At 63.7% G+C, this 48,703-nt stretch carries 36 protein-coding genes, 1 tRNA gene and 2 pseudogenes; 11 read left to right on the plus strand and 28 right to left on the minus strand.

Features of this window, described 5'->3' with window-relative positions:
- From ACO1XS_RS01955 to ACO1XS_RS01970, 4 genes are all read right to left on the minus strand, one after another.
- A partial coding sequence (locus ACO1XS_RS01955; protein ID WP_486389908.1) for a phosphoadenosine phosphosulfate reductase domain-containing protein occupies positions 1–455 on the minus strand: 455 nt, incomplete at its 3' end.
- An 81-nt stretch (positions 456–536) separates the two neighbouring features.
- On the minus strand, positions 537–1,325 hold the full coding sequence (locus ACO1XS_RS01960; protein WP_331568231.1) for a phosphoadenylyl-sulfate reductase: 789 nt from the start codon (positions 1,323–1,325) through the stop codon (positions 537–539).
- The gene (locus ACO1XS_RS01965) at positions 1,322–1,858 is read right to left on the minus strand and encodes a DUF934 domain-containing protein (RefSeq protein ID WP_331568232.1); all 537 of its coding nucleotides are present in this window, start codon (positions 1,856–1,858) and stop codon (positions 1,322–1,324) included. The genes ACO1XS_RS01960 and ACO1XS_RS01965 overlap by 4 nt, the downstream gene beginning before the upstream one ends.
- A 41-nt stretch (positions 1,859–1,899) precedes the next feature.
- Positions 1,900–3,579, minus strand: coding sequence for a nitrite/sulfite reductase (locus tag ACO1XS_RS01970; RefSeq protein WP_331568233.1), 1,680 nt, complete (start codon positions 3,577–3,579; stop codon positions 1,900–1,902).
- 209 nt (positions 3,580–3,788) lie between these two features.
- Here ACO1XS_RS01970 and ACO1XS_RS01975 point away from each other — a divergent pair, with 209 nt between their 5' ends.
- The 3 genes from ACO1XS_RS01975 to ACO1XS_RS01985 all read left to right on the plus strand — a co-directional run bounded on the left by ACO1XS_RS01975 (position 3,789) and on the right by ACO1XS_RS01985 (position 6,156).
- Complete coding sequence (locus ACO1XS_RS01975) at positions 3,789–4,730, plus strand: CysB family HTH-type transcriptional regulator (RefSeq protein WP_173261690.1); 942 nt, start codon at positions 3,789–3,791, stop codon at positions 4,728–4,730.
- 27 nt (positions 4,731–4,757) lie between these two features.
- A complete protein-coding gene (locus tag ACO1XS_RS01980) occupies positions 4,758–5,918 on the plus strand; it encodes an ABC transporter substrate-binding protein (protein WP_331568234.1) in 1,161 nt (386 codons plus the stop codon).
- Positions 5,919–6,071: 153 nt separating this feature from the next.
- A tRNA-Leu gene (locus ACO1XS_RS01985) sits at positions 6,072–6,156 on the plus strand.
- Between the two features lie 102 nt (positions 6,157–6,258).
- On the opposite strand, the gene ACO1XS_RS01990 is transcribed toward ACO1XS_RS01985, so the two are convergent.
- From ACO1XS_RS01990 to ACO1XS_RS02005, 4 genes are all read right to left on the minus strand, one after another.
- On the minus strand, positions 6,259–7,320 hold the full coding sequence (locus ACO1XS_RS01990; RefSeq protein ID WP_486389909.1) for an alcohol dehydrogenase: 1,062 nt from the start codon (positions 7,318–7,320) through the stop codon (positions 6,259–6,261).
- Positions 7,317–8,459, minus strand: coding sequence for a flavin monoamine oxidase family protein (locus tag ACO1XS_RS01995; RefSeq protein ID WP_486389910.1), 1,143 nt, complete (start codon positions 8,457–8,459; stop codon positions 7,317–7,319). Before ACO1XS_RS01995 ends, ACO1XS_RS01990 begins: the two co-directional genes overlap by 4 nt.
- Positions 8,460–8,573: 114 nt before the next feature.
- On the minus strand, positions 8,574–8,918 hold the full coding sequence (locus tag ACO1XS_RS02000; RefSeq protein ID WP_331568237.1) for a carboxymuconolactone decarboxylase family protein: 345 nt from the start codon (positions 8,916–8,918) through the stop codon (positions 8,574–8,576).
- Between the two features lie 102 nt (positions 8,919–9,020).
- Positions 9,021–9,794 carry an SDR family NAD(P)-dependent oxidoreductase gene (locus ACO1XS_RS02005; protein ID WP_486389911.1) on the minus strand — a complete coding sequence of 258 codons (774 nt, stop codon included), beginning with the start codon at positions 9,792–9,794 and terminating at the stop codon, positions 9,021–9,023.
- A 294-nt stretch (positions 9,795–10,088) separates the two neighbouring features.
- Between ACO1XS_RS02005 and gcvA the strand changes: the two genes are divergently transcribed.
- From gcvA to eutC, 4 genes and pseudogenes are all read left to right on the plus strand, one after another.
- Positions 10,089–11,006 carry a transcriptional regulator GcvA gene (gcvA, locus tag ACO1XS_RS02010; RefSeq protein ID WP_331568245.1) on the plus strand — a complete coding sequence of 306 codons (918 nt, stop codon included), beginning with the start codon at positions 10,089–10,091 and terminating at the stop codon, positions 11,004–11,006.
- 172 nt (positions 11,007–11,178) lie between these two features.
- Positions 11,179–11,433 (plus strand): annotated as a pseudogene (locus ACO1XS_RS02015) (branched-chain amino acid ABC transporter substrate-binding protein); the annotation flags it as partial.
- Positions 11,434–11,466: 33 nt separating this feature from the next.
- Positions 11,467–12,846, plus strand: coding sequence for an ethanolamine ammonia-lyase subunit EutB (locus ACO1XS_RS02020; RefSeq protein WP_486389912.1), 1,380 nt, complete (start codon positions 11,467–11,469; stop codon positions 12,844–12,846).
- Positions 12,843–13,658, plus strand: coding sequence for an ethanolamine ammonia-lyase subunit EutC (gene eutC / locus ACO1XS_RS02025; protein ID WP_331568243.1), 816 nt, complete (start codon positions 12,843–12,845; stop codon positions 13,656–13,658). Before ACO1XS_RS02020 ends, eutC begins: the two co-directional genes overlap by 4 nt.
- A gap of 110 nt (positions 13,659–13,768) precedes the next feature.
- Here the strand turns inward: eutC and ACO1XS_RS02030 are convergent, their stop codons facing one another.
- The 18 genes from ACO1XS_RS02030 to kdgD all read right to left on the minus strand — a co-directional run bounded on the left by ACO1XS_RS02030 (position 13,769) and on the right by kdgD (position 42,949).
- Positions 13,769–14,794, minus strand: a complete 1,026-nt coding sequence (locus ACO1XS_RS02030) for an aldo/keto reductase (protein WP_486389913.1) — start codon at positions 14,792–14,794, stop codon at positions 13,769–13,771.
- A gap of 128 nt (positions 14,795–14,922) precedes the next feature.
- A complete protein-coding gene (locus ACO1XS_RS02035; protein WP_331570344.1) occupies positions 14,923–15,924 on the minus strand; it encodes an RDD family protein in 1,002 nt (333 codons plus the stop codon).
- A 759-nt stretch (positions 15,925–16,683) separates the two neighbouring features.
- A complete protein-coding gene (locus ACO1XS_RS02040) occupies positions 16,684–16,965 on the minus strand; it encodes a hypothetical protein (protein ID WP_331570385.1) in 282 nt (93 codons plus the stop codon).
- A gap of 342 nt (positions 16,966–17,307) precedes the next feature.
- Positions 17,308–25,920 (minus strand): two-partner secretion domain-containing protein, encoded by an 8,613-nt coding sequence (locus tag ACO1XS_RS02045; protein WP_486389914.1) that lies wholly within the window; start codon positions 25,918–25,920, stop codon positions 17,308–17,310.
- Positions 25,917–26,456, minus strand: coding sequence for a toxin-activating lysine-acyltransferase (locus ACO1XS_RS02050; protein WP_486389915.1), 540 nt, complete (start codon positions 26,454–26,456; stop codon positions 25,917–25,919). Before ACO1XS_RS02050 ends, ACO1XS_RS02045 begins: the two co-directional genes overlap by 4 nt.
- 10 nt (positions 26,457–26,466) lie before the next feature.
- Positions 26,467–28,197, minus strand: a complete 1,731-nt coding sequence (locus ACO1XS_RS02055; RefSeq protein WP_486389916.1) for a ShlB/FhaC/HecB family hemolysin secretion/activation protein — start codon at positions 28,195–28,197, stop codon at positions 26,467–26,469.
- Between the two features lie 250 nt (positions 28,198–28,447).
- Complete coding sequence (locus tag ACO1XS_RS02060; RefSeq protein WP_414720259.1) at positions 28,448–29,377, minus strand: ABC transporter permease; 930 nt, start codon at positions 29,375–29,377, stop codon at positions 28,448–28,450.
- Positions 29,377–30,246, minus strand: a complete 870-nt coding sequence (locus ACO1XS_RS02065) for an ABC transporter permease (protein WP_331570352.1) — start codon at positions 30,244–30,246, stop codon at positions 29,377–29,379. Before ACO1XS_RS02065 ends, ACO1XS_RS02060 begins: the two co-directional genes overlap by 1 nt.
- A complete protein-coding gene (locus ACO1XS_RS02070; RefSeq protein WP_331570354.1) occupies positions 30,243–31,325 on the minus strand; it encodes an ABC transporter ATP-binding protein in 1,083 nt (360 codons plus the stop codon). Before ACO1XS_RS02070 ends, ACO1XS_RS02065 begins: the two co-directional genes overlap by 4 nt.
- A gap of 66 nt (positions 31,326–31,391) precedes the next feature.
- The gene (locus ACO1XS_RS02075; protein ID WP_331570356.1) at positions 31,392–32,552 is read right to left on the minus strand and encodes an extracellular solute-binding protein; all 1,161 of its coding nucleotides are present in this window, start codon (positions 32,550–32,552) and stop codon (positions 31,392–31,394) included.
- Between the two features lie 50 nt (positions 32,553–32,602).
- Entirely contained in the window at positions 32,603–33,532 is a 930-nt protein-coding gene (locus ACO1XS_RS02080) for an SMP-30/gluconolactonase/LRE family protein (RefSeq protein ID WP_331570357.1), read from the minus strand.
- Positions 33,533–33,536: 4 nt separating this feature from the next.
- The gene (locus ACO1XS_RS02085; protein WP_331570359.1) at positions 33,537–34,388 is read right to left on the minus strand and encodes an NAD-dependent epimerase/dehydratase family protein; all 852 of its coding nucleotides are present in this window, start codon (positions 34,386–34,388) and stop codon (positions 33,537–33,539) included.
- 27 nt (positions 34,389–34,415) lie between these two features.
- Positions 34,416–36,011, minus strand: a complete 1,596-nt coding sequence (gene garD / locus ACO1XS_RS02090) for a galactarate dehydratase (RefSeq protein ID WP_486389917.1) — start codon at positions 36,009–36,011, stop codon at positions 34,416–34,418.
- Positions 36,012–36,100: 89 nt separating this feature from the next.
- Entirely contained in the window at positions 36,101–37,444 is a 1,344-nt protein-coding gene (gene gudD / locus ACO1XS_RS02095) for a glucarate dehydratase (protein WP_331570363.1), read from the minus strand.
- Positions 37,445–37,501: 57 nt separating this feature from the next.
- Complete coding sequence (locus tag ACO1XS_RS02100) at positions 37,502–38,878, minus strand: enolase C-terminal domain-like protein (RefSeq protein ID WP_414720260.1); 1,377 nt, start codon at positions 38,876–38,878, stop codon at positions 37,502–37,504.
- Between the two features lie 103 nt (positions 38,879–38,981).
- Positions 38,982–40,340, minus strand: a complete 1,359-nt coding sequence (locus tag ACO1XS_RS02105) for an MFS transporter (RefSeq protein ID WP_331570367.1) — start codon at positions 40,338–40,340, stop codon at positions 38,982–38,984.
- Positions 40,341–40,433: 93 nt separating this feature from the next.
- Positions 40,434–42,026 carry an aldehyde dehydrogenase (NADP(+)) gene (locus tag ACO1XS_RS02110; RefSeq protein WP_486389918.1) on the minus strand — a complete coding sequence of 531 codons (1,593 nt, stop codon included), beginning with the start codon at positions 42,024–42,026 and terminating at the stop codon, positions 40,434–40,436.
- Positions 42,023–42,949 carry a 5-dehydro-4-deoxyglucarate dehydratase gene (kdgD, locus tag ACO1XS_RS02115; RefSeq protein WP_331570371.1) on the minus strand — a complete coding sequence of 309 codons (927 nt, stop codon included), beginning with the start codon at positions 42,947–42,949 and terminating at the stop codon, positions 42,023–42,025. Before kdgD ends, ACO1XS_RS02110 begins: the two co-directional genes overlap by 4 nt.
- Before the next feature lie 109 nt (positions 42,950–43,058).
- Here kdgD and ACO1XS_RS02120 point away from each other — a divergent pair, with 109 nt between their 5' ends.
- Together ACO1XS_RS02120 and ACO1XS_RS02125 are read left to right on the plus strand one after the other, a co-directional pair.
- Positions 43,059–43,949: a LysR family transcriptional regulator gene (locus ACO1XS_RS02120; RefSeq protein WP_440561438.1), complete on the plus strand. Its 891-nt coding sequence runs from the start codon at positions 43,059–43,061 to the stop codon at positions 43,947–43,949.
- Positions 43,950–44,023: 74 nt separating this feature from the next.
- The gene (locus tag ACO1XS_RS02125) at positions 44,024–44,728 is read left to right on the plus strand and encodes a 16S rRNA pseudouridine(516) synthase (RefSeq protein WP_486389919.1); all 705 of its coding nucleotides are present in this window, start codon (positions 44,024–44,026) and stop codon (positions 44,726–44,728) included.
- Here ACO1XS_RS02125 and ACO1XS_RS02130 read toward each other — a convergent pair.
- Positions 44,722–45,756, minus strand: coding sequence for an NAD-dependent epimerase/dehydratase family protein (locus ACO1XS_RS02130; protein WP_486389920.1), 1,035 nt, complete (start codon positions 45,754–45,756; stop codon positions 44,722–44,724). The two genes, ACO1XS_RS02125 and ACO1XS_RS02130, sit on opposite strands and share 7 nt — an antisense overlap.
- 48 nt (positions 45,757–45,804) lie before the next feature.
- On the opposite strand from ACO1XS_RS02130, the gene ACO1XS_RS02135 reads away from it, so the two are divergent.
- Both ACO1XS_RS02135 and ACO1XS_RS02140 read left to right on the plus strand, forming a co-directional pair.
- Positions 45,805–46,836: a CDP-6-deoxy-delta-3,4-glucoseen reductase gene (locus tag ACO1XS_RS02135; protein WP_486389921.1), complete on the plus strand. Its 1,032-nt coding sequence runs from the start codon at positions 45,805–45,807 to the stop codon at positions 46,834–46,836.
- A 306-nt stretch (positions 46,837–47,142) separates the two neighbouring features.
- Entirely contained in the window at positions 47,143–48,327 is a 1,185-nt protein-coding gene (locus tag ACO1XS_RS02140) for an acetylornithine transaminase (protein ID WP_331570381.1), read from the plus strand.
- 129 nt (positions 48,328–48,456) lie between these two features.
- Here ACO1XS_RS02140 and ACO1XS_RS02145 read toward each other — a convergent pair.
- Positions 48,457–48,703 (minus strand): annotated as a pseudogene (locus ACO1XS_RS02145) (ABC transporter ATP-binding protein); the annotation flags it as partial.

The following is a 48,703-nucleotide window of genomic DNA, read 5'->3' on the forward strand; positions in this document are numbered from 1 at the left end:
CCACCGATCATTGCCGTATAACCGTGCTGCGCGATCGTCTCGAGCAGCGTGACGGCCTGCGCGGCATTGCGCGAGTCCGTCTCGCGACGCAACCGCACGGTGCCGCGCTTGATCGAATCCTCCACATGCCCCACCACGAGTTCGGCGCCAAGCTCGGCCGCGCGCCGGTCGCGAAACTCGATCACTTCCGGATAGTTGTGACCGGTGTCGATATGCACCAGCGGAAACGGCAGCACCGTCTTGCGGTTCGCGCCCAGCCCGAACGCCTTGAGCGCCAGGTGCAGCACCACCACCGAGTCCTTGCCGCCCGAAAACAGCAGCGCAGGCTTGGCGCATTCCGCTACCAGCTCGCGCAGAATGTGAATCGATTCCGCTTCCAGCCAGTCCAGGTGGTCCATGCGGTTCGTCGTGACCGAAAGCGGGGTCGTGGCGGAGGGTTCCAGAATCGTGCTCATATGGGTGTCATTCCTATCGTTTGCCCGGCCGGCGCCGGTTATCCAGCGTTACCGCGGGCACTCGTCTACTGCGTTGCTTCGTTATACCGTCGGTTTCGTATCGGCGGGGATCACGCTGATCGGCGGGAGCTGCGACATCGGCGACATATGCAAGCCGCACTCCTTCGTATCGCGCGACTCCCACCACCAGCGTCCGGCCCGGCTGTCCTCGCCGGGGCGGATGGCCCGCGTACAGGGCTCGCAGCCGATGCTCGGATAGCCGCGCGCATGAAGCGGATTCACGGGCACGTCATACTGCGTCAGATACGTCCACACTTCGGCCTCGCTCCAATCGGCGAGCGGGTTGTACTTGGCGATGCCGCGCGCGGCGTCGTGCTCTTCTTCGTGCAGCTCGGCGCGCGTCACCGACTGCTCGCGGCGCTGCCCCGTCACCCACGCATCGACGCCCGAAAGCGCACGGTTCAGCGGCTCGACCTTGCGGATCTCGCAGCAGCGCTTGCGCAACTCGACGCTTTCGTAAAACGCGTTGAGTCCATGCTCGCCAACATAGGCGTCGACCGATTCCGGTTGCGGATGAAACTGCTCGATCTCATACCCGTAGCGCTCGCGCACGTGCGCGATCATGTCGATCGTCTCGGCATGCAACCGCCCGGTATTCAACGAGAAGATGCCGATTGCGGCGCCGCGCGACAAAATCGCATGCGTGAGCACCATGTCCTCGGCCGCGAGGCTGCTCGCGAGCTTGACCTTGCCATCGTGGCGGGCCGCGATCGTATCGATCAGCGCATTCAGGCGTTCGACCTTCGCGGCCAGCTCCGCGCTATCCGCGCGGCCGGCCAGCTCGGCTGGATTGACCACGGTGGCGCTCATGCGCGTTCCTCCGCGGCCGCGGCGCGGCGACGAAAAAGCGGCTGCGGCGTATCGACAGCCGATTGATACTGCACCGAGAACTCGCCAAACGCTTTCAGCGCATCGTGAATGTCCTTGTCCGGGCGGACGGCGAACGCATCGAAGCCGCAACGCGCCATGAAATTCAACTGATCGCGCAGTACGTCGCCGATTGCGCGCAGCTCGCCACGCCAGCCGTAGCGCTCGCGCAACAGGCGCGCGATGCTGTAGCCGCGGCCGTCGCGAAACACGGGAAAGTCCACGCCGATCAGCGCGACTTTCTCGAAGTCGGCAACGAGATCGGCCGGCTCGTCATCGGGCGCGAGCCATACGCCGAGCGACGCCGCGTCGCGCTGCGCAACAAGCGCTTCACGCGCTTGCTTCCACAAGACGAACGGCACGAGTAGGCGACCGGCGGGAAGCTGATCGAGCGTCGGCAGGCTGCCGTCTTCAAGCGCGCGTACGACATGCCAATCGTCCTCGAGCACGGTCCGGTTCTTGATAATCGAAGTCATCTGCGAGTGTTCCTTCTCTTTCCTTCTTGCTCTCGTCGGTGTCAGGCGTGCGCGGGCTGGCGCGACGCATAGACCCGTTCCTTGAACGGCGCCATACCGATTCGATTATAGGTATCGATGAACCGCTCGCCGTCGATACGATTTTCGACGAAAGTATCGATCACTTTCGTCACGACATCGGGCATTTCCTGAGCCGCGAACGACGGCCCGATCACACGGCCGAGGTGCGCAAGCGTCGCGCCCGTGCCCTGTTCGCCGCCGAGCGTCAGCTGATACCACTCCGAGCCATCCTTGTCGACGCCCAGAATGCCGATGTTCCCGACGTGATGGTGGCCGCACGAATTGATACATCCCGAGATGTTCAACGACAGGTCGCCCAGGTCGTACACGTAATCGAGATCGTTGAAGCGGTCCTGGATCGCCTGCGCGATGGGCAGGGACTTCGCATTCGCGAGCGAGCAGAAATCGCCGCCCGGGCACGCGATGATGTCGGTCAGCAAGCCGATGTTCGCGGTCGCGAAGCCTTGCTTCTTCGCTTCTTCCCAGAGTGCGAACAGGTCGCGCTTCTTCACGTCCGCGAGAATCAGGTTCTGCTCGTGGGACACGCGAATTTCACCGAACGAGTACTGGTCGGCCCAATCCGCCACGGCTTCCATTTGCTCCGCGGTGGCATCGCCCGGCGCGCCCTTGGCCGGCTTCAAAGACAGCGTGACGGCGGCGTAGCCCGGCACCTTGTGCGGGCGCATGTTGCGCTCGACCCAGCGTGCGAACGCCCGGTTTTCGAGCAGATGCTTTTCGAACGATGCGTCCGTATCCGACAACTTCTCGTACGGCTGCGGCTGGAAATGTTGCGCGACGCGATCGTATTCCGCTTGCGTCAGCGTCGAGGGACCGTCCTTCAGGTGCTGCCATTCCTCTTCGACTTGTTGCGCGAATTTCTCGGGGCCGAGCGCCTTCACGAGAATCTTGATGCGCGCCTTGAAGAGGTTGTCGCGGCGGCCGAAGCGGTTGTAGACGCGCAGCACGGCCTCGCAATACGTGAGCAGATGCTGCCACGGCAGGTTTTCGCGAATCACGGCACCGATGATCGGTGTACGGCCCAAACCCCCGCCCGCGAGGATCGCGCAGACCACCTCGCCCGCTTCGTTCTTCGACAGATAGACGCCCAGATCGTGAATCTGTACCGCAACACGGTCTTCTTTCGATCCCGACACGGCGATCTTGAACTTGCGCGGCAACCAGCTGAATTCGGGGTGGAACGTCGACCATTGGCGCAGGATCTCCGCCCACGGACGCGGATCGACGATCTCGTCGGGCGCCACACCGGCGAACTGGTCGGCCGTGATGTTGCGGATGTCGTTGCCTGAGGTCTGGATGCCGTGCATCTGCACCGACGCCAGGTCCGCCAGCAGGTCGGGCGTGTCCTCGAGCTGGATCCAGTTGTACTGGATGTTCGTACGCGTCGAGAAGTGACCGTAGCCACGGTCGTACTTGCGCGCGATGTGTGCGAGCATGCGCAACTGGTCGCTGCGCAAGTTGCCGTACGGAATCGCGATGCGGTGCATGTACGCGTGGCGTTGCATGTAAAGGCCGTTCTGCAGACGCAGCGGGCGGAATTCATCCTCGCTCAATTCGCCCGACAAGCGGCGGCGGACCTGGTCGCGATACTGCGCGACGCGCTCGTCGACGATAGTCTGGTCGTACTGATCGTATTGATACATTCGGGGACCCCAGGTTGTGTCGCGCCGCGGCCTGGTCCGCGACGCCCGAATTGCTGTCCGTGCCTGCCGGCGCCCGTAATCCGGGCCGCCAGCTCATTCGCTAATGACAAAAACTGCTAAGCGTATTGATAAACGTCTGGGGATCGTAATAAACTGGCCTTATATTTCAAACGACTTAAAAATTGTTTCCTTATGCGCAAGGGTTATAAATGAACCTGCACCAGTTCCGGTTCGTGCGCGAGGCCGTTCGTCAGAACTTCAATCTGACGGAGGCCGCCAAGGCGCTCTACACGTCGCAACCCGGCGTTTCGAAGGCGATCATCGAGCTCGAGGACGAGCTTGGGGTCGAAATCTTCACACGGCATGGCAAGCGCGTGCGCTCGCTGACGGAGCCGGGGCGGATCATTCTGGCGTCCGTCGAGCGGATTCTGCAGGAGGTGGAAAGCCTGAAGCGGGTCGGCAAGGATTTCGCCGCGCAGGACCAGGGCAACCTCATCATTGCCGCTACGCATACCCAAGCCCGCTACTCGCTGCCGGCTGCCATCGCCGAGTTCAAGCGGCGCTTTCCGAAGGTGCATCTTTCGATTTTGCAAGGAAGCCCGACGCAGGTCGCCGAGATGGTCATGCACGACCATGCCGACATCGCCATCGCGACCGAGGCGATCTCCAACTATAAGGAACTGGTCTCGCTGCCGTGCTTTCAGTGGCATCACGTGGCGATCATGCCCGCGGACCACCCCCTGCTGCAGCGCAAACAGCTTTCCCTGGAAGATCTGGCGCAGTACCCGCTCATCACGTACGAAGCCGCGTTCGCGGGCCGGACGAAGATCAACGAGGCGTTCGCGCGGCGCAATCTGACGCCCGACGTGGTCCTCGAGGCAATCGATGCCGATGTCATCAAAACCTACGTCGAGTTGGGGCTCGGCGTGGGCATCATGGCCGATATCGCATTCAACGCGGAACGTGACAAGCATTTGCGCGCCATGCCGGTCGGCCATCTCTTCGGTACGAATCTGACCAGGATCGCCCTGAAACAGGGAGCGTATCTGCGCAGCTATGTCTATACGCTCGTCGAGCTGCTTTCGCCGTCGCTCACGCGCAAGCTGATCGAGCAGGCGCTCAAGGGCGAACACGAAAATTACGAGCTCTGAAGTCACAACAACCAAGAGAGAGACTACATGGTGTCGACCGCCGCCTTCTTGCGCCGCGCCTTCGCGTGCGCCGCATTTGCGCTCGTCTCGGCAGCGCACGCCGACCTGAAGGTCGGCATCGATTTGTCATCGACGGGGCCCGCCGCCGTCATCGGCATCACGAGCAAGAATGCCATCCAGATGTGGCCGGCCACCATCGCCGGTCAAAAGGCGCAGTACATCGTGCTCGACGACGGCACCGACCCGGGCAAAGCCGTTGCGAACATCCGCAAGCTCATCGATGAAGACCACGTGGACGTGATCGTCGGGCCGAATATCACGCCGGCGGCGCTCGCGGCGCTCGACCCGGTGGCCGCCTCGCAAACGCCGATGATCACGCTGATCGGTTCCGCGAGTGTGGTCGAGCCGCAGGAAGGCAAGCGCGTCTGGGCGTTCAAGATGGCGCAGACCGATGGCGCGATGGCCGATGTGATGACGCGCTATATGGCGAACCATGGCGTGAAAACGGTCGCCTTTATCGGTTTCGCCGACAGTTACGGCGATAGCTGGCTCAACGAGTTCAAGCGGTTTGCCGAGCTGCGGCATATCCGGCTTGTCGCGACGGAACGCTTCAATCGCAACGATGCGAGCGTGACGGGGCAGGTCCTGAAGCTGATTGCGGCCAAGCCCGATGCGGTGCTCGTTGCGGGTGCCGGTACGCCCTCCGCGCTACCGCAGCGCACGCTCGTCGAGCGCGGGTTCAAGGGGCCGATCTATCAGACGCACGGCATTGCGACACCGGAGTTCATCCGGCTTGGCGGCAAGGAGGTCGAAGGGACGCTCTTTCCGACCCAGCCGGTTGTGGTGGCGCGTACGCTGCCGGCCGATCATCCGGCGAAAAAGGCGGCGCTGGCGTTCGTGACGGCGTATGAGGACAAATATGGCCCCGGCTCCGTGACGCAGTTTGCCGGCGATGCGGCTGGCGTCTATCCGCGGTTGGAGGATGCCGTGGCGAGGGCGTTGAAAAAGGCGCAGCCGGGTACCGTGCAGTTTCGCGTGGCGTTGCGGGAGGAGCTCGAGCACGCACATGAGTTGGTCGTGCCGAACGGGGTCGTGAATACGAGCGCGAAAGACCATGTGGGGCTCGATCAGCGTGCGAGCGTGATGGGGGCGATTCGTGGCGGGAAGTTTGTCTTTATCAGCGAGTGATTCGGGGCGGCGGTTCGGGTAGCGGCGCGGGCTGCGCGCGACACTGTCGCTAGTGAGTGGCCACAGCCGTTCCCTGCCAAAATATTGCCTGCGCACGCGTTTTCGGCCATAATCGCGCTCTTCGCCGGCGCTTTCCTGCACCGGCCACTGAAAGCCCGGGTGGTGAAACAGGTAGACGCAGGGGACTCAAAATCCCCCGCCGCAAGGCGTGTCGGTTCGAGTCCGACCCCGGGCACCACTATTCGAGCGAAGAGCCGCCATCTACGGATTGGCGGCTTTTTTGCGTTCGGCATGTAAGCCTAATGGCGGACGCCGACAGCGTCGCAGGGTCAGCCAAGCTTCACGATAAGTCCGGTCCGTAGCGATGGATTGCATCGGCGACGTGCGCGGCCGCCAACACCATGCGGAACTTGACATCGCCGGACTTCATTCGCCGATACGCCTCATTCGCCTGCTCAAGCGGCATCACTTCAATCTTTGGCCGTATACCGGCAAGCACGCTGAAATCCAGCGTCTTCTCGTTCTCGTAGGGCGTGCCGGTGATGGAGCCGAGCATACTGCGCTCGCCAATGACCAAGTGGCCAGCCGAGACCGGCAGCGGGTCCTTACCTGCACCCAGCAATACCAGCCGCCCTTGCGGCGCCAAGCCGGCCATCAGCGCCGACACGGTGGCCGGGTGGCCGATGGTGGCCACGATCGCGTGCGCCCCGCCCATCCTCTTGAGCCGCTCCACCGCATCCTCTTCACTGGTGTCGATATAGACATGCGCGCCCAAGCCCAGCGCATCCTTGGCGATGTCGCTGCCGCGCCCGACGGCGACGACTCGGAAACCCATGCGGCGGGCGTATTGCAGCGCCATATGCCCAAGGCCGCCGATGCCCAGGATGACCACGGTGTCGCCGGCCTGTGCGCCGCACTTTTTGAGCGCATTGAAGGTGGCGATGCCGGCGCAGAGAATCGGCGCCGCTTCCTCGGAATTGAGTTCGTCCGGGATCGACACGAGCCCCGAGGCGCGCGCCAGCATCATCTCGGCGTAGCCCCCATCGCAGGTGGCGCCGACGAAAGGCTGGTTCAGGCAAAGCTCGAAGTGTCCCTGGCGACACTGTACGCATTCGATGCAAGGCCCACCGAGCCGGCCGATGCCAACGCGCTGGCCCACCTTCCAGATGGATGGGGTGTGTTCGCCGAGTGCGGCGATGCGTCCGACCACTTCATGGCCGGGCACGCGCGGAGGTTGCAGCGTCGGATCAGCCCCTTCGATGTCACTGATGTCGGCGCCGCAGATGCCGCAAGCCTCAACCTCGATCAGCGCTTCACCGACGCCCGGTTTCGGCGTCGGGCGCTCCACCAGCTCAAGGAAGCCGGGACGGGTCACTTGCATGGCGCGGTACGTGGTCTTCATGGTCGTCTTCCAAGATCGTCGAAAGGGAAAAGAGGTAATGCGAGGACCGCCAGGCCCGCGGCTTCGATGGCGCCGGCGACGTAGCCCGGGAACTGTGGCGACCACTCGCTGGCGATGCCGGCCAGGCGTCCGCGCCACGGTCCGGAGCCGGCCATGGCGGCTGGCGCTTCGGCGTGATGGCTCGCCGTATTCAAGTCATCGGATGTGGCCGTATAGGGATCCTGCGCCCAGTCCTTGATAACTTCGATGCGAGGCGTGGCCGCTTGCGGCCCGAACAGGCGCACGAGCTGGGCGCGACAATGCGTGCGCAATACGTCCTCGGACACGTTTTTGCGCACGCGCGCCGGCACCCCGAAAAAGCCAAAGAGCGCCGCGCTGCCGCCGGGCATGGAGGCGTCGTGAATCTCGGTCAGCGGTCCGCGTGCACTGCGAGCCTCGCCGGACAATCCCTCCCCGCGCCAGAACGGGGTCTCGTAGATGGCGATGTACTTGGCATGGGGCGCCATCCACGTTGCCGTCGCACGCCATTGCTGAGCCAGCTCCAGCGGCAAAGCAGGCTCGAACGCGATGGTGTGCTCGACCAGACGCGGCGGCATAGCCAGCAATACCTGTTCGGCACGCCAAGTTGTAGCGCCGCCGGTGGCGTCTTCGATGTCCAGTTCGACGTGCGGGTCTGCGCAGCGCAGACGGCGCACCCTCTGACCGGTGATTACCCGTTTCGCATCGAGACGGCGGCGCAAGGCGTCGACCAGCGCCTGCATTCCACCTACCAGGCGCATCGAAATCGGCGAGTTCACGTACCCACGCGTCCGCATCGGCGGCTCATCGGGTGAGCGTTCCAGCACCATGTCGCCCGTCTCGAACTGCGCGAAGCGCTCCAGGCCCAACTCATCGACAAGGCGGTGCAATTCGCGCTGGTAGTCGGGCCAGAACCACGTCGGCCCGAGGTCGAAGCGGTCGGTGGCGTCGGCCATATCGCGCGTGTCCCGTCCCGACGCGGAGGCGGAAGCGATGCGGCCACCTAGCGTATCGCGCGCCTCCAGCAGCACGTAATCCTGGACGCCGTGGCTTTCCAGCAGCCAGGCGGCATAAAGGCCACTCAATCCGGCGCCGATGATGGCGATGCGTGCGGTTTGCATGGCTATATCTCCATTGCCACGTCGGCTAAGGGGCCCGTCTTGAGATAGACGGTGGTGCCGTGCGCACCGGCGAATGCCCCTTGGGACTGCGGCGGCGGGCACCCTTGGTACGGCTTACTTGTCGGGCAGTTGCCGATAGGCTTCGACGACACGTGCCGAATAGGTCAGCGCAGCACCTGCATTCAGCGCGATGGCAACACCCAGTGCCTCGGAGATTTCCTCCAGCGTGGCTCCGTGCTCGACGGCCTTCTTGGTGTGCACCGAGATGCATCCGTCGCAGCGCGTGGTTACGGCTACGGCCAAGGCGATCAGCTCGTGCATCTTCGGTTCCAGATGGCCAGTCTTGATAGCGGCGTTGTCGATCGTCGCCAAACCGCGCATCACGTCGGGGCTTTGTTTCGCGTAATCGCCCACGCGCTCCAGCAGTGAATCACGGTAAGCGTTCCAGTCCTGCATCATGGTTGTTGCTCCTGTTAGAGGGTTGGGGTGCCGGGCGCCGACATAGCGCGCGACAAGGGCTCACGCGACCCGATAGATGCGTCAGGCGCCGGCCCCAGCACATCAGTTGCGGCCGGCCATCACGCCGCCGTCCACGTCCCAGATGGCACCTGTGACCCAACGCGCCTTGTCCGAGAGCAGGAAAGCGACGACTTCGGCAACGTCCTGCGGGGTGCCGACACGGCCGATCGGATGGAAGCTGTTGAAGCCTTGCAGCGCGCTGTGAACTTCGGCCTTCGGAATGAAACCCTCGTAGATCGGCGTCTGCACCACCGCCGGCGACACCGCATTGACGCGGATATGCTTCGGAGCCAGTTCCATCGCCAGGTGTTGAGTCAGCGAATGCAGCCCTGCCTTGGCCATCGAGTAGGCTGACGATGGTGTGGCCGCGATAGCTTGCTTGGCCCACATCGAGCCGATGTTGACGATCGCACCCGGACGATCCCTGGCGATCTGATTGGCGGCGACCTTTTGCGTGATGAAGAAGAAAGCCTTGTTCAACTTCATGTACTGGTCGTAGTCCGCGTCCTGGTGCTCCAGGAACGGCTTGGGGAAGAACACGCCTGCCGCGTTGACGAGCAGGTCGATGTCCTGATGGTCTTCGTCGATCGACTTGAGCAACGCCGCCAACCCTGCATCGCTGGACAGGTCGGCCGTCAGTGCGACGACCGCCCCTAGCGCGGCCAACTCGGCATGCGCTTCTTCGGTCTTGTCCGCGCGGTGACCAACGATGACCGCAGTGCCGCCTTCGGCCAGGACCATCTTGGCCGTCTGCAAGCCCATCCCGCTGGTGCCACCGACCACCAGCAACTTTTTGCCCTTGAATTGGTTGCTCATGTTGAAAACCTTTCGATGTGCCTGCCGATCGGCAGGTCTTGATGGAAAAGGCGAGGACAAGCATCCGGCTCAGTGCCATTGACGCCATATCCGTGCCGCAGTCGCGACCATCCTTGATACGGTCTGAATCGCCCTCGACGTCATCGCCTCCTTGGCATAAAAACTATTTCGCCCCCCTTCATCGAGGGCCTCTGCCAAGGGCGCATGCTTGCGACCTGTGTTGGATTTTTCGCCAATTCCCACCCGCCGACAAACGAGATAAAGTGTGCGGAATTGAAAGAAAAACTTTATCGTATGAAGTCACCTGTTCATCTAAACGCCTTGCGTGCCTTCGAGGCGAGCGCCCGCCATCAGAGCTTTTCGGCGGCAGCGGCCGAACTGAACGTGACGCCTGCTGCAGTTGGCCAACTCGTACGAACGCTCGAGGAATGGCTTGGCACGCCACTATTCGTGCGGGGTACCAGCGGACGGGCACGGCTCGTCCCGACCGAGACGGCCGAACGCGCATTACCGGACATCCGTGCCGGCTTCGACAGGCTTGCCATGGGCTTGGAGCGACTAAAGGAAGCGTCGACCAGTGGAGTGCTCACCGTGGCTGTCAGCCCGGCGTTTGCGGCAAAGTGGTTGTTGCCACGAATCGAGCGTTTCCAGACCGCCTGGCCCGACACGGATGTGCGTTTGGACACCAATCTCAAACCGGTAGATTTCGTTGCCCAGCGCATCGATGTCGGAGTGCGCTATGGCACAGGAAGCTGGCCAGGTTTAGCGGCCGAAAAATTGATGAGTGAGGAGGTATATCCGGTGTGCTCGCCACAGCTATTGCGCGAGCATTGGCGCTTGCAAAAGCCGAATGACCTGGCGCAAGAGACCCTCATCCACGACTTATCGATGGACAGCCATACGGGCTTTCCGACTTGGGATACATGGCTTCAGAAAGCAGGCGTGACTGATGTCGCCACGAAACGAGGGATGAAAATCAATAATTCCGCAGCTGTCCTGCAAGCAGCAATTGACGGTCACGGTATCGCATTGGCTCGCAACGTCATGGCCCGCGATGATTTGGCAGCTGGCCGGTTGGTCAGGTTGTTTCCTGAAATATCCCTCGTGTCGCCTTTAGCGTACTACGTCGTGTACCGCGCGGAATGTTGCGGCCTTCCAAAGCTGGTGGCCTTTCGAGATTGGTTGCTCAAGGAGGCAGCCATCTCGCGATAGACTGCTGGTCGACAAACAGTCGGGATCCGTGTCGCAAGTGTTGTTGAATTCGGACCGACTCCCCCCGGCTCAGATCGTCCCAAAGAGCGCGCGCGGCCGGTCCCGCAGCGTGTGCGCGAGAATCTGCATCGCGCGCACCAATTGCTCGCGCGAAGACGCACAGGCGAGATTTTTCAATCAGGACGTCGAACTCTATGCGCCATTCGCGTATGACGCGGCACTGGCAATGTTCAAGGCGATCCACGACGCCGATTCGCTCGATCGCGCCAAAATCGCCGCGGCCTTCCCGAAGGTGACCGTGACGGGCGTTACCGGAAAGATTGCCTTCGATCCGCAAGGCGATCTGATCAAGCCACCGTATACGCTGTTCGAAGTTCAGCAGGGTCAATGGAAAAGCCAGCGGACCATCGGCGGCAACGGGGTATAGTATTTCCTCCATCTTTCGCGAGCGGAGCGCAGGATGAACTTTCGCGAAACCATCGGTGCGCGCAGTTACTGCTTCGATAGCCTTGCCGCGCTGCTCGCCAAAGCGAGCCCGCGCCGTTCGGGAGACGAATTGGCCGGGCTCGCCGCTGCATCGGAAGAGGAACGGGCGGCGGCAAAAATGGCGCTGGCGGCCATACCGCTTCGAGCGTTCCTCGATGAAGCCGTGATTCCATATGAAGCCGATGAAATCACGCGCCTCATCGTCGACGATCATTCGCCCGATGCGTTTGCGCCGATCGCGCATCTGACCGTGGGCGATTTTCGCGAGTGGCTGCTTGCCGATACCACCGACAGCGCGATGCTCGCCGCCGTTGCCGCGGGCCTCACGCCCGAGATGGTTGCCGCCGTGTCGAAGCTGATGCGCAATCAGGATCTGATACTCGCCGCGCGTAAGCGGCCCGTCGTCACGCGCTTTCGCAACACCGTGGGGTTGCCGGGCCACCTCGCCGTGCGGCTGCAACCGAACCATCCGACGGACGATCTGAAAGGCATTGCGGCATCGATCGTCGATGGGCTCATGTATGGCTGCGGCGACGCGATGATCGGTATCAATCCCGCGTCCGATTCGCTCACGGCGATCACGGCGCTGCTCACGATGATGGACGAATTTCGCCGAGCGTATGACGTGCCCACGCAGACCTGTGTGCTGACGCACGTCACGAATACACTGGCCGCAATCGAAAACGGCGCGCCGGTCGATTTGATTTTCCAATCGATCGCCGGCACCGAGAAGGCCAATGCGGGATTCGGCGTATCGCTGTCGCTGCTTGCCGAAGCATATGACGCGGGTCTGTCGTTGAAGCGCGGCACGCTTGGAAACAACCTGATGTACTTCGAGACCGGACAGGGCAGCGCGCTTTCCGCGAACGCACATCATGGGGTCGATCAGCAAACGTGCGAAGCAAGAGCCTACGCGGTCGCCCGCAAGTTCAATCCGTTCCTGACAAACACGGTGGTGGGGTTCATCGGGCCTGAGTACTTGTACGACGGCAAGCAAATCATCCGCGCGGGCTTGGAAGATCACTTCTGCGGCAAGCTGCTCGGCGTGCCGATGGGCTGCGATATTTGCTACACGAACCATGCGGAAGCGGACCAGGACGATATGGATACGCTGCTGACATTGCTGGGCGCGGCCAACGTCAACTTCATCATGGGCGTGCCGGGCGCCGACGACATCATGTTGAACTATCAGAGCACGTCGTTTCACGACGCGCTCTATGTGCGGCGTCTACTCAACCTTCGACGCGCACCCGAGTTCGAAACATGGCTCGAATCGATGCGTATCACGGACGCATCGGGGCAGATCCAGCAGCACGCATCGAAGCCATTGCTTCTCGATTGGATTGAATCATGACGCGCGCAGACCGGGATGTGCCGGGTGTTACCGCGCGGACAGTCGCGGACAACCCATGGAGCGCATTGCGTCGCTTCACCGATGCCCGCATCGCACTCGGACGCTCGGGCGCCAGCCTGCCGACCGCGCCGATGCTTGCGTTTACTGTCGCGCATGCGCAAGCGCGGGATGCCGTTCATACGCCGCTCGATATCGAAGCACTGAGGGCCGAACTGGAACGGAGGACGCTCGATTCGATCGAGGTGCGCAGCGCGGCGCAAAGCCGCGAGCAGTATTTGCGACGTCCAGACCTTGGGCGGGTATTGGATCCGGAAAGCGCGGCGCTTCTCGAGCAGCACGCGGCATCGGCCGAAACGCCGCCCGATCTGGTGTTCGTCGTTGCGGACGGCTTGTCGGCTCAAGCTGCGGCCTCACATGCGCTCCCCTTGATCGACCGGACCATTGCCCAGTTGAAAGGCTGGTATGTCGGCTCGATCGTTGTCGCTACGCAGGCGCGCGTGGCAATTGGCGATCCTATCGGCGAGTTGATGAATGCCGAGATGGTCGCGGTGCTGATCGGCGAACGCCCCGGACTCAGTTCGCCAGCGAGCCTCGGCGTCTATCTGACGTACGCGCCACGAACCGGGCGCAGCGATGCCGAGCGTAACTGTATTTCGAACGTACGCCCCGAAGGGCTCTGTTACGACGCGGCGGCTTTCAAGCTCGTGCATCTGCTGGAAGGGGCGCGTAAGCGCAAGCTCACCGGGGTCGAACTGAAAGACGAAAGTGTCTGGGACGGGCGGCTCTTGCCGGCGGACGATGTCCGCGCATGAGTGAGCGCGGCACTAGATCACGCCGCCCGAGCAGTTGGTTGGTTTGATCATGCACCAACTGGCCAATCGCCGCACGCAGCGATTGGCTTACGCACCCGCATTTGGCGATATCAGACCGGCGAAGGGTTACGTTCCGCGAACCCTTCCTGATGCCAATAGGGGTAGACGGGCCGCAGCTTGCTCGCCTCATCGAGCCTCGCCACTTGCTCCGGCGTGAGATTCCAACCTACCGCACCGAGGTTCTGCCGCAATTGCTCCTCGTTACGTGCGCCGATGAGCACGCTCGAAACAGTTGGCCGCTGCAAAAGCCAGTTGAGCGCAATCTGGGGAATCGTCTTGCCGGTTTCCTGCGCTATCGCATCCAGTGCATCGACGACGCGGTACAGATACTCATCCGACACAGGCGGACCGATATCGGCCGTCTTGTGCAAACGGCTCACCTCCGGCAACGGACGGCCGCGGCGGATTTTGCCGGTGAGCCGTCCCCAGCCCAGGGGACTCCAGACAATGGCGCCCACCCCCTGATCGAGCCCAAGCGGCATAAGTTCCCACTCGTAGTCGCGGCCGATCAGCGAGTAATACGTTTGGTTCGCGACGTAGCGCGGATAGCCGTATCGATCTGCCACGTCGAGCGACTTCATCAGGTGCCAGCCTGAGAAGTTCGACACGCCCGTGTAGCGGATCTTGCCCGCGCGAACGAGGTCGTCGAGTGTCGAAAGGACTTCTTGTACGGGTGTCTTCGCATCGAAGCCATGTAATTGAAAGAGATCGATGTAATCGGTCTGCAGCCGCTTCAATGCCGCATTGACGGCGTTGATCAGATGATGGCGCGACGAGCCCACGTTATTCGGTTCGTCGTTGAATCGGAACGTGGCCTTCGTCGAGATCAGCACCTTGTCGCGACGGCCTCTGATCGCCTCGCCGAGGACCGACTCGGAGGCACCTTCGGAATAGATGTCGGCACTGTCGAAGAGCGTCACACCCGCGTCCAGGCAGATGTCGACGAGCTTGCGCGCCTCGGCGACATGGGTCTCCCCCCAGGCTTTAAACAGTTCGCCCTTGCCGCCGAACGTACCGGTGCCGAAACCGAGTACCGGGACTTTGAATCCCGATGCGCCGAGATGTCGATATTCCATAGGGGACCTCGCTGAAAGGGACGGAAGATTCCGGCGCTGCGGCCGGCCCTTCAGGCTACTGCAATGCCAGATTGCGTGCAGGTAGGCGCGCAATCTGGCATCGAGCTATCGCCGGTTACATTACAGCATTACAGCGGCAGGCCGAGTTGCGCCGCCCATTGCCTCGGCGAATGCACCGTTGCCGATTGGTTTCGCCAGTAGGCGATGCCAAGCTCGACGGAACGCATGCAGATCACGCTCAAGTAGTCCTGATGCGACGCTTCGGGCCAACCCTGCAACGCAGCTTTGGCTACTTGCGGGGTGATTTGCTCGCATTGCAAAGCGGAATCGGGAAGCGTGTAGAAAATTGCTGCGCCGTGACTCGTCGTCGCGCCGCCTTGAGAACGGATCATGCTCGACGTGCCGATCGACACACCGACTTCGCCGACGCCGGGCACCGCCGACACCACGCGCTGCACTTCACCTAGTTCGCGATACGTTGGATTGATGAAGTGCATACCGATACCCGTGCCAATCGCAATCACCAAAGCCGCAGCGGCCAGAACCTTCCAATGTAGGGGCCGAACCGATGTGAGCATGCCGGTCGTCGCTGTGACGGGCACAACGATGGTGGACGTCGCGAGATCCTGGAGTGTTCTGCGCGTGGGGCGGTTGAAGAGATAGAGGTATCCCAATGCGAATAGCCAGATCGCGAGCAATACGCCGTCGGCCACCACTAGCCATCGCCAAGCTGGTGAATGCCACGCGTCAGAGCCGATGAATGCGAATCCGCCGAGCACGGTCGGCACGCCGACGATCGCGTAGCGCACCCAGGCGTGCGAGTATCGCAACCGGCTAATGCCGGTTGGATCGAGTCGGATAACCTTGATCTTCATGAGCCGCTTGCCGAGCGACTGGCCTCGCCCAGGGCCGCCTTCAAGCAGCGCGAAATAGAGAGAGCCGATGGCAAAGCCGATCAGCTTGCCCCATTGGCCGAGGCGCATGAGTATGTCGCCAGCAAGTGCAATGAGCAGGAAGCCGATTAGCGCGAGAATCAGGCCGTCAAGCCAGAATGCAAAGCTTCTGCGCCAAAAACCCACTGCAGTCGCTGCCGGCCGGCTCTCGCCCGGCTCCCCCGAAATCGTGTTCATTGTGTTCCCGTTTTTTTCGTTATGGGTTAGGTCGATCCGGCATCGTACGGCGCGTGGATCGCGCGCGGACATCTTCGCGGCGCTGAGGTGGATAGTAACAGCGTACGGACTAGGGTTTTAAGGGTGGGCAGCGACGCAAAGGAAAAGCTGCGTTACTGCGCGGCGCTCCATATCGGGTACCGCTGACGCGCACTCGGAACGCGAACCGCAAGCATAGCTGTGCCATCGCATGGCCACTTCCGGCCTTCCTTTAACTGTCGTCAAACGGCTTAAATACAACATCCGATCTCCAATGCCTGTTAAAAACGGCATTCTCCCTCGTAAGCATAAACATTGACGCGCCGATTACCTCCAGTGGAGCACGAACATCGCAATCACAACAGTGACCGCGATAGCGCCCAGAATAATGTACCAGCCCTTGCGCGTGGTTATCACGCCTCGTAGGCCCCACACATTCCCGTCAAGCACGCACAACAAAAGAACGATTATCGCGGCGAGCGCCATCGTACCCTTTGCGAGATTAACAAAGAATGCTTCCACGTACAAAATCAACGGCTTACGGCGATGGGGGCCCACATACCGCCTCCGGAATTCGGGCCTGCGATCAAAGTTCAGAATAGCGATCTCCTAAAGAAACATCGCGCGATCGACCGACTGCGGGCTCACCGCACCGACTTCTCGCCGGAGCAGCGCACGCGGCTCGTACTCGATTATCAGCATTACAAGTAAATTCCGGGCGAGTCGATCGATCATTTCCGATCAGAAGCGTATTTGTAGATCCTTCAGCACGTCCACTTCGCCCCACGTAAACGAGCATGAACGCCCCACCTCGACGCCGATCATTTTGCCGCCAGCACTCTGCTGCTCCGAGATCGGCCTGCAACCGCCAGAGATAGTTACGGTTGGACTACCTTGTTTGGAAAGACGCCCCCCCACGTCGCCCACCGCCTGCTCGCCGCTTGCCGCCGCCCGCGCATGACCGTATCGCCGCCCGACCCAAAAAATCAGCCGCTTATCCGCCGACATATGTGTGTCGGCCACGTTACATCGGTCCCGCCCCTTGCCCCGCGAGCCGCTCGCATTCGCCGTCACGCCGAACGCCGCACTATCACCTCATTGCTAACCTCCGTATAAAACCGACCATTACTCGAACAAACTCGATACAGAGGCTGATGCATATGGCCCACGTGGAAACTGTGACCAACGCTGCGTGATTTCTCAATTGCTCTTCCGACGCTGGACGCCAACCCCAATGAATAGATGCCCATGCGATAATTTGGGGAAGATATTTAATCCCGAAATATGATCCAGTGACAACAAGAACCCGCGTTAAAGCGCCCTTCCAGCCGTCTTCTGCAAGAAGTCGATCAATCCTTGAAGTCCTCACTGTAATGCATCCTTGCCTGGGATGAATGACGATGTCCCTGAGCCAACAGATCCTGCCGTTGCTCCGGCAAGGCCCGGCGTTGGGTTGGGAGTGCGCGGCTGCAATAGGGCAGGAACGGACGGGTTGAAGTTCCCGTAGACGTAAGGCCGGAGAACCCGAGCGAGGCCCTTTGTCGTAACCGCTCCAATGCCGTATCCCAAGGATGATGTAAGCGAGCCTAAAGCACCGGAGAATGACAAACTCTTTGATTCCTCGTAATACGTGTTGCTGAATGCAGTGTTTAGCACTCCGTTGGCCCCCCCCAACGCGACGCTGCCCATGAATTTGACATTGGTACCGATCGGCCCAGCTATTGCTCCAGTCGCGGCCGCAAAAATGGATTGGGCTGGACGTATCATCCCTGATTGAGCGTATTGGCCAGCGGCGTCCATACCGCCGTTTACGCCAGCGCCAATCGCCGCATACCCAAGAGTGCCAGCCGCCCCCGCTATGGGAGCGGCCGCAAGCAATACACCACCTGTCGCAGCTGCGATAACGCCACCGCCCATAAGGTTTCGGTTCGCTTCCTCCCCGTTTGCGCTGCTCTGAATTTGTGCTGCGGGCGGCTGATTTGGTCCGACGCCGTTCGCGTAATGTCCCGCGTACATATTCGGATTGACCTTCTGGTCCGGCGTCGCAAAAAACATATAGCCTGGCCCGCTGTTGCCATCAGCCGGAAGCATTCCCCGCTCTTCTCGCAAGAATGCTGCGGCACGCTCATTCCATTGCCCGGGCGAGCCGTTCTGGACCATCAGGTTCGCTTGCATCAGAAGCTCCCTCTCCGCCTGTTCGAGCGTCAGCCCGTTTCGCTTGGCATACGCTTGCTTGCGCCTATCGATCGATGCTCTTTCATCTGGATGCAGTTGCCGATTAAACAACGTCTCCACCCGCGCAGCCGCCCCCGCTTGCGCACTATCCGCCCCCACCGCCTGCGCCACGCCCGCCACGAGCGACGCCACCAGATCGGCACGCGCCTCTTTCTCGCTCGCGCTCAGCCCCTCGGTCCGGCTCAACTGATCCAACGCCGTATTCAGCACCACCCCTGCCGACGCACCCAACGCCCCCGCTCCGCAATCTCCTCCCGACGCCGCCCCGCCCGCGCACCCCAGCACCGCATGCAGCGCCGTATGCGCCGCGCTGCCTTCTCCACCCAGATACGGCGACAGCGCCTTGATCTGCTCCGCACCCAACGTCTGCAAGTACGTCGCCCCAGCCGCCTGTGCGAATTGCCCCATTGCCCCCGTCAGGTTCCCGCCCGCCGCCGCAGTGAGCGCGGTCAACACACGACGCCCCGCCCCACCCGGTGCCCACGTCGCGTTGTCCTCCAACACCTGCGTCAACTGGGCAACCTTCTCGCGGTCCCGTTCACCTATCGGTTTAGCCTGCTCTTGTTCCAACGCTTGCTGTGCTTCGCTCGATGCCTTCGCCCGATTCGCCAGGAACGTTCCCGCCTCCCGTTGCAACGCGCCGACAATCTCGAACCCTGCCCGGATCTCCTGCTCGTTGAAGATCGGCTTGAGCGCGTGGGTCCCGTCATGTTCGCTGGTGATGTCGCGGTTTAAGCCCGCCATCGTCTGGTCCACGCTCTCACCCGTGAGTGCCCGCTGCTTCGCCTCGTCCGTAATCCGAATCGCCCCACCGCTGACGCCACTCACCGTCGTGCGACTACTGCTACCCGATGCCGCCATGACAGCCGGCGGTGTGGCACTCCAATTGCCCGAACTCGCCACGTTGTTCCCCGGCACCTTGTCCCCACCGGAGGCCGCCTGCCCTTGCTGATTCGTTCCGACACCGCCTGCCGTCGTATTCCCCTTGCCGCCAACCGGCGTCATGCCACCGCCACCAAAGCTATAGCCTCCGCCCACGGCAACACTGCTCGCGCTGTACTGCGCGTGGTTCTCGATATCGCTCGTCGTCAGCGTCGCCGTCGTCAAGCTGTTCCGCTTCTCTGCAACGGCGCGCTCCGTACTCGTAATCGCCCCGCCCTTCAGTTCCGTATTTCCCTTCACATCGATCTGGAAACCCCCATCGCCCGCCTTGATCCCCGACTGCTCCATGACGCTGGCAAAGTCACTCTTCATCTTCTGCTGACCGACATTCGCGCTCGCCGAGAAACCCGCACCCGCCGTCACGCTGCCGCCGACCGATTGGTCTTTGCTGGTGTAACGGCTCGAATCCTGCAAGCTCTCGATCTTCAGCTCGCCCCCCACGTTGCCCACCACCTGCTCGCCGCTCGCCACCGCCCCGCGCAGAACCGTATCGCCACCCGACTCCAACACGAGCCGCTTACCCGCCGACACATGCGTGTTCGTCCACGTCACATCGGTCCCCTCACCCTTGCCCCGCGAGCCGCTCGCATTCGCCGTCACGCCGAATGCCGCGCCTTGCGAATTGACGCTCACCGCCACGCCCACACCGCCGCTCGCACTACTGCTCGTGCGGTGCATTTCGTTCGTGTTCTGCGCCGCCAGCAGCGCAATCTCGCCATCGGCCTTCAGCTTCACATCGCCGCCGCCTTGGATCTCGCTGCCCTGCACGGTCAACATCGAGTCCCGGCCCGCACCCGTCGCGCGAATGCGCACATTGCCTCCCGCGGCCACGGTCGAGCCCGCCGCGTGCACCGCGTCTTCCGTCGTCTTGCTCCGGCTCGCCGTCGTTCCCACCGTAATGGCGATATTGATACCGCCTCCGGTTTTTGGATCGGCTCCGATCGCATCGGCCGCATTCTTGGCGGCCAGTGCCGTCGTCGCGCCCGCCAGCACCTGCATGCGCGTATCCGATGTCTGAGCGGCTGCGTGTTTCATCTGCCCCGCGGTTTGCTCCGCCGCAATCACGGGAGCCGTCACCGCCACGGTCAGCCCCGATTGCTTGAACCGCGTTTCCTGCGTGCTATGGCTCGTCTCCTCGGCTGCGAGAATGTCGACCTTCTTGGCCGCGATATCGATCTCGCCCTGCGGCGTCAGTACATGAGAGCCGATCTGCGTATAGCGATTGCCCGCACTGATCGCCACGTTGCCATGGGTCGAGCCAACGGTGGACGCCGACGCCGTGGTCCGGGTTGCGCGATTGTCCTGGCTCTGTTGCTGCGTCCCGATCGTGAAACTCATCCCCCCATTACCGAAGAGCCCCGTCTTCTTCTCTTCCCGGAAATGCCGCTCCGCCGTCGTATCGGTCGCGGCTTCGATGTTCACGTCGCGCGTAGCAACGAGTGTGGTGCCGTCCGTCGACACGACGTTGCTGCCCATCAAATTGATATCGTTGCTCGCCTGCACGTAGGCCGTGTTGCCCGAGAACGTCGTGGCCTGGTTCGTCGTTTCCGACAACGTGTTGCGCGTCGCGATCGTCTTCGAAGAAAACCAGCTGCTCTTGCCCTTGTGTCGATGTGCCTCGTCGACCTCGCGCGTCGTCTCGGACGATGTCAGGTTGACGTCGTTGCCGGCCATCGCGATCAGCGCGCCTTGCTCGCTCGTCACCGATGCCCCGCGCGCATTGAGATCATGTCCCGCCGACAGGTGCAAATCGCCCACCGTCCGGATCGTCGATCCCATCTCTTGTTGCGTACTGTCCTCGCGCCAGTTGTCGTTATCCCATTTCAGAGAGTGGCTGCTCGATGTGTCCACCGTGCTCAGATTGAGGTCGCGCCCTGCGGCGATGACGGTCTGCCCGTCGACGCTATCATTGACGATCTGCGCGCCCGCAAGCGTCACATCGCGCCCCGCCGCGGCGACGAGTGTCGCGCCTGAAGGGTTCGTCACAAAGAGGCCTGCCACGCGGCTGACGTTCGTCAGCGAGCCTTGCGCATTTGCCTGGGCGCTCGTCGAACTGACGCTCGTCAGATCGCGTCCCGCCGTTGCAAAGAGGCTCCTTGCGGCATCGATCGTGCCGCCGAGGTTCATCAAATCCTGATTCGCGCGTATCGAAACGTCCTCTCCCGTCAGGCGCCCGCCGAGGTTCTTTATATTCTCCGCCGTCAGCGCAACGACGCTACGCCCCGCGATCGTGCCTTGATTCACGACGTCGCCGGAGAGATTCAGATCGATCGTCTGCCCCGAAATCAGCGCCCCCGAACCGTCGACGTCGCCTTGCGTCACGCGCGCGTACACCTGAGGTACCAGCGCCCTCGTCGTCTCCCCGCTCGGCAACATCACGTCCCGCTCGACGAGCCACACGATGTCGCTCGTCAGCTGCGCCATCTGCGTATCGGTCAATGCGATGCCCGGCTGCAACCCCCACCTCTTCGCGTAGGTCACGCCGCTATCGATCAGCGCGCGATATTGCGCCTCGTCGTTCCCATAACCTTCGAGGAACCGGCGACCCGTCAATTTCGCCACCTGCTCGCGAACGAGCTTCTGTTCGTAAAATGCGTCGCCAAGACGCTTTTGCGTCAACGCTGGATTCATGCGTAGCTGCTCGAGCATGTAATCGGACGACAACCAGTTCCGGTAGTTGGTAAAACGCGGATCGGTTTCGATCAGATAGCCGACAGCGGGATTGGGATTGACCGAGAAAAGACTCGTGTTCGGCACGGTCGCATTGATGTCGGTACTGCGGATCACCGACGGCTGGCCGGCACCGTCTACGTTGAGCGCGGCCACCTCCGTGATCGGGGTGACCTCACGTCCGTTGCGAATGTACACGTCCGCCGCGCCCGCCCCTTCGGCGCGCCGCGTCACTGCCGCGACGTTCGGCGCGCCAATGCGCGTGCCGGTCGTGCCCGGCGCCGTAAAGTCGGCATAGACGCTTGGCGTCAGCCTGATCTCGGCGATCGCTGCCGGGGGCTCGTATGCAATCGTGTTTCTACCGGTATCGTCACGCCCCTTTTTATGGTTGCGCCAATGCGAGGTGACGGTGCCCGTGTCCCGTACGATCTGTTGACCGATCACCTCCGTGTTGTCCAGCCGCGCGATGTTTCCGGTAAGCGCTGCGCCGGCCACGATCTGGCTCTTGTCGTTGAGCACGTGCTGTGCGTCGATACGCATGGCCCCGCCCGAGGTGATCCTCGCCGGGTCCGACTCGGTGACGACGCTCGCCGAGACGCTACGGTCATATTCGTACTTGCTCCAGCTTTCATAGTTTCGTTCGGGCGTATGCAGTTGATCCGATTCGTCGTTGTAGACGTAGACATCCGGCTCGCCTGGCTTGAATCGATTCGCCGATCCATCGCCCTGGTATTCGATGATGCGTTCAGGCTCACCCTGCGGCTGAACGCCGACCCGAAAATGCTCGTTGGTGTTGTTGACCCCGAGTGCGCCAAGCGTCAAATTGCCGAGCGCTTCGATCGATGCACTGTGGTTGTTGACAGTCTGTGCCGAGCCCGTTGCCAAGCCGCTCTCGTCGAGCGCCCCGCCGATCGCCATATCGCCCGCGCTGAAGATCAATGCATGCTTACGGTTCGTCACGGTCTGGGCGCCGATGTCGAGCCGGCCGCGCGCAGCGATCGTTGCCGCCACGCCGTCTTCCGCATCGTTATCCAGTGCACCTGTCGATATCGCGAGACGGTCGCCGTAGATGCGGCCGCTTCCCTTGTTGCTCAGGACCCCTGACGATACGGTCGTCTCCTGTCCGTCGATCAGCCCTCGGTTCGTGATCGCGCCGGCAGCGTCGATTTGCGTCGTCGCCGCGCCGAGTTCGCCGCTTGCGGCATTGTCGATGTCACGTGCCCGCATGCTCAGGGTACGGCCGGCGCGCATGATGGCCTGATTGGTGATGTGTCCGGCGGTTTCGAACACAACGTCGCCGCTTGCCTCGATGTTGCCTGTATGGACGAAGTCCCCCGCCAGACTGACATTGAGATCGCCTTGCGACAGTACGCTGCCATCGCCTGACAGCCGTGCGCTGTTCACGCCGAGCGTCTTGCCCGCAATCAGCGTGCCGCCCGTGTTCGCCACGTGCTGCTGCTTGTTCGCCAGATCGCGATCCTGTATCTGAACCGATTGACCGGAAGAAATCAGGCCTGCGCTGTTGTCGACCGGACCCGCACCGGTGACCGACAGCGATGTATCGGCGCGCATGGCGCCGGACTGATTGTCGATCGCGTCGGCCGTGACGCTCACGCTGTGGCCTTCAACCCCTTGGTCGTTGCCCTGTGTGCCGCGATTGACCAGATGGCCGGCGCGCACCGTCAATCGTTCGCCCGAGCGAATCAAGCTGCCACTGTTATCCACGGCGCCGCCGCCGACATCGAGCTCGACCTTGCCGAGGGCTTGCACGGTACCGCCGCGGTTATCTATGCCGCTGGCGTCAAGGGCGACCTCCCCTTGCGCTGCGATCTGCCCACCGTGTGCGTTGGTGATTTGCCCCGAATGCGCCGATACATCCCCTTTGGCACCGATAAAGCCACCGGTGTTGTCGAGCCCGCCTGTTTGCAGCTTCACCGTGCTTTGACCGAGAATGCCGCCCGCTGCGCCCGAATGTGTATTCGAAAGCGTGTGCCCATGCGTGTCGACGCTCAGCGCACCCGTGGCCTGCATCGTGCCACCGTCGTTCGCCAGTGCTGCGCTGTCGATGTTCAGCGCGCCCCTGGCCACGATCGCGCCGCGCGAATTGTCGAGCCTCTGGGCACGCGTATCGATGCGCACGTCGCCGCTTGCCACCACACCGTCCGTATTCGTGAGCCCACTGGATGCGAGGGTGACGGACTGTGCGGCCTCGATACGGCCAGCCGCATTGCTGAGATGTCCCGTTGCAGCCAAGACACTCGCGGCACCCAGCACAGAACCGATGCGACCGCCTGTGTTATCGATTGCATCGCCCTCGATCGATACGTTTTGCGTCGCGGCGATCAAGCCGGCTGCATTGTCGACCCTGCCCGGCGCTCGCACATCGAGCGCCCCGCCCGCCGTCAAGCTGCCGCCGGTATTCAGCAAGGTCGCCACCCTTAGCTCGGCGTCGCCGCCCGCCATGACCTGGCCGTGTTCCCTGTTATCGAACGTGCCGGCGCGCATCGTCATGGCGCCGCTCGCCGCGATCGTTCCCGCCGTATTGTCGAGCACGCCTTCGGCCACGATCGACGCGCTGCCCGCACCGGTTTGAACCAGTTGCCCGTTTCGATTCGACACGTCATAAGCACTCAACGATAGCCGGTCAGCCGATATCGTCGCGTCATCGGTACGCAGCGTCGCCGCCGCATGTCCCGTCAGCGTTTGCGCTGCAAAAAGCGTTGCACGGCTCGCATCGAGTTCACCCGTGCCGGCTATCAGCGATATATCCCTAGCCACCGTTTGGCTGCCCGCGAGACTGAGTGCCGGCCCGCTCGCACTGAAATCCGCGCCCGCCAGATTCTGCCCGCGCGCGTCGAGCCGGCCCGACGCGGTAAGCCGGACGCTGCCGCTCCCATCGAGCGTGCCGTCGCTTCGTATCCCCGCGCCCAGCAACGAGCCAGATTGACTATCGATCACGCTCGTCGAGCCGGTCGCGGCAATCGTCGTATCGCCCTGTGCCGCGATCGCACCCGCATTGACGACGTTGCCGCGCGTCGTAAGCTGCGCATCGCCTTGCGCGTAGACGATCCCCGTGTTGGTCACGCTGCCGCTCGTATCGGCGCGTACCGCGCCGCTGGCGTTGATGCGTCCGCTGTTCTCGAGCCGCCCGTCGGCCGTCACGACGACATCGCCCGCCGACGCGCCGATCGCCCCCGCGTTGCGCACGCCCACGCCCGATTCAGTGCCGACCAACGTGATCTTGCCGGCATACATGCCGCCGAGGTTCGCGACATCGAGGCCGTAGGCGGGCGTTACGCCATTCGCCGCGGTTGCCGTCGAATGCACATGATCGGCGCTGATCTCGTTTGCGCCCGTGGTAACTTTCAGCGTATTGGCCCAGATACCTGCGTTCACTTGCACGGAGCGCGCGATGATGTCGGTGAAATCGGCGCGGCTCGCGTCGAAGCCCGCGCCTGAAATATCGATCGCGCCACTCGTTACGCGATAACCATCGAGATTTCCCGCATTCATGAGGGGAATCCCGGTAGTCAGCGTCGCGCGATTGGCGTTGATGAAGCCGCATCCGTCGCAGGAAATGCCGGCGGGGTTCGCGATCACGACCTGCGCGCGGCTGCCGGCAACCTCGATGTAGCCACGCAGAAGACTCGGATGGCTTCCGTTGACCTCGTTCAAAATGACGCGGGCCGATCCCCCCGCAAGCCACGGATTGCCCTGCACCCAGCCGCCCAACTGAGTCTCGGCCGCCTTGCGCGCGTTGTTGAGAATCGCGCCCTGCGAATGGACGTCGAACTGGCTATAGCTGTTGCGAGAAACGCCTGCCGCACTCGGCGTCTGGATATTGACGACCGGCACCCCATTGCCCGCGGTCAAAACAGTGGGTTGTTGCGCGCCGGGTACGCTCCGATCGGCGACGATCTGCGCGTGCGCCGGGAAGCTGACGAGCCCCCATGCCAGCAGCATCGAATACTGCAACGGCCGCACAGTCGCAGCAACGCCGGCCGCAAGGTTCCCCAACTGCGGCGCGCGCGACGTGCCGGTTGCCTTCCCGTCGCTCGCGACATGCTCCGAGACCGCCATCAGCAGTCCACGCGTCCGATTGAAAACGATCCGATAGCAGTGCTTGTTCATCGACGGTTGTCTCCGTTATGCGGCCGCGCGTGCGTGATTGGGTGGCCTAGAAACCAGGCGCGCGCCTCTTCCTTCGAAACGGCGATGCCCCTGAACTCCATCACGCGCAACCCACGTTCGTCGCCCCGGTGATGGAGCGAGCGCAAACAGCGATTTGCGAACAGGCGCGCCGCGATATGACGCAAGGTTCGGGTGTGACCGAATGGCGCCACCCAGTCGAGCAGCCACGCCCGATCGCCGCTTGCCCAATCCGCGTCGGGCATGTGCTCTGGTAGGTTGCTCAGATAGCGCGCCTCCGCCTCTTCGCTGAAGCTCGCCCACGACAGGTAGAACACCGGCTTGCCCGCGTCAGTGGCAAGCACGAACTGTCCGGTTTTGATCGCCGGCAACAGCACTGCCGGCAAAACTTTGAGCGGGGCGTCACGATGTCCGGCCGAATGCATCCAAAGCCACACGGCACTGCCGAGTGCTTCGGCCTCGCGGCAGGAGGTGTGCAAGAGACGCGGCGCAATGACGTCGAGCGATCCATACCTCATGCGTCGTTCCTCAATAGGACCAAAGGAGGTTGAATCCCGCGGTCGTGTTCGCGGTCTGAAATCCGTCGGGCTTGCTGACGGGGCGGCCCGCGAACAGATCCCACATGAAGTGCTTGTAGCCGCCGCGTAACCCGACGACTGCGCCGGCCAGACGCGTGCCGATCAGTTGCGGCGTCGACGGACCGCTGACTTCGCCGTAATCGACGCCGAGATAAAGCTCCTGCCCGGTGCCGCCGATCGTCCAACCCAAATCGTTGCGCAACAGCCATCCGCGCTCCCCGAGCAACGTGCTTTCTCCATCGAAGCCGCGCACGGTGTAGCGGCCGCCGATCTGAAAGCGATCCTGCGGCACAAGCGGCGTGCGATTCCATTGCGCCCGCCACGATGAGGCGTATCGAAAGCGTTGCTTCGAGATCCCGAACGGCACGTTCAGCTGCGCGTCCGCCGTGATCAGCGCCGAGCGCGATGTACCCTCGCCGAATAGTTCTTCGGGTGCGGCAAGCGCCGACAGCATTCCGGTCCCGCGCCGGTAACCGATGCGCGTATCGAATATCGCCGCCGCGATGAACTCGCGATGCGTCACGCCGAGTTCCCAACCCGCCATCCGGCGGCGTTGGACCTCGATTTCGGTATCGTCGATATAGTTGTGCGAATTGCGCAGCCAGCCGGCGACGTAGGCGCTCGTCTTGCGTACGGCATCGCGATATACGAGTCGCGAAAGACGCAGTTCGGCGTTCTCCGCGCTGCCGCGGTAGATGTACGTCTGGTTGGCGCCCGCGACCCGTTGCCGATAGTCGTAGCCGCTCGCGGTGAAGCCGAGCAGCCAGTAGCGGTAGGGCACCTCGTAGTGGGCCGTGTAGCCACGCGTCCCCTTGCCTTGGCCGTAGCTTCGGCCAAGGTCTCGATTGAAACTGACGTAGAAAAGATCGTTGAGTGCCCACCAGTCGTCGTAGGAGACCGTGACGCTGCCTTGGTATTTTCCCGTGTACTCGCTGCCGGCATCGTCCGCCGATAACGTGATGCGAAACGGAAAGGCCTGCTTCCATGTGATGACGAGATCGCTATCGCCGGGCTGGACATCGAGACCCTCGGCGGGAGCAATCTGGATATCGGCCTCGACGCTCGGCACGCGCTTGAAGTTTTCGAGCGCCTGCTCGATATCGCGCACATTGAGGATGTCCCCGGAACGCACGGGCACGGCATTCCATTTCGTCGCACGGTGGCCGCTGTCATCGGAAAAACGCACGGCGCGAACACGGCCGGGAATGACCGTAAGCGTCAGCGTACCTTGCGTCAGATCTTGCGGCGCGGCCAGTACTCGCGTGGTGATATAGCCGCGCGCGACGATGGCGTTTTGCACGCGCTTCATCGTGAGGCCAACGCCTTCGCCGCCGAGGCAGCGGCCCGTGGCGCGATCGTTCGACGGGTCGGCGGCTTTGAGCGCCCACTCGAACTTCGCCGCCGCGTCCCCGGCCAGTACGATGCGATCGATCCGAAAGCACGGCGATTCGCTTTCAGGCAGCCGTTCGATGCCGGCCTTCGCCGGCCGTTCGAGCCGAATGTCGGGCGCTGCTTCCTGTTGCGCTCTGAACGCGCGCTCGCGCTCTTGTTGGCGTAGCGCTTCCTGTGCACTCCCGCCCGGCGCAATCGTCTGCGCGTGCGCACCCGATGTCGATAGCGCCCATACGCAGAAGACGGCGCGTAGCACGCCGCTGCCGCGAATGGACTTCCCGTCGGTCATCTCCAGTCCCCGTTCCATGTCACGACAGTCAGGCGACTGTCCCCGTGACGTATGCGAAAGGCGCTATTTTTCGGACTAACAGGTAATCGGTGAGCGGGGAAATGAAATATCGGACTGTTTCCGTGGGTTCAACCCAGCGGAAACAGTCCGATAATCGGCCGAACGGCCACCATCAGGGAACGATGGAAAGGATTCCAGGGAAGGAGGCAGGCGGCGGGGGGCCGGGCGAACGCCGGCTCCCGCCAAGGTGCTAGCGTTGCTCTTTCACCCGCGAGACCAGCTGCGTCGGGCTCACGAACTGGAGCGCAATCACGACCCACACCAGCGTGATGGCCATATAAATCATCGCCATCGCGTCGATCGATTGCGGCGCGCGCACGCCGGTCGAAAACACCGCGTAGTAAAGCGCCACGACGAGCGTTTGCGTGTTCGGCCCGGCCGTAAAGAACGTCAACTCGAACATCCCGATGGTGCGTACGAGCACGAGCAGACCGGCGGCCAGCATACCGGGCACCAGCAACGGCAGCAGCACATGGCGGAAGTACCGCGCCGTGTTGGCGCCGAAGATGCGCGCGGCGGCTTCGAGGTTCGGATCGAGCTGTTCGATGAACGGCGTCATCACGAGAATGACGAACGGCAACGCGGGTACCAGGTTGGCCAGAATCACCCCGGCCAGCGTGCCGGCGAGGCCGACCTTGTACATCACGGTCGCCATCGGAATGCCGTACGTCACGGGCGGCACCATCAGCGGCAGCAGAAACATCAGCATGACGAGACGCTTACCGGGAAACGTTGCGCGCGCCAGGGCGTACGCGGCCGGCACACCGAGCGCGATCGACAGCAGCACTACGGCGCCGACGACCTCGACCGTCACCCACAGCACGCTCGAGAGCTGGAAGTCGCTCCATGCCTGCGCGTACCAGTGCAGCGTGAAGCCCTGCGGCAGCAGCGTGCCGAACCAGCGCGTCGCCACGGAGTTCACCGCGACGGTGGCGATCAGCAACAGCACGTTGAGCAGGAAAAACACCATCGTCCCGCGCACGATGACCTTCCAGACACGGCCACCGAGGCTCTCGGTATGCTTGCGTTCGGGCTGCGCGTTGGAGTTGGAGCCGGCGCCGCGCGAGCCGGTTGTCTCCGGCATCGATATCGCGCGCGCAGTTTGATTGTCGGTCGCCATCATCCTTTTCCTCCCGTCACCGGCCCGGTGTAGAAGAAGCGCCGCGCACCCAGCATGCCTCCCACCACCAGCAATTGCACGAAGCCCATCAAGATCGCAATGGTCGAGGCGAGCGAGTAGTCATAGCTTTCGAAGGCCGCCTCGGCGGCAGCGATCGAAATCACACGCGTAGGCCCAGCCGGCGCGCCGAGCAGCACGGCCGACGGAAAGACCGAGAACGCCTGCACGAACGAGAGGCATGCGGCCATCGTGAGACCGGGCACGAGCAGCGGCAGATAGATCTGCCGGAACTGCTGCCACGGATTCGCGCCGAGCGTCGCCGCGGCACGGGCCAGCGTCGGATCGATGCCGCTCACGTACGACAGCGTGAGCAGGAACGCGAACGGAAAGCCCGAGACGATCAGCGAAATGAGCACGCCCCAGTAGTTATGCGTGAGCCGCACTTCGTCGCCATACATATGCAGCGCCTGCACGCCCTGCGTGAACCAGCCATTCGGCGAAAAGTAGGTGAGCATGCCGTCGGCGATCAGCACGGTGCCAAGCGTGACCGGAATCACGAGCAGCGTGGTCACGAACTTCTGGTACCGCGATTTGCGCCGCAACGAGAACGCGACCGGCACCGACAAGCCCACGTTGACGAGCGTCGCCGGCACGGCAAGCTTCAGCGTGACGAAGATCGTCGGCCACATCGCGCTGTCGGTGAAGAACGTAACGTAGTTCGCCAGCACGCCGCCGCCGTTCATCGGCTGAAACGACAGCACGAGCCCGTACGCGAACGGATAGATGAACAACGCCAGAATGAACCCGAGTGCCGGCGTGACGAGCCATCCTTTCGCGTCACGCGGCCCCGAAAGCGAAAGCACACTCATGATGCGCGCTCCTCGCGATAGACGAGCGCGCGCTCGCTGGCAATGGCAAGCGTGACACGCTCGCCTTCCGCGAATTCGCCTTCCACACGTGCCCAAAGCTTGCCGAACGGCGCTTTGACGAAGAGCAGCGAATCGCGGCCGCCGTATTCGACCACTTCGACGTCGACGTCGAAAGCGTTCGTCGAGCCAGGCTGCGCACGAACGAGGTCTTCGGGGCGAATGGCGAGCATCGCGGATTTCGCGTCGAACTCTTCCATCGGCGTGGCCACGAATTTCACGCCGCCCGCGGCGACAGCCACGCCCTCGCCCACCGCGCCTTCGAGCGTACAGGCGACGACATTGCGATAGCCCATGAATCGCGCCACATGCAGGTTCTTCGGCCGGCCGTACACTTCCTTCGGCGATGCCACCTGCTGTACGAGACCCTCTTTCATCACGACGATGCGATCGGCCATCGAAAGCGCTTCGTCCTGATCGTGCGTGACATAGATCGTCGCGCGCTCGAGCTCGCCGTGAATGCGGCGGATTTCGGCGCGCATCTCGATGCGCAGCTTCGTATCGAGGTTCGACAGCGGCTCGTCCATCAGCACGACGGGCGGCTCGATGACGATCGCGCGGGCAATCGCGACACGCTGCTGCTGACCGCCCGAGAGCTGTCCCGGCAGCTTGTGCTCGTGGCCGACGAGCTGCACGAGCTGCAAAGCCGCACGCGCACGGCGCTCGATTTCCGCTTTGGGCGCGCCGCGCATGCGCAGACCGAACCCGACGTTCTCGAGCACGCTCATATGCGGAAAGAGCGCGTAGTTCTGAAAGACCATGCCGAAGCCGCGCCTCTCGGGCGGCAGCACGTCGATCCGCTTGTCGTCCAGCCAGATCTCGCCGCCGGTCAACGGCTGCAGGCCGGCGATGCAGTTGAGTGCCGTCGATTTACCGCAGCCCGACGGTCCGAGCAGTGCGATGAACTCGCCGCGCTCGATCGCGAGATCGAGCCCTTGAAGCGCCGCGACGTGAGCGCCTTCGGCATTAGCGAAGCTGCGGCACACCGAGTTGAGACGCAACCGATCGAAAGTATGCTTCATGATGATTTCCTGACTGACATCTGGCCGGCGGGGCGGCTCGCGCTACCCCGCCGCGTTCACTTCAAATTACTTCTTCTGCGCACCGATCTCGGCGTCCCACTTCTTGAACGCCTCGACCATCTTCTCGGCCGGCAGCGGCTGGACGTTCGGATACTTCTTGAGCCAGCCGCCATATTCGGGCCGGCCGAACTTCTGCAACACGACCCGGCTCTTTTCGGGAGCGTCCGAAGGCGTCAAGCCGTCGATCGCGGGGCCCGGATAGAAGTAGCCGTCGTCGTAGGTCATTGCCTGCTGCGGCTTCTCGAGCATGAAGTTCATCATCTTCTCGAGCACTTCCACCTTGGCCTTGTCCACGCCCTTCGGAATGACCATGTAGTGCGCATCGTTGACCCACTTCATGTTGTCGAACGGCTGCACCTTGAAGGCGGCCGGCACGACGCCGAGCGCGCGCGGGTTGATGTCCCAGCCCGTTACCGTAACGGTCATGTCACGCGTGCCTTCGCCGAGTTCCTTCATGACGGCCGACGTGCCGCCCGGGTAGTACGGCACGCACTCGTTCAGCTGCTTGAGGAACGCCCAGGTCTTGTCCCAGCCTTTGATCGGATCCTGCGGATCCTTGTCGCCGAGAATGTAGGGCAGCCCCATCAGGAACGTACGGCCCGGGCCCGAGTTGGCCGGGCGCGCATAGATCAGCTTGTTCGGATGCGCCTTGCACCAGGAGAGCAGTTGCTCGGGCGTCTTCGGGACTTCGTTCGGCGGCACCTTGTCGGGGTTGTATTCCACGAGCGGTCCAGCCGGCATGAACGTCACTTCGAGACCCTCGCCTTGCGCGAGTTTTTGCATCTCTTTCGGACCCGGCGCGTACTTGGCATTCGCGTCGTCGATCATCTTCGACGGCAGCGTCATCCACAGCTTCTGCTCGATACCGGCCGCGAGTGCGTCAGTCCCGGTCAACACGAGGTCGATATCCGAGCGGCCCGCGCCTTGCATCGCCTTGATCTTGCCCGGCAATTGCGGCGCCGGCGCGTTCGTGTAGGTGATGTTGCTGACGAGGTTCGGGTTCGCTTGCTTGAACGCTTCGAAGCCCGGCTTGGTCAGCGCGAGATTGCCGGCCACATCGACGATGTTGAGCGTGACCGGTTCGGCCGACGCGGCCGCGGCCGCGAGCGAAAAACAAACTGCGGCCGCCAGATGGCCTGCGCGTCGCGCGAAATGCGTACGTTTCATGTCTCCTCCGTTTTTGAACATGGTCTCGGTTGCCTCTTTGCGGTTATCGGTTATGGAGTGCCGCTCGTTGCTCTTTCAACTTCGCGGCGTGGTTGAAGACGCGCTAGCGGTTCGCGCAGTCCCGTGACCCCGGGGTCCAACGCGAACACAGCGCCCGAAAGCGGATCGCCAGCCTGCACGATCGATGTGACGAAGAGCGTATCGAGATGCGCGCCGCCGAATGCGCACATGGCCGGCTTCGCAACGGGCACTTCGATGCTGCGATCGAGCTTGCCGGCGGGCGTGAAACGGTGCACGACGCCCGCATCGTTGCCGCAGATCCAGTAGCAGCCGTCAGCGTCCACCGCCGCGCCGTCGGGCCGGCCCGCGTGCACGATCATGTCGACGAACACGCGCCGACGGTGCGGCTCGCCTGTGTCGATGTCGTAATCGAAGGCCCATACGATCTGCCGGCTCGCATGCGAGTCCGACAAGTACATCGTACGTCCGTCCGGGCTGAACGCAAGGCCGTTCGAGACGATGAGTCCGTCGACGAGCGCGGTGAACCCCGCGCCCGCATCGAGCCGCATCAGCGTGCCAACCGGCATCGCGAGCGTCGTATCGAGGACCATGGTACCGGCAATGAAGCGGCCGCACGGGTCGCATCGTCCGTCATTGAAGCGCATATCGCCACGCGGATGGTAGACGCGCGCGAGCAGCGTGCATTCGCCGAGCGGCCCACCCGCATCGGGACGCGGCACACGGTAAATTCCCGATTCCATCGCCAACAGAATGCCGTCGTCGTCCGTGATGGCGATCGAGCCCGCCATTTCCGGCAGCGCCCACTGCTCGATGGCGCCCGCATCGGCGCGCCAGCGCCACAGCATGCGGCGCGGAATGTCGGTCCAGTAAAGCGCGCCCTCGCCAGCATGCCAGACCGGGCTTTCGCCGACCTCGCACCGCATGGCGCCGATACGCTCGATCGATACCGTTTGCCGCATCGCCCTAGTCTCCGAACGGGCCGACGATCACGAACCCGCCGCCCTGATAGCGGCGCACCGGGTCGGTTTCGGGCAGCGGCGGCTGCTCGTTTTCGATACGCGCGCGCCACGGTTCGCTCGTTTGTGCCGGCACATAGCCGATACGCGCGGCGGCCGCGTCGTTGTCCCACCACCAGTCGCGATTGGCCGACACGCCGTACACGATCAGGCAGCCCACCTCCGGCACGAACATCGCGCGGCGCACGAGCTGCTCGAGGTCGTCGTAACCGAGCCAGGTCGTCAGCATGCGGCGATCCTTCGGCTCCGGAAACGACGAGCCGATACGCACGCAGACCGATTCGATGCCGTAGCGATCGAAGTAAAAACGCGCGAGTTGCTCGCCGAACGCCTTGGAAACCCCGTAGTAGCCGTCGGGACGCGGCGGGTCTTCGGGGCTCACGACTTCGTCCTGGCGGTAAAAGCCGGTGACGTGGTTCGAGCTCGCGAAGACGATGCGCCGCACGCCATGTCGGCGCGCCGCTTCGTAGAGGTTGTAGGTGCCTTGGATGTTCGCCGGGAGAATCTCTTCGAACGGACGCTCGACCGATACGCCACCGAAGTGAACGATCGCATCGCAGCCGCGCACGAGCGCGTCGACCGCCGCGGCATCGCCCAGATCGCAAGGCATCGATTCTTCGCCTTCGTGCAGATCGGCGATCGGACCCAAGTCCGACGAGCGCAGCACGTCGCAATACCGGGTGAGGCGCTCGCGCAGCACGCGCCCGAGGTTGCCCGCCGCGCCCGTGAGCAGGATGCGGCCGCAGCGTGTGCCGACACCCGAGAGCGGGTCCGCGGTCGTGAGAGTTTCAGTCGTCATGTCGAGTCAGCTCTGAGCAGCTCTGGATCAGGTTACCGGGGCCGGGTTGAAAAGCACGAGGTCGTTGCGCAAGCCGAGCTTGTCGGCGCACACCTCGCGCTTGCCGCTCGCCACGTCGAGGATCATGCGGAACAGCTCCCAGCCGATGTCGGCGATGCTGGCCTCGCCCGTCGCGATGCGGCCCGCGTCGAGGTCGATCAGATCGTGCCAGCGCTCGGACAACGCCTTGCGTGTGGAGACCTTGATGACGGGCGCCATCGCCAGGCCGTAAGGCGTGCCGCGGCCCGTCGTGAAGACCTGCAGGTTGATGCCGGAGGCGAGCTGCAAAGTGCCGCAGACGAAATCGCTCGCCGGCGTGGCAGCAAAGATGAGACCCTTGCGCCGCATTTTCTCGCCCGGGCCGAGGACGTCGACGATCGGGCTCGTGCCCGACTTGACGATCGAACCCAGCGCCTTTTCGACGACGTTCGATAAGCCGCCGCGTTTGTTGCCGGGCGACGGATTCGCGCTGCGGTCGGCGCGCCCGCCGCTCAGGTAGTCGTCGTACCAGGCCATCTCGCGCAAGAGCGCGCGACCGACGTCTTCGTCGATGGCGCGCGGCGTCAGCAGATGGATCGCATCGCGCACTTCGGTCACTTCGGAAAACATCACCGTGCCGCCCGCGCGCACGATCAGATCGGCCGCAAAGCCGACCGCCGGATTGGCCGTGACGCCCGAGAACGCGTCGCTGCCGCCGCACTGCACGCCGATCACGAGATCGGAGGCGGGGCAGGTCTCGCGCCGGCGCTCGTTCAGGCGCGCAAGGCGCTTGTCGGCCATCTCGAGGATCGCATCGACCATCTCGCCGAAACCGTGATACGCCTCGTCTTGCAGCGACAGCACGGGCGATTCGGGCTTGCCGGCCACTTCGATGGGGATGCGGCCGCCCGGTGCGAGCTCGGACGGAACGAGCCGCTCGGGTACGAGCTTTTCGCAGCCGAGTCCGATCACCATCACTTCGCCGCCGAAGTTCGGATTCACGGCGAGGTTCTGCAACGTGCGGATCGGCACGATCGCGGCCGGCGCGTTGATCGCGACGCCGCAGCCATACGTGTGCGTGAGCGCGACGACGTCGTCCACGTTCGGATAGCGCGGCATCAGCTCGCGCTTGATGCGCTCGACGACGTAATCGGTGACGCCGGCCACGCACTGCACGCTCGTCATGATCCCGAGGACGTTCTTCGTGCCGACGGTCCCGTCGGCATTGCGATAACCCTCGAACGTGTAGCCTTCGAGCGGCGACAGATCGGGCGCGGGCCGCGTGGCGAGCGGCAGTGCATCGAGCGCCGGCGGCTGCGGCAACTGCACGGCGTGCTCGTCGACCCAGCTACCGCGCGGCAGCGCCTTCGCGGCATAGCCGATGATCTCGCCGTAGCGGACGACGGCGTCGCCCTCGGCCAGATCGGAGAGGGCGACCTTGTGTCCTTGCGGTACGCCCTGCGCGAGGACGGTGCCGTCGGGGAGCGTCGTGCCGGCGGGCAGCCCGCGGGCATTGACGACGATCGCAACGTTGTCGCGCTCGTCGACGCGGATCGTGAGCGCGCCCTCGGCGGTCTGCGCGGGCGCAGTGGTGGAAGCGGACATTGCTTGAGACTCCATCGTGACTGCTTCAGTGCCTGTCTGTCGGCCGAATGGCTATCGCGAGGGCGACAGACAGGCGGGTATTCATGCGCTCAGCGTACGAGACACGGGCGCTTGTTGTCGAACTTCCAGTCCGGGATCAGGTACTGCATCGCGACGGCGTCGTCGCGGCTGCCGAGCCCATGCTCGAGATAAAGTGCGTGCGCCTCGGCCAGCGCCTCTTCATCCAGTTCGATACCGAGGCCGCCGCGCTCGGGCACGGCCACCTGACCTTCGACGATCTCGAACGGCGCCCGCGTCAACCGCTGACCGTCCTGCCAGATCCAGTGCGTGTCGATCGCGGTAATGTTGCCGGGCGCGGCCGCCGCGACATGCGTGAACATCGCAAGCGAAATATCGAAATGGTTGTTCGAATGCGAGCCCCAGGTGAGCCCCCATTCGGCGCACAGTTGCGCGACGCGCACCGAGCCGCGCATCGTCCAGAAATGCGGATCGGCCAGCGGAATATCGACCGATTGCAGCGATACGGCATGGCCGAGCTGGCGCCAGTCGGTCGCGATCATGTTGGTAGCGGTGGGCAGCCCCGTCGCGCGACGGAACTCGGCCATGACCTCGCGGCCCGAGTAGCCGCCTTCGGCGCCGCAGGGGTCTTCCGCGTAGGCGAGCACATCGTGCTTGTCACGGCACAGACGAATGGCTTCGGCCAACGGCCACGCGCCGTTCGGATCGAGCGTGATGCGCGCATCCGGAAAACGCTTGGCCAGCGCCGTAACCGCCTCGATTTCCTCGTCGCCGGGCAGCACGCCGCCCTTGAGCTTGAAATCGCGGAAACCATAGCGTTCGCGCGCGGCCACCGCGAGGTTCACGACTGCCTGGGGCGTCAGCGCAACTTCGTTGCGCAGCCGGAACCAGTCGTTATCGGCTTCGGGCTCGCTACGATAGTCGAGCTTCGTGCGCCCGCGATCGCCGATATAAAAGAGGTAGCCGAGCATCGGCACGTGGCTGCGCTGCTGCCCCTCGCCGAGAAGCGCGGCTACCGGCACGTCGAGATACTGGCCGAGCAAGTCGAGTAGCGCGGCTTCGATCGCCGTCACGGCGTGCACGGTCACCCGCAAATCGAACGTCTGGTTGCCGCGTCCGCCCGAGTCGCGATCGGCGAAGCGGCGGCGCACGGCATTGAGCGCGTCCTGCCAGCGGCCGATCGGCGTCCCGACGAGCAGCGCGCCGGCCTCTTCGAGCGTCGTGCGAATGGCTTCGCCGCCCGGCACTTCGCCAAGCCCCGTACGGCCGTCGCTATCCTCGACGATGACGATGTTGCGGGTGAAAAACGGTCCGTGCGCGCCGCTCAGGTTGAGCAGCATGCTGTCCCGGCCCGCGACGGGAACCACGCGCATGCGCGCGATCAGCGGAGTTTTACTTGAAGCGTTCGGCATCATGGATCGGTGTATCGGTTGCAGTTGCTGTTGCTGGTGCTATTGCATGTTCGACGTCGACTATGCGCGGCTCGCGCCGCGCATCGCGCGCCCGAAGCTCGGCCGCTTCGGATCGTAGGTCCAGCCCGGCACGAGATAGCGCATGGCCATCGCGTCGTCACGCGCACCGCTGCCGAGCGACTTGTAGAGTTCGTGAGCCCGCATGACGCGGTCCATGTCGATCTCGATGCCGAGGCCCGGCCGCTCGGGCACCCCCACCGTGCCGCCGACGATTCGAAGCGGCTCGCGCGTGAGCCGCTCTTCGCTCTCCTGCCAGATCCAGTGCGTATCGATCGCCGTAATCGGCCCCGGGGCCGCCGCGGCGACATGCGTGAACATCGCGAGCGAAACATCGAAGTGGTTGTTCGAATGCGAGCCCCAGGTGAGGCCCCACTCGCTCGTCAACTGGGCAACGCGTGCGGAACCCTGCATCGTCCAGAAATGCGGGTCGGCCAACGGGATATCGACCGCTTGCAGCGAAACGGCATGGCCGAGCTGCCGCCAGTCGGTCGCGATCATGTTCGTGGCCGTGGGAATACCCGTGGCGCGCTTGAACTCCGCCATCGTCTCGCGCCCCGAATAACCGTTCTCGGGGCCGCACGGATCTTCGGCATAGGCAAGCAGATGCGATTGCCCGCGGCACAGCCGAATGGCTTCGTCGAGCGACCACGCGCCGTTCGGATCGAGCGTCGCGCGCGCGTTCGGAAAACGGGCCTTGATGGCGGCGATGGCCTGCATTTCCTCGTCGCCGTCCATTACACCGCCCTTCAGCTTGAAGTCGGCAAACCCGTAGCGGTCGGTCGCCGCTTCTGCAAGACGCGCGATGTCCTGCGGCGTCAGTGCCGCCTCGTGACGCAAGCGCAACCAGCCGTCGCGCGCGCCGGCGCCGTCGAGATACGGCAGGTCGGTTTTGCGGCGCTCGCCGATATAAAACAGGTAGGCGAGCATCGGCACCCGGTCGCGCTGCTGGCCGTTCGCGAGCAGCTCGGCCACCGGCACGCCCAGATGCTGGCCCAGCAGATCGAGCAGCGCCGCCTCGACGGCCGTCAGGACGTTATCCATCCGCAGATTGATTTCGTGCGGCTGGCGCAGCACGGCGGATTCGGCTTGCGAGCCGACTTCGTAGACCGTGCCGCGATGCGCCGCATCGGCGCCGCCGCCCAGCGCACGCCGGATCGCGTTCAGCGTGCCGTTCATGCGGCCGATTTCGGTCTCGATGACGAGCGGCATCACGCGTTCCAGGGCCGCGCGAATCCCCTCGCCGCCCGGCACTTCCCCGACACCGGTGCGACCGGCCGAATCGCTCAGCACCACGAGATTGCGCGTGAAGAACGGGCCATGCGCGCCGCACAGGTTCAGCAGCATGCTGTCGCGTCCCGCAACCGGAATCACCTGCATGCCGGTCACGCGCGGTGTGTTGCCTTGCTTGCCGTCGTCCGTCGTTTGCTGCTCCACCTTGATTCGCTCCTATCGTGTTCGTTGTCTGCTCATCGCTTCGCGATCATCGTACCGGCGCGAGTTCCACGCGCTGGATCTTGCCGACGACGAAGATGTAGCAAATGCATGCCACGAGCCCGTGCAAGCCGACGAAGACGAGCGCGCCGTTGAACGAACCCGTATGACCGACGATATAGCCTACGGCGATCGGCGTCGTGATGCTCGACAGATTGCCGAACGTATTCATGAGCGCGCCCGAAAGGCCGGCGATCTGCTTCGGTGCGGTATCGGAGTTGACCGCCCAGCCGAGCGCGCCCAGTCCCTTGCCGAAGAATGCGAGCGCCATGAACGCGACCACGACCACCTGCGCATCCACATAATTGCAGATGACCATGCTCATCGACAGCAGCATCCCGAGCACGATCGGCACCTTGCGGGCGATCGAGAGCGAGGCGCCGCGCCGCAGCAGCGCATCGGAGATGATGCCGCCGAGGATGCCGCCGAGAAAGCCGCACACTGCGGGCACCGAAGCGACGAAGCCCGCCTTCAGGATCGACATGCCGCGCGCCTGGACGAGATAGATCGGAAACCAGGTGATGAAAAAGTAGGTCAGCGCGTTGATGCAGTACTGGGCGATATAGATACCCATCAGCATGCGGTTGCGCAACAACTGCTTGATGTAGGCGACGTTCGGGCCGCTGCGGCGTTCGGCGGTCACGGCACGGTCGATATCGACGAGCCCCCCGCCGTTCTCGATGTACTCGATCTCGGCACGGTTCACGCGCGGGTGCTCTTTCGGATCGCGCACGAACACCTGCCAGGCGACGGCGGCGATCGCGCCAAGCACGCCCATGACGATGAATACATGATGCCAGCCGAAGCTATGCACGAGCCACGCCATGATGGGCGCGAAAATGACCGTGGCGGCGTATTGCGCCGAATTGAAAATGGCCGATGCGGTGCCGCGCTCGTTCGCGGGGAACCAGGCTGCGACGATGCGGCTGTTGGCCGGGAAAGCCGGTGCTTCGGCAACGCCGACGAGAAAGCGCAGTGCGAACACGGCGCCCACGGCGGCCGCGCCGGTCAGAAAACCGATCGTGCCTTGCGTGAACGTGAAGATCGACCAGATCAGAATGCTCGCACCATAGACGCGCCGCGAACCGAACTTGTCGAGCAGCCAGCCGCCCGGCAACTGCGCGATCACATAGGACCAGCCGAAAGCAGAGAAGATGTAGCCGAGCTGCACGGCGCTCATGCCAAGGTCCTTTTGCATCGCGGAGCCGGCAATCGAGACCGTGGCACGGTCGGCATAGTTGATCGTCGTCACGATGAACAACATCGTGAGGATCAAAAAGCGCACGCGCGTCGCGCGCAATGCGGTCGGGGTACTCTGGGCTCCGACAGCGGGGGCCTTGATTTCCATATTGTCTCCTCCGTTTATTGGCGCCGCTTCGCTTGTTGCTCGCGCACGCCTTGCGTTGACCGGACCTGGGCCCGGCCGGTTTGCCGACCGCTCTCAGGCGCCCCCGGGCGCCGGTTGTCCGTCGACGAGGCGTCGCACGCCCCACGGGTTGGCTTCGCGCAATGCCTGCGGCAACAGCGCGTCCGGCAAGTCCTGGTAGCAAACGGGCCGCAAGAAGCGCTCGATCGCCGCCGTACCGACCGAAGTCGAACGCCCGTCGGTGGTTGCCGGCCACGGGCCGCCATGCACCATCGCGTGCGTGACTTCGACGCCCGTCGGCCAACCGTTCGCGAGAATGCGTCCAGCCTTGCGCTCGAGCGTCGGCAACAACGTGCGCGCAAGTACGGCATCGCGCGCGTCGTCCGGGTTCAGGTGGAGCGTCGCCGTCAGTTGCCCCTCGAGCGAGCGCGACACAGCGGCGAGCTGCGCCGCGTCGCGGCAGCGCACCACGAGCGCGGCCGCCCCGAAAATCTCCTCGTGCAGCGCGGGCTGAGCCAGAAAGCTGTCGGCATCGGTCGTGTAAAGTCCCGCCCGGCCGCGGTTCGGCTCCTCGCTGTCAAGGCCGCGCGCGACACAGCGCACGTTCGGCTCGTACTCCAGACGGTCGACGCCGCGGCGATAAGCCTCGCTGATGCCAGGCGTCAGCATCGGCTGAGCTGCGCGCTGCGCAAGCGCCGCTTTGGCCGCGCTCAGGAATCGGTCCAGGCCGGCACCGTCGATCGCGAGCACGAGCCCCGGGTTCGTGCAGAATTGGCCGGCGCCGAGCGTCAACGAATCGACGAACTGCGCGCCCAGCGCGTCGGCACGTGCATCGAGCGCGGCCGGCAGCAGAAACACCGGATTGACCGCGCTCAGCTCGCCGTAAACGGGAATCGGCTGGGGGCGCGACTGTGCGATGCGCATCAACGCGATACCGCCCGCGCGCGAGCCGGTGAAGCCGACGGCCTGAATACGCGGATCGGCAACGAGCGCGCCCGATTTTTCCTTTTCGGCGAAGAGCAGCGAGAACACGCCTTCGGGCAGTTCGCAGCGTGCAACGGCGCGCTGCACCGCGCTGCCGACGAGCGCGGAAGTACCCGGATGAGCCGAGTGCGCCTTCACGATCACGGGACATCCCGCAGCGAGCGCAGCGGCCGTGTCGCCACCGGCTACCGAGAACGCGAGCGGGAAATTGCTCGCGCCGAACACGGTGACCGGGCCGAGCGGAATCCGGCGCATGCGCAGATCGGCACGCGGCAGGGGCTTGCGCTCGGGCAGCGCCGGATCGACGCGCACATCGAGCGCATCGCCGCTTTTCGCAAGCCGCGCGAACAGCCGCAGTTGATTACAGGTACGCGCACGCTCGCCTTCGAGGCGGGCGCGCGGCAATGCCGTTTCAGCCATCGCCCGCTCGATCAGTTCATCGCCGAGCGCTTCGATTTCGGTTGCAATCGTTTCGAGAAACGCGGCACGCGCCGTGGGCGTCGTCTCGCGGTAGATATCGAAGGCGGCCTCGGCGAGCGCGCAGGCACGCAGCACCTCGTCGAGACTCGCGAGCGTAAAGGCCGGCTCGAGTGCCTCACCGGTCGCGGCTTCGATCGCGCGAAACGAGCCAGCCGTGCCGGCGACGCGCGCCGCTCCGATCAGGAGCTCGCCCGATACCGTCATGCTTGCACCTCATGCACGCGGCTCACGAGCTGCGACAGTTCGGCGAACTCTGCCTCGGTCAAATCCGTGAGCGGCGCCCGTACGGGTCCGGCCGGACGGCCGATCGCACGCATGCCCGCTTTGACGATCGACACCGCGTAGCCCCGCTTGCGGTTGCGCAGCGCAATGTAAGGCAGCACGAACTTGTTCAGTTCGGCATAGACCTTCGCATGATCGTTCGCGCGCACCGCCGCATAAAAATCGAGCGCGAACTTCGGCAGGAAGTTGAAGATCGCCGACGAGTACGTCGTCACGCCGAGGGTCAGGTACGGCAACGCGAACGTTTCGGCCGTCGGCAGTCCGCCGACGTAAGTGAAGCGGTCGCCGAGGCGCGCGTGGATGCGCGTCATCAGTTCGAGATCGCCCACGCCATCCTTGAAGCCGACCAGGTTCGGGCACCGTTCGGCGAGCCGCTCGAGCGCGACTTCATCGAGAATCTGATTCGCGCGGTTATAGACGATGACGCCGAGCTTGGTCGAATTGCAGACCTGCTCGACGTGCGCGGCCACGCCATCGGTCGCCGCTTCCGTCAGATAGGGCGGCAACAACAGAATGCCGTCCGCGCCCGCAGCCTCGGCCGATTGGCAGAACTCCTTGGCCATTGCCGTGCCGTAGCCGGCCGGTGCGATGACGGGCACACGGCCGCCCGTTTCCTCGACGGCGGCGCGCACGACGCGGCTGACCTCAGCCGGCGTCAGCGAAAAGAACTCGCCGGTACCGCCCGCGGCGAACAGGCCCGAGGCGGGATGGCTGAACAGCCAATCGAGGTTGGCACGGTACGCACTTTCGTCGAACGAGAAATCGTCCTTGAAATGCGTAACCGGGAACGACAACAAGCCAGTGCCAATCTGGCGGGCGAATTCGGTGGGCGTATAGCGGGTCATGTTGATAGCGCGTGGAAAGCGTTCCTGACGAAGAATGAGGCGATTCTTGCACCGCGAACGATTCACGTCCAAGATAACGACTGACTCGATTAATACCTCTTTTGAATCAATGTTTGAACTGAGCCAGCTTCGCTGTTTCGTGGCCGTCGCCGAGGAACTCCATTTCGGACGGGCCGCGGAACGACTTCACATGACCCAGCCGCCGCTGAGCAGACAAATCCGTCTACTCGAACATCAGGTGGGCACCGAACTGTTCGAGCGCAGCAGCCGATCGGTGCGGCTCACCGCTGCGGGCCGCAGTTTTCTGCCCGATGCGGCCCGCATCCTGCGTCTGGCCGACGAGGCTGCCGCGACGGCTCGTCGGGTGGCGGCCGGCGCCGCGGGATCGCTCGCGATCGGCTTTACGGCGTCCGTGGGCTACGGGGTGCTGCCTTCGCTCGTCAGCGCGGTACGAGCGGCCTCCTCGGGCGTGAGGCTCACGTTGAAGGAGATGGTGAGCGGCGCGCAACTCGAGGCGCTCGATGCCCGGCAAATCGATGTCGGTTTCTTGCGCCCGCCGGTCGAGCATGGCGAACTCGTCGCTCAGCCGTGCACGCGCGAAGCGCTCGTACTTGCGTTGCCCGTCGCGGCCGCCCAGCAGTGGCCCGCGCGGCCAGCACTCGCCGATTGCGCTGGCAAGCCGCTGCTCATGTATTCGCCATACGAGGCCCGCTACTTTCACCAGCTCGTCAGCGGCCTGCTGGAGCGCGCCGGCGTATTGCCCGATATCGTGGAGTACGTGAGTCAGATCCATTCGATGCTGGCGCTCGTGCGCGCGGGCATCGGCGTCGCGCTGATTCCCGCAGCCGCGGCCATGCTGCGGTTCGAAGGCGTGGTCTACCGGCCCGTGCGCACGACGCCCGCGAGCCCCGTCGAGCTGCTGTTCGTACATCGCAACGATAACGACAACCCCGTATTCGCGATGCTCAAGGACGTGCTCTACAAGACGATCGCGGGTTGAGACGGCGCGCCGCGTGGCGATCGATGCGTTCGGCCGCTTGGTAGAATGCGCTCGATTTATTTGCGCGCTGCCCTATGGACCTCGAAAGCATTCTCTTCACGCAGGGCTTCGGCTCGCGACGGCAGTGCCGCGCGTTGATTGCCGAAGGCCGCGTGTGTATCGGCGGCGCCGTTTGCCAGAATCCCACCGTGGAGTTCGCAACGGCTGCGCTCGAATTCGAGGTGGACGCCCGCCGCTGGCAGTACCGGGAACGCGCCTATCTAATGCTGAACAAGCCGGCCGGCTACGAATGCTCGCGCGAACCGCAGCACCACCTGAGCGTTTTTGCGCTCTTGCCCGCGCCGCTGGTGGCGCGAGGCGTGCAGTGCGTCGGGCGGCTCGACGAAGACACCACGGGCTTGCTGCTACTGTCGGACGACGGTCAATTCGTGCATACCTATACGTCGCCGAAGCGCAAGGTTCCGAAAACTTATCTGGCAACGACACGCCACGCGCTCGACGAGGCGCAACTCGCCGCGCTGCGCGCGGGGGTCCTGTTGCACGGCGAGCGTCAGCCGCTCGCCGCCGCGGCCGTCCACGCGCGCGGCGAGCGATGCCTGGAGCTGACGATCAACGAAGGCAAGTATCACCAGGTGAAGCGCATGATCGCCGCGGCGGGCAACCGCTGCGAAGGGCTGCACCGCCAGCGCATCGGTGGGCTCGCGCTGCCCGATGCCCTCGAGCCGGGTGCCTGGCAGTGGCTCGGCGAGCACGAGCTCGGCGCGCTAGCCGGTCATTGACCGGGGCCGGTACGCACCGTCGCAAGAAAATCGTCGACGCTCGGATAACGCAGCTTGACGCGCAACTCCTGGACGAGGCGCCCGTTGGCGAGGCGCCGTGACTCGCTCATGAACGAGAGCGTCACGGGTTCGAGTTGCTGCTCGGCCTGCTGGCGCGAAATGCGTGGGACATGGGCGAGCCCGTACGCATCGGCGACGCGGTCGAAGTACTCCCCCATCTTCAATACGCTGTCGTCGCTGGCATGGAAGACCCGCGAAACCGCGCCGCGAGCGAGCGTGCGCAGCAGGATCGCCGCCAGATCGTCGGCATGGATATGGTTCGTGTAGACGTCGTCGGCATCGACGAGCGCCGGCATGCGGCGCTCGATGCGCGCCAGCGGCAGCCGATCAGCCGCATAAATGCCGGGAATCCGCACGATGCTGGCGGCGAGCGCGCCGCGCGCCGTCGCGCGCCGCAGCGTCCGCTCGGCGCATACACGGCGCTTCGCGCGTGCGTTCACAGGCTTGACGGGCCGCGTTTCGTCGATCAGGGCGCCGCCGCAATCCCCATAGACTCCCGTCGTGCTCGCATAGACGAGACGCATGCGCCGCGGCGCGATGAGAGCGTCGGGTACAATACTCGTTTGTCGCCGCTCCGCCGATGGCTGCGTGCGTGTGGCGGCGCCCCGCAGCCGACCCGCCGGTGCGACGGGCCCACGCGCGGCGCGCAGCTTCGCCGGCGCGGTCAGCGCCGCAACCAGCGCGCGCGTGCGCGGGTCCGTATCGCCATCGGGCGGTGGCGGGGCGAGATGCAGCACCGTCGTCGCGAGACCTGACAGGCGCCGCAGGCTGCGCGCCACGTCGAGATCGCCGACGATTGGCGTGATGCCCGCGGCGCGCAGCAGTGGCGCGCGTTCGGCGTGGCTCGTCAGCGCGATGACGCGCGTTCGCGCGGCTCGGCGCACGAGCAGACCCGCCGCCCGCAGGCCGACGTCGCCGCATCCGACGATCAGCACGCGTGAGCGCCGCAGAAGTCGTGTGGTTCTCATGGCCGGCATTGTAGCCGGCCCCTGGATTGACATCTTCGTTGCAAAGCTATGGCCTATAACGTGACCCTCCGGCAAAGCGGCCGGCAGTTTCAAGTGGAACCCGACGAAGCCGTGCTGACGGCCGCGCTGCGCCAGAACATCGGCCTGCCCTACGGCTGCAAGAACGGCGCGTGCGGCTCGTGCAAAGGCACGCTCGTGTCGGGCCAGATCGAACAACGTTCGCATTCGTCGTCGGCATTGTCGAACGACGAAAAGACGCGCGGGATGGCGCTCTTTTGCTGCGCCACCGCCCAGTCGGATCTCGTCATCGACGTGCGCGAGATCGCCGGCGTCGGCGACATGCAGGTCAAGAAGCTGCCGTGCCGCGTGAACGCCATCGAGCGCCGGGCCGACGATGTCGTCGTACTCAAGCTGCAATTGCCCGCCAACGAGCGTCTGCAGTACCTCGCCGGCCAGTACATCGAGTTCATTCTGAAGGACGGCAAGCGCCGCAGCTATTCGATGGCGAACGCGCCGCACGAGGAAGGCCCGATCGAACTGCATATCCGCCACATGCCGGGCGGCACGTTCACCGATCACGTCTTCGGCACCATGAAAGAGCGCGAGATCCTTCGCTTCGAAGGCCCGCTCGGCACGTTCTTCCTGCGCGAGGATTCGGCCAAGCCGATGGTGCTGCTCGCCTCGGGCACCGGCTTTGCACCGATCAAGGCGATCATCGAGCACGCTTTTCACCGGAACCTCGAACGCCCGATGACGCTCTATTGGGGCGGTCGCCGCAAGAAGGACCTCTATTTGATGGACCTTGCGCAGCAATGGGAAAAGGATCACCCGAACTTCAAGTTCGTGCCGGTGCTGTCCGAGCCCGACGCAAGCGACGCCTGGAGCGGCCGGACCGGCTTCGTGCATCGCGCCGTCATCGAGGACTTGCCCGATCTCTCGAGTTATCAGGTCTATGCGTGCGGCGCGCCGGTCATGGTCGAAGCGGCACAGCGCGACTTCACGAGTCATCATGGCCTGCCCGCCGACGAGTTCTACGCCGATTCGTTCACGAGCGAAGCTGACCTCGCCAACGCGGTGTGACGTACGGCGGCGTGGGTTTCAATTGCGTGACATGCGCCGGCACGATGGCGATGCGCAACGCGGACACGACGAAGCGATTGCATCGATGCGCGCGCTGTCGTATTCTTGCGCGCATGAACCGCATCCACACCCTTTTCCGACGTCGCCGCTCGCTGCCCGCTTGGGAAGCCGTCGGCTCGTCGCGGATGCGCGCCTCGCAGCAACAACGCTAGGCGCAAACCCGGTCAAACAGCGAAAGCCACGGACTCCCGTGGCTTTTTTCATTTTTACGGATCGTTGCCTTCTCTCACTCTCGCGGAGCGCCCCATGCATTTCAACGAATACCCGACGCAATCGCTGATGTACATCACGAACCGGCCCGAGGTCGTCTTCACTCATGGCGAAGGCTCGTGGATCTTCGATAACGAAGGCAGGCGCTACCTCGATTTCATTCAAGGCTGGGCCGTGAACTGCCTGGGTCACTGTAATCCCGGCATGATCGAAGCGCTCGAAAAGCAGGCACGCACGTTGATCAATCCATCGCCGGCTTTCTACAACGAGCCGATGGCAAAGCTCGCCGGCCTGCTCACCGAATACAGCGTCTTCGACAAGGTGTTCTTCGCCAACAGCGGCGCGGAAGCCAATGAAGGCGCGATCAAGCTTGCGCGTAAGTGGGGCCGGAAATTCAAGAACGGCGCATACGAGATCATCACGTTCGATCACAGCTTTCACGGACGGACGATCGCCACGATGTCCGCGAGCGGCAAACCCGGCTGGGACACGATCTACGCGCCGCAGGTCCCGGGCTTTCCCAAGGCCGAGCTCAACGACATTGCGTCGGTCGAGCGACTGATCGGCGACAAGACGGTCGCCGTCATGCTCGAGCCGATCCAGGGCGAAGGCGGTGTGATTCCCGCCACGCGCGAATTCATGCGGGAGCTGCGAGCATTGACGCAGCGGCACAACGTGCTGCTGATCGTCGACGAAGTGCAAAGCGGCTGCGGTCGCGCGGGCACGCTTTTCGCCTATGAGCTGTCCGGCATCGAGCCCGACATCATGACGCTCGGCAAGGGCATCGGCGGGGGCGTACCCCTTGCCGCGCTGCTCTCGAAGGCCGACGTCGCGTGCTTCGACGCGGGCGATCAAGGTGGCACCTACAACGGCAATCCGCTCATGACGGCCGTCGGCTACTCCGTGCTCTCGCAATTGACGGCGCCCGGCTTCCTCGAAGGCGTGCGTGAGCGCAGCGAGTACCTGCGCGAACGGCTCATCGAGTTGTCCGCGGAACGCGGCTTCGAGGGTGAGCGCGGCGAAGGCCTCTTGCGAGCGCTCTTGCTCGGCAAGGACATCGGCCCGCAGATCGTCGAAAAGGCCCGCCTCATGCAGCCCGATGGCCTGCTGCTCAACGCTGCGCGTCCGAACCTGCTGCGCTTCATGCCGGCGCTGAACGTGACCACCGAGGAAATCGACCAGATGATGGCGATGCTGCGGGAGGTGCTCGACTCGCTCTGACCGTGCGCCGCGGGGCCATACACAGTGCCCCACACTGACCGCCGATAAACGAGAAAGGCCGCATGCAAGAACATGCGGCCTTTCTCATTGGGACAGGCAGAGACCCGCTCGCCCGGTCACGACTGGCTCTTACTCACCGAGATAGGCTGCCCGCACCTTCGGATCGTCGAGCATATCCTTCGCGTTGCCCGACATGGTGACCGCGCCGGAGTCCATCACATAGCCACGATCCGCAGCCTGCAGCGCGAGCCGCGCGTTCTGCTCCACCAGCAGCACCGTGATGCCCTCCTTCGAAATCTCCCTCACGACCTCGAAGATTTTCTCGACCATGATCGGCGAGAGACCCATCGACGGTTCGTCGAGCAACAGCAGCTTA

The organism is Trinickia sp. (genome assembly GCF_057351765.1).

Excerpts from the sequence above, each read along its gene's own strand:
- ACO1XS_RS01960 (WP_331568231.1), bottom strand. The coding sequence starts at position 1,325 with ATGAGCGCCACCGTGGTCAATCCAGCCGAGCTGGCCGGCCGCGCGGAT.
- ACO1XS_RS01965 (WP_331568232.1), bottom strand. The coding sequence starts at position 1,858 with ATGACTTCGATTATCAAGAACCGGACCGTGCTCGAGGACGATTGGCAT.
- ACO1XS_RS01970 (WP_331568233.1), bottom strand. The coding sequence starts at position 3,579 with ATGTATCAATACGATCAGTACGACCAGACTATCGTCGACGAGCGCGTC.
- ACO1XS_RS01975 (WP_173261690.1), top strand. The coding sequence starts at position 3,789 with ATGAACCTGCACCAGTTCCGGTTCGTGCGCGAGGCCGTTCGTCAGAAC.
- ACO1XS_RS01980 (WP_331568234.1), top strand. The coding sequence starts at position 4,758 with ATGGTGTCGACCGCCGCCTTCTTGCGCCGCGCCTTCGCGTGCGCCGCA.
- ACO1XS_RS01990 (WP_486389909.1), bottom strand. The coding sequence starts at position 7,320 with ATGAAGACCACGTACCGCGCCATGCAAGTGACCCGTCCCGGCTTCCTT.
- ACO1XS_RS01995 (WP_486389910.1), bottom strand. The coding sequence starts at position 8,459 with ATGCAAACCGCACGCATCGCCATCATCGGCGCCGGATTGAGTGGCCTT.
- ACO1XS_RS02000 (WP_331568237.1), bottom strand. The coding sequence starts at position 8,918 with ATGATGCAGGACTGGAACGCTTACCGTGATTCACTGCTGGAGCGCGTG.
- ACO1XS_RS02005 (WP_486389911.1), bottom strand. The coding sequence starts at position 9,794 with ATGAGCAACCAATTCAAGGGCAAAAAGTTGCTGGTGGTCGGTGGCACC.
- gcvA (WP_331568245.1), top strand. The coding sequence starts at position 10,089 with ATGAAGTCACCTGTTCATCTAAACGCCTTGCGTGCCTTCGAGGCGAGC.
- ACO1XS_RS02020 (WP_486389912.1), top strand. The coding sequence starts at position 11,467 with ATGAACTTTCGCGAAACCATCGGTGCGCGCAGTTACTGCTTCGATAGC.
- eutC (WP_331568243.1), top strand. The coding sequence starts at position 12,843 with ATGACGCGCGCAGACCGGGATGTGCCGGGTGTTACCGCGCGGACAGTC.
- ACO1XS_RS02030 (WP_486389913.1), bottom strand. The coding sequence starts at position 14,794 with ATGGAATATCGACATCTCGGCGCATCGGGATTCAAAGTCCCGGTACTC.
- ACO1XS_RS02035 (WP_331570344.1), bottom strand. The coding sequence starts at position 15,924 with ATGAACACGATTTCGGGGGAGCCGGGCGAGAGCCGGCCGGCAGCGACT.
- ACO1XS_RS02045 (WP_486389914.1), bottom strand. The coding sequence starts at position 25,920 with ATGAACAAGCACTGCTATCGGATCGTTTTCAATCGGACGCGTGGACTG.
- ACO1XS_RS02050 (WP_486389915.1), bottom strand. The coding sequence starts at position 26,456 with ATGAGGTATGGATCGCTCGACGTCATTGCGCCGCGTCTCTTGCACACC.
- ACO1XS_RS02055 (WP_486389916.1), bottom strand. The coding sequence starts at position 28,197 with ATGACCGACGGGAAGTCCATTCGCGGCAGCGGCGTGCTACGCGCCGTC.
- ACO1XS_RS02060 (WP_414720259.1), bottom strand. The coding sequence starts at position 29,377 with ATGGCGACCGACAATCAAACTGCGCGCGCGATATCGATGCCGGAGACA.
- ACO1XS_RS02065 (WP_331570352.1), bottom strand. The coding sequence starts at position 30,246 with ATGAGTGTGCTTTCGCTTTCGGGGCCGCGTGACGCGAAAGGATGGCTC.
- ACO1XS_RS02070 (WP_331570354.1), bottom strand. The coding sequence starts at position 31,325 with ATGAAGCATACTTTCGATCGGTTGCGTCTCAACTCGGTGTGCCGCAGC.
- ACO1XS_RS02075 (WP_331570356.1), bottom strand. The coding sequence starts at position 32,552 with ATGAAACGTACGCATTTCGCGCGACGCGCAGGCCATCTGGCGGCCGCA.
- ACO1XS_RS02080 (WP_331570357.1), bottom strand. The coding sequence starts at position 33,532 with ATGCGGCAAACGGTATCGATCGAGCGTATCGGCGCCATGCGGTGCGAG.
- ACO1XS_RS02085 (WP_331570359.1), bottom strand. The coding sequence starts at position 34,388 with ATGACGACTGAAACTCTCACGACCGCGGACCCGCTCTCGGGTGTCGGC.
- garD (WP_486389917.1), bottom strand. The coding sequence starts at position 36,011 with ATGTCCGCTTCCACCACTGCGCCCGCGCAGACCGCCGAGGGCGCGCTC.
- gudD (WP_331570363.1), bottom strand. The coding sequence starts at position 37,444 with ATGATGCCGAACGCTTCAAGTAAAACTCCGCTGATCGCGCGCATGCGC.
- ACO1XS_RS02100 (WP_414720260.1), bottom strand. The coding sequence starts at position 38,878 with ATGCAGGTGATTCCGGTTGCGGGACGCGACAGCATGCTGCTGAACCTG.
- ACO1XS_RS02105 (WP_331570367.1), bottom strand. The coding sequence starts at position 40,340 with ATGGAAATCAAGGCCCCCGCTGTCGGAGCCCAGAGTACCCCGACCGCA.
- ACO1XS_RS02110 (WP_486389918.1), bottom strand. The coding sequence starts at position 42,026 with ATGACGGTATCGGGCGAGCTCCTGATCGGAGCGGCGCGCGTCGCCGGC.
- kdgD (WP_331570371.1), bottom strand. The coding sequence starts at position 42,949 with ATGACCCGCTATACGCCCACCGAATTCGCCCGCCAGATTGGCACTGGC.
- ACO1XS_RS02120 (WP_440561438.1), top strand. The coding sequence starts at position 43,059 with ATGTTTGAACTGAGCCAGCTTCGCTGTTTCGTGGCCGTCGCCGAGGAA.
- ACO1XS_RS02125 (WP_486389919.1), top strand. The coding sequence starts at position 44,024 with ATGGACCTCGAAAGCATTCTCTTCACGCAGGGCTTCGGCTCGCGACGG.
- ACO1XS_RS02130 (WP_486389920.1), bottom strand. The coding sequence starts at position 45,756 with ATGAGAACCACACGACTTCTGCGGCGCTCACGCGTGCTGATCGTCGGA.
- ACO1XS_RS02135 (WP_486389921.1), top strand. The coding sequence starts at position 45,805 with ATGGCCTATAACGTGACCCTCCGGCAAAGCGGCCGGCAGTTTCAAGTG.
- ACO1XS_RS02140 (WP_331570381.1), top strand. The coding sequence starts at position 47,143 with ATGCATTTCAACGAATACCCGACGCAATCGCTGATGTACATCACGAAC.